Source organism: Sinorhizobium saheli (assembly GCF_001651875.1).
GTDB lineage: Bacteria > Pseudomonadota > Alphaproteobacteria > Rhizobiales > Rhizobiaceae > Sinorhizobium > Sinorhizobium saheli.
On the sequence record NZ_LNQB01000068.1, the window covers coordinates 1 to 56993 of the forward strand.

At 64.3% G+C, this 56993-nt stretch carries 52 protein-coding genes and 2 pseudogenes (1 of these 54 running past the window's edge); 30 read left to right on the forward strand and 24 right to left on the reverse strand.

Annotated elements, in window-relative coordinates:
- Both ATB98_RS09330 and araD read left to right on the forward strand, forming a co-directional pair.
- A partial coding sequence (locus ATB98_RS09330) for an aldehyde dehydrogenase family protein (RefSeq protein WP_157111034.1) occupies window positions 1-136 on the forward strand: 136 nt, incomplete at its 5' end.
- An 84-nt stretch (window positions 137-220) separates the two neighbouring features.
- A complete protein-coding gene (araD, locus tag ATB98_RS09335; protein ID WP_066872763.1) occupies window positions 221-1966 on the forward strand; it encodes an L-arabinonate dehydratase in 1746 nt (581 codons plus the stop codon).
- A gap of 248 nt (window positions 1967-2214) precedes the next feature.
- On the opposite strand, the gene ATB98_RS09340 is transcribed toward araD, so the two are convergent.
- The 3 genes from ATB98_RS09340 to ATB98_RS09350 are packed head-to-tail and all read right to left on the reverse strand — an operon-like array spanning window position 2215 to window position 5420.
- A complete protein-coding gene (locus ATB98_RS09340; protein WP_066872429.1) occupies window positions 2215-3063 on the reverse strand; it encodes a transglutaminase family protein in 849 nt (282 codons plus the stop codon).
- 16 nt (window positions 3064-3079) lie between these two features.
- Window positions 3080-4021, reverse strand: a complete 942-nt coding sequence (locus tag ATB98_RS09345; protein ID WP_066872432.1) for an alpha-E domain-containing protein — start codon at window positions 4019-4021, stop codon at window positions 3080-3082.
- A 4-nt stretch (window positions 4022-4025) separates the two neighbouring features.
- Window positions 4026-5420: a circularly permuted type 2 ATP-grasp protein gene (locus tag ATB98_RS09350; RefSeq protein ID WP_066872435.1), complete on the reverse strand. Its 1395-nt coding sequence runs from the start codon at window positions 5418-5420 to the stop codon at window positions 4026-4028.
- A gap of 330 nt (window positions 5421-5750) precedes the next feature.
- On the opposite strand from ATB98_RS09350, the gene ATB98_RS09355 reads away from it, so the two are divergent.
- From ATB98_RS09355 to ATB98_RS09365, 3 genes are all read left to right on the forward strand, one after another.
- Complete coding sequence (locus tag ATB98_RS09355) at window positions 5751-6212, forward strand: GyrI-like domain-containing protein (RefSeq protein ID WP_066872438.1); 462 nt, start codon at window positions 5751-5753, stop codon at window positions 6210-6212.
- 100 nt (window positions 6213-6312) lie between these two features.
- Window positions 6313-7233, forward strand: coding sequence for a DMT family transporter (locus ATB98_RS09360; RefSeq protein ID WP_066872766.1), 921 nt, complete (start codon window positions 6313-6315; stop codon window positions 7231-7233).
- Between the two features lie 49 nt (window positions 7234-7282).
- Window positions 7283-7840, forward strand: a complete 558-nt coding sequence (locus ATB98_RS09365; protein ID WP_066872440.1) for a cysteine hydrolase family protein — start codon at window positions 7283-7285, stop codon at window positions 7838-7840.
- 331 nt (window positions 7841-8171) lie between these two features.
- Here ATB98_RS09365 and ATB98_RS09370 read toward each other — a convergent pair whose 3' ends face one another.
- On the reverse strand, window positions 8172-9680 hold the full coding sequence (locus ATB98_RS09370; protein WP_066872443.1) for a DEAD/DEAH box helicase: 1509 nt from the start codon (window positions 9678-9680) through the stop codon (window positions 8172-8174).
- 243 nt (window positions 9681-9923) lie between these two features.
- Here ATB98_RS09370 and ATB98_RS30540 point away from each other — a divergent pair, with 243 nt between their 5' ends.
- Both ATB98_RS30540 and ATB98_RS09375 read left to right on the forward strand, forming a co-directional pair.
- Window positions 9924-10316 carry a WYL domain-containing protein gene (locus tag ATB98_RS30540; RefSeq protein ID WP_153435604.1) on the forward strand — a complete coding sequence of 131 codons (393 nt, stop codon included), beginning with the start codon at window positions 9924-9926 and terminating at the stop codon, window positions 10314-10316.
- A gap of 66 nt (window positions 10317-10382) precedes the next feature.
- Window positions 10383-10835 (forward strand): host attachment protein, encoded by a 453-nt coding sequence (locus ATB98_RS09375; RefSeq protein ID WP_066872446.1) that lies wholly within the window; start codon window positions 10383-10385, stop codon window positions 10833-10835.
- 101 nt (window positions 10836-10936) lie between these two features.
- Here ATB98_RS09375 and mnmD read toward each other — a convergent pair whose 3' ends face one another.
- Window positions 10937-11656 carry a tRNA (5-methylaminomethyl-2-thiouridine)(34)-methyltransferase MnmD gene (mnmD, locus tag ATB98_RS09380; RefSeq protein ID WP_066872449.1) on the reverse strand — a complete coding sequence of 240 codons (720 nt, stop codon included), beginning with the start codon at window positions 11654-11656 and terminating at the stop codon, window positions 10937-10939.
- A 39-nt stretch (window positions 11657-11695) separates the two neighbouring features.
- On the opposite strand from mnmD, the gene ATB98_RS09385 reads away from it, so the two are divergent.
- The 5 genes from ATB98_RS09385 to uraH all read left to right on the forward strand — a co-directional run bounded on the left by ATB98_RS09385 (window position 11696) and on the right by uraH (window position 15403).
- A complete protein-coding gene (locus tag ATB98_RS09385; RefSeq protein ID WP_066872454.1) occupies window positions 11696-12826 on the forward strand; it encodes an NAD(P)/FAD-dependent oxidoreductase in 1131 nt (376 codons plus the stop codon).
- A 194-nt stretch (window positions 12827-13020) separates the two neighbouring features.
- The gene (gene puuE / locus ATB98_RS09390; protein WP_066872457.1) at window positions 13021-13950 is read left to right on the forward strand and encodes an allantoinase PuuE; all 930 of its coding nucleotides are present in this window, start codon (window positions 13021-13023) and stop codon (window positions 13948-13950) included.
- The gene (uraD, locus tag ATB98_RS09395) at window positions 13950-14453 is read left to right on the forward strand and encodes a 2-oxo-4-hydroxy-4-carboxy-5-ureidoimidazoline decarboxylase (protein WP_066872461.1); all 504 of its coding nucleotides are present in this window, start codon (window positions 13950-13952) and stop codon (window positions 14451-14453) included. Before puuE ends, uraD begins: the two co-directional genes overlap by 1 nt.
- An 84-nt stretch (window positions 14454-14537) precedes the next feature.
- A complete protein-coding gene (locus ATB98_RS09400) occupies window positions 14538-15029 on the forward strand; it encodes an ureidoglycolate lyase (RefSeq protein WP_066872464.1) in 492 nt (163 codons plus the stop codon).
- 11 nt (window positions 15030-15040) lie between these two features.
- Window positions 15041-15403, forward strand: a complete 363-nt coding sequence (uraH, locus tag ATB98_RS09405) for a hydroxyisourate hydrolase (RefSeq protein ID WP_066872467.1) — start codon at window positions 15041-15043, stop codon at window positions 15401-15403.
- A gap of 166 nt (window positions 15404-15569) precedes the next feature.
- Here uraH and ATB98_RS09410 read toward each other — a convergent pair whose 3' ends face one another.
- The 7 genes and pseudogenes from ATB98_RS09410 to ATB98_RS09445 all read right to left on the reverse strand — a co-directional run bounded on the left by ATB98_RS09410 (window position 15570) and on the right by ATB98_RS09445 (window position 25640).
- Window positions 15570-16706, reverse strand: coding sequence for an alpha-hydroxy acid oxidase (locus tag ATB98_RS09410; protein WP_066872769.1), 1137 nt, complete (start codon window positions 16704-16706; stop codon window positions 15570-15572).
- Between the two features lie 114 nt (window positions 16707-16820).
- Window positions 16821-18137, reverse strand: a complete 1317-nt coding sequence (guaD, locus tag ATB98_RS09415; protein WP_066872471.1) for a guanine deaminase — start codon at window positions 18135-18137, stop codon at window positions 16821-16823.
- Window positions 18134-19366, reverse strand: a complete 1233-nt coding sequence (locus tag ATB98_RS09420; protein ID WP_066872474.1) for a urate hydroxylase PuuD — start codon at window positions 19364-19366, stop codon at window positions 18134-18136. Before ATB98_RS09420 ends, guaD begins: the two co-directional genes overlap by 4 nt.
- Before the next feature lie 151 nt (window positions 19367-19517).
- Window positions 19518-20415 (reverse strand): annotated as a pseudogene (locus ATB98_RS09425) (LysR substrate-binding domain-containing protein).
- 419 nt (window positions 20416-20834) lie between these two features.
- On the reverse strand, window positions 20835-23186 hold the full coding sequence (gene xdhB / locus ATB98_RS09435; protein WP_066872481.1) for a xanthine dehydrogenase molybdopterin binding subunit: 2352 nt from the start codon (window positions 23184-23186) through the stop codon (window positions 20835-20837).
- Window positions 23187-23351: 165 nt separating this feature from the next.
- The gene (gene xdhA / locus ATB98_RS09440; protein ID WP_066872483.1) at window positions 23352-24842 is read right to left on the reverse strand and encodes a xanthine dehydrogenase small subunit; all 1491 of its coding nucleotides are present in this window, start codon (window positions 24840-24842) and stop codon (window positions 23352-23354) included.
- A 21-nt stretch (window positions 24843-24863) separates the two neighbouring features.
- Entirely contained in the window at window positions 24864-25640 is a 777-nt protein-coding gene (locus ATB98_RS09445; RefSeq protein WP_066872486.1) for a 3-hydroxybutyrate dehydrogenase, read from the reverse strand.
- Window positions 25641-25918: 278 nt separating this feature from the next.
- Between ATB98_RS09445 and glpK the strand changes: the two genes are divergently transcribed.
- The 4 genes from glpK to ATB98_RS09465 all read left to right on the forward strand — a co-directional run bounded on the left by glpK (window position 25919) and on the right by ATB98_RS09465 (window position 28751).
- A complete protein-coding gene (glpK, locus tag ATB98_RS09450; protein WP_066872489.1) occupies window positions 25919-27412 on the forward strand; it encodes a glycerol kinase GlpK in 1494 nt (497 codons plus the stop codon).
- 312 nt (window positions 27413-27724) lie between these two features.
- Window positions 27725-28048 (forward strand): ArsR/SmtB family transcription factor, encoded by a 324-nt coding sequence (locus ATB98_RS09455; RefSeq protein WP_066872492.1) that lies wholly within the window; start codon window positions 27725-27727, stop codon window positions 28046-28048.
- Complete coding sequence (locus ATB98_RS09460; protein ID WP_066872493.1) at window positions 28045-28464, forward strand: SRPBCC family protein; 420 nt, start codon at window positions 28045-28047, stop codon at window positions 28462-28464. Before ATB98_RS09455 ends, ATB98_RS09460 begins: the two co-directional genes overlap by 4 nt.
- Window positions 28465-28535: 71 nt before the next feature.
- On the forward strand, window positions 28536-28751 hold the full coding sequence (locus tag ATB98_RS09465; RefSeq protein WP_066872496.1) for a hypothetical protein: 216 nt from the start codon (window positions 28536-28538) through the stop codon (window positions 28749-28751).
- A gap of 51 nt (window positions 28752-28802) precedes the next feature.
- On the opposite strand, the gene ATB98_RS09470 is transcribed toward ATB98_RS09465, so the two are convergent.
- Window positions 28803-29117 (reverse strand): hypothetical protein, encoded by a 315-nt coding sequence (locus ATB98_RS09470; protein ID WP_066872499.1) that lies wholly within the window; start codon window positions 29115-29117, stop codon window positions 28803-28805.
- A gap of 34 nt (window positions 29118-29151) precedes the next feature.
- Window positions 29152-29487 (reverse strand): hypothetical protein, encoded by a 336-nt coding sequence (locus ATB98_RS09475; RefSeq protein ID WP_066872502.1) that lies wholly within the window; start codon window positions 29485-29487, stop codon window positions 29152-29154.
- A 252-nt stretch (window positions 29488-29739) separates the two neighbouring features.
- Here ATB98_RS09475 and ATB98_RS09480 point away from each other — a divergent pair, with 252 nt between their 5' ends.
- The 4 genes from ATB98_RS09480 (at window position 29740) to sbmA (ending at window position 34633) form a co-directional block, all read left to right on the forward strand.
- Window positions 29740-30780 (forward strand): LLM class flavin-dependent oxidoreductase, encoded by a 1041-nt coding sequence (locus ATB98_RS09480; RefSeq protein ID WP_066872505.1) that lies wholly within the window; start codon window positions 29740-29742, stop codon window positions 30778-30780.
- 151 nt (window positions 30781-30931) lie between these two features.
- On the forward strand, window positions 30932-31681 hold the full coding sequence (map, locus tag ATB98_RS09485; RefSeq protein WP_066872509.1) for a type I methionyl aminopeptidase: 750 nt from the start codon (window positions 30932-30934) through the stop codon (window positions 31679-31681).
- Between the two features lie 391 nt (window positions 31682-32072).
- Entirely contained in the window at window positions 32073-33215 is a 1143-nt protein-coding gene (locus ATB98_RS09490; RefSeq protein ID WP_153435607.1) for an MFS transporter, read from the forward strand.
- Between the two features lie 152 nt (window positions 33216-33367).
- Complete coding sequence (gene sbmA, locus ATB98_RS09495; protein ID WP_066872772.1) at window positions 33368-34633, forward strand: peptide antibiotic transporter SbmA; 1266 nt, start codon at window positions 33368-33370, stop codon at window positions 34631-34633.
- 9 nt (window positions 34634-34642) lie between these two features.
- Here sbmA and ATB98_RS09500 read toward each other — a convergent pair whose 3' ends face one another.
- A complete protein-coding gene (locus ATB98_RS09500) occupies window positions 34643-35647 on the reverse strand; it encodes a polysaccharide deacetylase family protein (protein ID WP_066872516.1) in 1005 nt (334 codons plus the stop codon).
- 252 nt (window positions 35648-35899) lie between these two features.
- Here ATB98_RS09500 and ATB98_RS09505 point away from each other — a divergent pair, with 252 nt between their 5' ends.
- The 3 genes from ATB98_RS09505 to der all read left to right on the forward strand — a co-directional run bounded on the left by ATB98_RS09505 (window position 35900) and on the right by der (window position 38675).
- Window positions 35900-36478, forward strand: a complete 579-nt coding sequence (locus tag ATB98_RS09505; protein WP_066872519.1) for an NnrU family protein — start codon at window positions 35900-35902, stop codon at window positions 36476-36478.
- A gap of 87 nt (window positions 36479-36565) precedes the next feature.
- Entirely contained in the window at window positions 36566-37234 is a 669-nt protein-coding gene (locus ATB98_RS09510; protein ID WP_066872523.1) for a tetratricopeptide repeat protein, read from the forward strand.
- A gap of 13 nt (window positions 37235-37247) precedes the next feature.
- Window positions 37248-38675: a ribosome biogenesis GTPase Der gene (der, locus tag ATB98_RS09515; RefSeq protein WP_066872526.1), complete on the forward strand. Its 1428-nt coding sequence runs from the start codon at window positions 37248-37250 to the stop codon at window positions 38673-38675.
- 273 nt (window positions 38676-38948) lie between these two features.
- Here der and ATB98_RS09520 read toward each other — a convergent pair whose 3' ends face one another.
- Complete coding sequence (locus tag ATB98_RS09520; RefSeq protein WP_066872532.1) at window positions 38949-39875, reverse strand: sugar kinase; 927 nt, start codon at window positions 39873-39875, stop codon at window positions 38949-38951.
- Between the two features lie 141 nt (window positions 39876-40016).
- On the opposite strand from ATB98_RS09520, the gene bglA reads away from it, so the two are divergent.
- Window positions 40017-41663, forward strand: a complete 1647-nt coding sequence (gene bglA, locus ATB98_RS09525; RefSeq protein ID WP_066872535.1) for a beta-galactosidase BglA — start codon at window positions 40017-40019, stop codon at window positions 41661-41663.
- Window positions 41664-41743: 80 nt separating this feature from the next.
- Here the strand turns inward: bglA and ade are convergent, their stop codons facing one another.
- The 8 genes from ade to ATB98_RS09570 all read right to left on the reverse strand — a co-directional run bounded on the left by ade (window position 41744) and on the right by ATB98_RS09570 (window position 50093).
- Complete coding sequence (gene ade / locus ATB98_RS09530) at window positions 41744-43441, reverse strand: adenine deaminase (RefSeq protein ID WP_066872775.1); 1698 nt, start codon at window positions 43439-43441, stop codon at window positions 41744-41746.
- A 91-nt stretch (window positions 43442-43532) separates the two neighbouring features.
- Complete coding sequence (locus tag ATB98_RS09535) at window positions 43533-44861, reverse strand: aspartate aminotransferase family protein (protein WP_066872537.1); 1329 nt, start codon at window positions 44859-44861, stop codon at window positions 43533-43535.
- A gap of 251 nt (window positions 44862-45112) precedes the next feature.
- The gene (locus tag ATB98_RS09545; RefSeq protein ID WP_066872778.1) at window positions 45113-45649 is read right to left on the reverse strand and encodes an ATP-binding protein; all 537 of its coding nucleotides are present in this window, start codon (window positions 45647-45649) and stop codon (window positions 45113-45115) included.
- Window positions 45650-45753: 104 nt separating this feature from the next.
- Window positions 45754-46098: an ArsR/SmtB family transcription factor gene (locus ATB98_RS09550; RefSeq protein WP_066872781.1), complete on the reverse strand. Its 345-nt coding sequence runs from the start codon at window positions 46096-46098 to the stop codon at window positions 45754-45756.
- Between the two features lie 118 nt (window positions 46099-46216).
- Window positions 46217-46960, reverse strand: coding sequence for a HugZ family pyridoxamine 5'-phosphate oxidase (locus tag ATB98_RS09555; protein WP_066872546.1), 744 nt, complete (start codon window positions 46958-46960; stop codon window positions 46217-46219).
- Between the two features lie 99 nt (window positions 46961-47059).
- Window positions 47060-48106, reverse strand: a complete 1047-nt coding sequence (gene choV, locus ATB98_RS09560) for a choline ABC transporter ATP-binding protein (protein WP_066872549.1) — start codon at window positions 48104-48106, stop codon at window positions 47060-47062.
- On the reverse strand, window positions 48103-48948 hold the full coding sequence (choW, locus tag ATB98_RS09565; protein ID WP_066872783.1) for a choline ABC transporter permease subunit: 846 nt from the start codon (window positions 48946-48948) through the stop codon (window positions 48103-48105). The genes choV and choW overlap by 4 nt, the downstream gene beginning before the upstream one ends.
- Window positions 48949-49136: 188 nt before the next feature.
- Window positions 49137-50093 carry a choline ABC transporter substrate-binding protein gene (locus ATB98_RS09570; RefSeq protein WP_066872786.1) on the reverse strand — a complete coding sequence of 319 codons (957 nt, stop codon included), beginning with the start codon at window positions 50091-50093 and terminating at the stop codon, window positions 49137-49139.
- A gap of 286 nt (window positions 50094-50379) precedes the next feature.
- Here ATB98_RS09570 and ATB98_RS09575 point away from each other — a divergent pair.
- From ATB98_RS09575 to ATB98_RS09600, 6 genes and pseudogenes are all read left to right on the forward strand, one after another.
- A pseudogene (locus ATB98_RS09575) lies at window positions 50380-50967 on the forward strand (thymidine kinase).
- A 211-nt stretch (window positions 50968-51178) separates the two neighbouring features.
- Complete coding sequence (locus ATB98_RS09580; protein WP_066872552.1) at window positions 51179-52267, forward strand: coiled-coil domain-containing protein; 1089 nt, start codon at window positions 51179-51181, stop codon at window positions 52265-52267.
- A 60-nt stretch (window positions 52268-52327) separates the two neighbouring features.
- Entirely contained in the window at window positions 52328-53476 is a 1149-nt protein-coding gene (locus ATB98_RS09585; RefSeq protein WP_066872556.1) for a hypothetical protein, read from the forward strand.
- Window positions 53477-53479: 3 nt separating this feature from the next.
- Window positions 53480-55396 carry an AAA family ATPase gene (locus tag ATB98_RS09590; protein WP_066872559.1) on the forward strand — a complete coding sequence of 639 codons (1917 nt, stop codon included), beginning with the start codon at window positions 53480-53482 and terminating at the stop codon, window positions 55394-55396.
- Window positions 55397-55652: 256 nt separating this feature from the next.
- Complete coding sequence (locus tag ATB98_RS09595; RefSeq protein WP_066872562.1) at window positions 55653-56060, forward strand: endonuclease domain-containing protein; 408 nt, start codon at window positions 55653-55655, stop codon at window positions 56058-56060.
- A 285-nt stretch (window positions 56061-56345) separates the two neighbouring features.
- Window positions 56346-56993, forward strand: the 5' portion of a protein-coding gene (locus tag ATB98_RS09600; RefSeq protein WP_066872564.1) for a DUF6638 family protein. The gene runs 642 nt beyond the window's last position; 648 of the gene's 1290 nt are visible here — the first part of the coding sequence; the start codon lies at window positions 56346-56348; its stop codon lies beyond the right edge, outside the window.

Below are 56993 nucleotides of genomic sequence, written 5' to 3' on the forward strand. Positions count from 1 at the left end.
CAACCTGCCGACGGCCGGCGTCGATTTCCACGTGCCGTTCGGCGGCCGCAAGGGCTCGTCCTACGGCCCGCGCGAGCAGGGAAGATACGCCGCCGAATTCTACACGACCGTCAAGACCGCCTACACGCTGGCTTGACGAGCAGGGGGTGAGGAGACGGGCGGAACCGCCCGCTCCGACGCCCCCATGTTTCCGCCCGACCAGGGCCAGAAGGAAGAAGAGATGAAGAAGAAAGCTGAGTGGCCGCGTAAGCTCCGTTCGCAGGAATGGTTCGGGGGAACTGGCAAGAACGCCATCATGCATCGCTCGTGGATGAAGAACCAGGGGCTTCCTGCCGATACCTTCGACGGCCGGCCGATCATCGGCATCTGCAACACCTGGTCGGAACTGACCCCGTGCAACGCGCACCTGCGCGATCTTGCGGAGCGGGTGAAGCGTGGCGTGTACGAGGCCGGCGGCTTCCCGGTCGAGTTCCCGGTGTTCTCGACCGGTGAGAGCACGCTGCGTCCGACGGCGATGATGTTCCGCAACCTCGCGGCCATGGACGTCGAAGAGGCGATCCGCGGCAATCCGGTCGATGGCGTCGTGCTGCTCGGCGGCTGCGACAAGACCACGCCCAGCCTTCTGATGGGTGCGGCAAGCGTCGACATCCCGGCGATCGTCGTCTCGGGCGGTCCGATGCTGAATGGCAAATGGCGCGGCAAGGATGTCGGCTCCGGCACCGCGGTCTGGCAGTTCTCCGAAATGGTCAAGTCCGGCGAGATGACGCTAGAGGAGTTCATGGATGCCGAGCAGGGCATGGCCCGCTCGGCAGGAAGCTGTATGACCATGGGCACGGCCTCGACCATGGCGTCGATGGCCGAAGCGCTCGGCATGACGCTCTCGGGCAACGCCGCCATCCCCGCGGTCGACGCGCGCCGGCGGGTGATCTCGCAGCTTACCGGCCGCCGCATCGTCGAGATGGTCAAGGAAGACCTGAAGCCTTCCGACATCCTGACCAAGCAGGCCTTCGAGAACGCCATCCGCGTCAACGGCGCCGTCGGCGGCTCGACCAATGCGGTGCTGCACCTCCTGGCGCTTGCCGGCCGTGTCGGCGTCGACCTGACGCTGGACGACTGGGACAGGCTCGGCCGCGACGTGCCGACGATCGTCAACCTGCAGCCCTCCGGCAAGTATCTGATGGAGGAGTTCTATTATGCCGGCGGCCTGCCGGTCGTCATCAAGGCGGTCGCCGAGATGGGGCTCCTGCACAACGATGCCATCACCGTCAGCGGCGACACGATCTGGAACGACGTCAAGGGCGTCGTCAACTACAATGACGACGTCATCCTGTCGCCGGAGAACGCCTTGACGAAGTCGGGCGGCATTGCCGTGCTGCGCGGCAACCTCGCGCCGCGCGGCGCCGTCCTGAAGCCCTCGGCCGCCTCGCCGCATCTGATGCAGCACAAGGGACGCGCGGTCGTCTTCGAGAGCATCGAGGACTATCACGCCCGCATCAACCGGGACGATCTCGACATCGACGAGAACTGCATCATGGTGCTGAAATATTGCGGCCCGAAGGGATATCCCGGCATGGCCGAGGTCGGCAACATGGGCCTGCCGCCGAAGGTGCTGAAGAAAGGCATCACCGACATGATCCGCATTTCGGATGCACGCATGTCGGGGACGGCCTACGGCACGGTCATCCTCCACACGGCGCCTGAGGCTGCCGAAGGCGGGCCGCTGGCGCTCGTCGAGAACGGCGACGTGATCGAGGTCGATATCCCGAACCGCAAGCTGCACCTGCATGTCTCGGACGAGGAACTCGCCCGCCGCCGTGCCGCCTGGGTTTCTCCGGTCAAGCCGCTCACCGGCGGCTATGGCGGCCTCTACATCAAGACCGTCATGCAGGCCGACTCCGGCGCCGACCTCGACTTCCTCGTCGGCGCGCGCGGCGACCGCATCCCGATGGATCGCGACAGCCATTGATGGAAATAGGCTGAACTGTCTGAAGTCCCGGGCGCATTTGCCCCTCACCCTGACCCTCTCCCCGTCCTGACATCGTTCTGGGGGGGGGGGAGGGGATTTGGAGTTCGCCGCTCGCCCTTTCTTCCGTGGCTCAGGAGAGGAGGCTGGGGCGGTGCGACGCGTCTCCTTCGCCCCGCTTGCGTTGCGACCGCCTGCGGGGAGAAAGTGCCGACAGGCCGGATGAAGGGCGAAATGGGCCCGCCCGACGTTTACTGGCTCTGCGCCTGGCTCTGCTCGCCTTGCCTCTGACTTTGCGTCTGCCCCTGCCGCTCCACCGTCACCGCCACCTTCAAGGTCTCGCTTGCCACACCGTGCACCAGTCCGGAGACCGGTGCGGCGTCGCGGTAGCAGAGGCCAGAGGCGATGCGGACGTAGCGGTCGTCGGGGCAGATCTTGTTGGCGGGGTCGAAGCCGACCCAGCCGAGGCCGGGAATATGGATGTCGGCCCAGGCGTGGCTCGCGGTCTGTTCGGGATCACCCTCCACCATCAGGTAGCCGGAGACGTAGCGGGCCGGGTGGCCAAGCGTGCGGGCGGCGGCGATGAGGATGTGGGCGTGGTCCTGGCAGACGCCTTTGCCGCGCGCCAGAGCCTCCTCCGCGCTGGTGTCCGTGAGCGTCTCGCCCGACTTGTATTCGACCGTCTCGTGGATCATCGCCATCAGCGCATGCATGCGCTCGAGGTCAGTCTCGCCTTCGGCCGATTTCGCGAGATCGCGGACAAGCTTGCCTGCCTTGCTCAGCGGCGTCTCGCGCAGATAGAGCCAGAGCGGCACATGGGAATGGTGCGGCCCGAAGACGCCGGCCTTATCCTCCGTATCGACCTCGCCGCTCGCCTCGATCCGGAAGGTCTTCCGGTCGGCATCGATGCTGACGAGATGCGTGCGATTGCCGAAGTGATCGTCATAGGCGACCTCGACGACGGCACCCTCGACGAGCGTGCGCCAGTTCAGGACCGTCTGGCCCGGCTGTGTCGTCGGCGTCAGGCGCAGGCGCTGCAGCGCATAGGGCACCGGCTCGTCGTAATGGTACTCGGTCGTGTGGCTGATTTTCAGGTGCATCCCAATCTCCTCAGCCTCAGTGGTAGAACCGGTAGCCGTCGGTGATTTCCTGCCCCAGACGGTTGTTGTGGCTGATGAACTCTTCCAAATATTCGTGCAGCCCCTGATCCATGATGTCGTCGATCGATCGATTGCGAAGCGATTCGAGCGTCTGTTCCGCGGTCTCGTGAGCCGCATGCCGTTCGCCGTATTCGCGCGCGAGGTAGCCGAGATTGCTGACGATCTTCTCGTAGCAATAGGCGAGCGAGCGCGGCATGCGGCCGTTCGAGATCAGGAAGTCGGCGATGTTCGCGGGCCTGAGCTCGGCGTCATAGACCCAGCCATAGGCCCGGTGCGCCGAGACCGAGCGCAGGATCGACTCCCATTGCACATTGTCCATCGACGACCCGACGGCGGAGACCGCCGGCAGCAGGACGTAATATTTCACGTCGAGGATGCGGGCGGTGTTGTCGGCCCTCTCGATGAAGGTGCCGATCCGCGAGAAGTTGAAGATCTCGTTCCTGAGCATCGTGCCGTGGAAGGCGCCGCGGATGAGGCCGGCCCGGCGCTTGATGGCGTCGATGATCTCGGGCATGTCGGCGGGCCGCGCCTTCTTGGCGAGCAAGGCCCTCATCTCGATCCAGCATTCGTTGGTCGCCTCCCAGGTCTCCCGCGTCAGCGCGGTGCGGACCATGCGGGCATTGTGGCGGCCCGCCTCGATGCAGGACATGACGCTCGAGGGATTGGCGCGGTCGCGCAGCAGGAAATCGATGGCGTCGGCGCTCGTCAGTGTGTCGTGCACCTCGTCGTAAAGCTCGCGCACGCCGGCGCTCTGCAGCACGCCGTCCCAGTCGCCCTCCGTCGATGCGCTGCGCGTCAGCGACATGCGCAGGCCGGCGTCGATCAGGCGGGCGCCGTTCTCGGCGCGCTCGATATATCGGAACATCCAGTAGAGGCCGTTTGCAGTTCTTCCCAACATGGCCTCAGTCCTCCAGTACCCAGGTATCCTTGGTGCCGCCGCCCTGGCTGGAATTCACCACCAGCGAGCCCTCCTTCAGCGCGACCCGCGTCAGGCCGCCGGGAATGATCTGCACCTTGTCCGAGACGAGAACGTAGGGACGCAAATCGACGTGCCGCGGCGCGATGCCCTTGTTGACGAGGATCGGCACGGTCGAGAGCGACAGTGTCGGCTGGGCGATATAATTGCCGGGGCGCTCCTTGAGTTTCTCGGCGAAGGCGGCGCGCTCCCGCTTGTTCGCCGTCGGGCCGACGAGCATGCCGTAGCCGCCGGAGCCGTGCACCTCCTTGACGACGAGTTCCTCGAGATGCTCGAGCACGTATTTGAGGCTCTGCGGCTCCGAGCAGCGCCAGGTCGGGACGTTCTCGAGCAGCGGCTTGCGGCCGGTATAGAACTCGACTATCTCCGGCATGTAGGAATAGATCGCCTTGTCGTCGGAGATGCCGGTGCCGGGCGCGTTGGCGATGGTGATATTGCCGGCGCGATAGACGTCCATGATGCCGGGAATGCCGAGGGCCGAATCCGGCCGGAAGGTGAGGGGGTCGAGGAAGTCGTCGTCGACGCGGCGGTAGAGCACGTCGATCGCCTCATAGCCGCGCGTCGTGCGCATCTTCACCTTGCCGTCGATGACGCGCAGGTCCGAGCCCTCGACCAGCTCGACCCCCATCATGTCGGCGAGGAAGGCATGCTCGTAGAAGGCCGAATTGTAGATGCCGGGGGTGAGCACGGCGACGCGCGGCTTGCCGGTGCAGCCGGGGGGCGCGAGCGACGACAGGCTCTGGCGCAGCAGGTAGGGGTAGTTCTCCACCGGCCGGACCCGGTTCTCATGGAAGAGCTCCGGGAACATCTGCATCATGGTTTCGCGGTTTTCCAGCATGTAGCTGACGCCCGACGGCGTGCGGGCATTGTCCTCCAGCACGTAGAACTGGTCCTCGCCGGTGCGCACGATGTCGGTGCCGACGATGTGGGTGTAGACGCCGCCCGGCGGCCGGAAGCCGATCATCTGCGGCAGGAAGGCATCGTTCTTCTCGATCAGCTCGCGCGGGATGCGGCCGGCGCGGATGATCTCCTGCTTGTGGTAAATGTCGTCGAGGAAGGCGTTGAGCGCGATGACGCGCTGCTCGATTCCCTGGGCGAGGCGGCGCCACTCGCGGCCGGAAATGATGCGCGGAATGAGGTCGAAGGGGATGAGCTTTTCGGAGGAATCGGCGTGTCCGTAGACCGCGAAGGTGATGCCCGTCTTACGGAAGATGTTTTCCGCTTCTTTCGATTTCGCTATGAGCCGGTTTCTGTCCTGGCTGGCATACCATTGATGATAAGTCGAATATGGCTGGCGCGGACTGCTGTCCGCATTGATCATTTCGTCAAATGCCAAAGGCGTGGTCCCCTTATTTTTGACCATTTGAGTACAACGCCGAGTGCAATGCAAGAAGCGTGCACAGTCGTGCGTCAAGAATTTGCGAATCCCCGTCGGCCGATTTGAAAGCGCTTTCGCTTCAAGGCATCCGGATGGATTCCGTCACCGGCCAGCGTTGCGCGGCGACGGACTTCGCCGCCTGACCTGCAAATGGGCATGTGCCTAAACTTTGGGCGATGGAGCGGCGGCCGCGCCTTGCCGATCATGCCCTGCTCGCAAAGAGCGTGGTAGAATGGCGTCGCGGACGGCCGAGACAGGAATGGGAATGGCGGCATGGAGGCAGTCTACGAGATCGCGCGACGGCCGGCGCAGCGCATCACTGGTCGCATCTGGGAGGGCACGTTCGTCGAAGCGGCCGACGGTGCCGTCCATCGGCTGATCGCCGAGACGCAGGAGCATCGCCGGCGGACGCATCCGCGCGACCATTCCGCCCTCATCGGCCTTTCCTGGAATGTCCGGCCCGAGGGCTTCAGCTATCTCGTCGGCTATGTCGGCGACGATCACACGACATTCGCCGAGCCGGAGCACCGGGACCTGCCGGCCATGCTCTTCGCGACGACGATACACCACCCGGAGGACGGAGACGTCTTCGTCCAATACCGGCGGATGTACGACTGGATCGCCGCCGAGGGACACATCGTCGACGCGACCTGTCTCCAGTATCGTGAAGAATACGAGGCCGGTTTCGTTTCCCCGTCCGCTTCTTCCCTCCGCCTGATGGTTCCGATCCGCTGATGGTCACATCAGAAAAATTGCTTTGACGGCGCGCATCGCGCCCTCTATCGCAACGGTTCCGATCCCGTGTGGATCGCCATGTGGCAGGGAAACGCCGATGATGCTCGCCCGCCTGGCTCCGGCCATCTTCGTGCTGCTCTGGTCGACCGGCTGGGTCGTTGCCAAATATGCGGCCTTTTTCGCCGATCCCTTGACCTTCCTGGCGCTGCGCTACAGCTTCGCCATTCTGCTCTTCATCGGCTTCTGCATGGCGACCGGCGCGCGTTGGCCGCGCTCCCTGCCCGTGATCGGCCATGCGGTCGTCTCCGGCATCCTGCTGCACGGTTTCTATCTCGGTGCCGTCTGGTGGGCGATCGGGCAGGGCGTACCGGCGGCGATCTCCGGCATCATCGCCGGCCTGCAGCCGCTGATGACGGCTGCGGTCGCGCCGTTCCTGATCGGTGAAAGATTGAGCGGGCAGCAGCGGCTCGGGCTCGTGCTCGGCTTCTTCGGCATCGCGCTCGCGGTCGCGCCGAAGATGCTGGCGATCGATACGGGCGCGACGCCGATCGACCTCCTGCCGGTGATCGTCAACGTCGTCGGCATGGCGGCGGTGACCTACGGAACGCTCTACCAGAAGCGGCACCTGCAGAACGGCGACATCCGGTCGATCGCGGCCCTGCAATATGCCGGCGCGCTCATCGTCACCATCCCGCTCGCGCTGATGCTCGAGGACCTCAACGTCACCTGGAACCTCCAGCTCGTCGCGGCCCTTGCCTGGTCGGTGCTCGGCCTCTCCATGGGAGCGATCGCGCTGCTCCTCTACCTCATCCGCAGAGGCCAGGTGTCGCGGGCCGCATCGCTCATCTATCTCGTACCCCCGCTTGCGGCGGTGCAGGCGGCGCTCTTCTTCGGCGAGGCGCTGACCTGGCCGATGATCGTCGGCACCATCATCGCGGTGACGGGTGTCTATCTCACCAACCGCAAGGTCGCGGGCCCGGCCGCCTCCGGCGAGCGCGCGAGCGGCGTGGCGGCGCGTTGAGACGGGCGGCAATCAACGATTACAGGCGGATTCCGGAGCTCGACCGATAATGACCAAAGCGCTTCTGATCATCGACGTACAAAACGCGATCCTGTCGGGAAAAGGCACGCCGGAGCGGCAGCCGCACATCGATGCGGCGCTCAACGAGACGGTGGAGCGCCTGCGCATCCTTCAACGGGAGGCCCGCCGTGCCGGCATCCCGGTGGTGCTCGTCCAGCATGACGGCGCGCCGGACCATCGCCTGGCCGTGGGCACCCATGGCTGGGCCATTCGCGAGGAAATCGCACCCGGGCCAAGCGACGTTGTCGTGCACAAGACGAGTTGCGACTCCTTCTTCGAAACCGATCTTGCAGAGCGCCTTCAGGAGCGCTCGGTGACGCATCTGGTCGTCGGCGGATGCATGACTCAGTTCTGCGTCGATACGACCGTGCGGCGCGCCGTCTCGCTTGGATTTGACGTGACGCTCGTCGCCGATGGCCACATGACGGGGGATACGGGGAGCCTGTCGTTTCCCGAGATCATCGCGCATCACAACGGAACGCTCGACGGCTTTGATGCGGGCCGGGCCCAGGTCGAGGTCCGCCCCGCCGCCGAGATCGCGTTCTAAAAAGCCGGCGGCGATCGATCGTAGCAAACGGGGCCGCAACGCAATGTGCTGCAGCGACCTTCGCCGACAGATCACAGTGCACGGCAGCGGCCGATTGCTGCGTCGGCGGCTGTGGTCGGCACACGCTCCTCTCCGAACCTCATTCCTGTGCTTGTCACAGGAATCCAGCCAGCCCAAGTCCTTGGGCTGAAGAGATTCTTCCGCGCCGCAGACGCGGCGCTGCTGGATCCCTGTGACAACAGGGACGAGGGAGAAAAAGCAGCGGACGCCAACCTCAGTTGCGTTGCCGTCGTGTACCGCGCGTCTGACAAGACGCGCGGCGCTGTATGGGTCAGCCTTGGCGGCCGCGGTTGTCGGCGCGGCGCATGCCCCGGCCGTCTTCGCGGCGATTGCCGGGCTCCTGGCGCCGGCCATCATGCTTCGGCCCCGGGCGGCCGTGGTGCTTCTTGGCGTCGTGATTGCGGTTGCCTTCCGACCGGGCATCCTGGTGGCCGTGGCCCGCGGCGCGGTGATCGCGGCGCTCGTGCTTCTGCGGGCGGTCTTCGCGCAGAAGCTCGTCGCCGGCAAAGCCCGCCGCCGCCGGTTCCCGTGCCGGCCGCTTGCCGCGTTGGTTGCCGCGCTGATTGCCGCCTTGGCGCTCGCCGCCATTGCCGCGATGCTGGCCGTTGCCGCGACCGCCGCGCCCCTTGGACGGGCGCGCCTGGTCGGCCGGCGCCTCGCCGCTGGCAACGGCGATCTCGATGCCCATCAGTCTCTCGATGTCGCGCAGCAGCCGGATTTCGTCCGGCGTGCAGAAGGCGATCGCGACGCCGTCGCGGCCGTTACGCGCCGTGCGGCCGATGCGATGGACATAGGCATCCGGCACTTCCGGCAGGTCGTAGTTGTAGACGTGCGTGACCCCCGGAATGTCGATGCCCCGGGCGGCGACGTCGGTTGCGACAAGCACGCGGATTTCGCCGTCGCGGAAAGCCTTCAGCGCGCGCTCGCGCTGGTTCTGGCTCTTGTTGCCGTGGATGGAGGCGGCCTTGAAGCCGACATGGTCGAGATGCTTCATCAGCTTCTCCGCACCGTGCTTGGTGCGGCTGAAGATCAGCGACAGACCGTCGGGATTGCTGGTGAGCGACTGCTTGAGAATCTGCGTCTTCAGGTCCTTGCCGGGCACGAAATGCACGTACTGCTCGACCTTGTCGGCCGCCTTGCCGGGCGGCGTCACTTCGACCTTGAGCGGGTCGGTCAGGTACTCGCCGGCAAGCTCGGCGATCTGCTTCGGCATCGTCGCGGAGAAGAGCAGCGTCTGGCGGTTTTTCGGCACCAGCTTCGAAATCTTGCGCAGGTCGTGGATGAAGCCGAGGTCAAGCATCTGGTCGGCCTCGTCGAGGACGAGATAGCGCCCTTGCGTCAGCGTCACCGCCTTGCGGGCGACGAGGTCGAGCAGGCGGCCGGGAGTCGCGACGAGGATGTCGACGCCGCGGGCGAGCTGTTCGGTCTGCTTATTGATCGAAACGCCACCGACGACGAGGCCGATCTTGAGCGGCGTGTTCTTGACGAAGAGCCTCAGATTGGTGGCGATCTGGTTGACGAGTTCACGCGTCGGCGCAAGCACCAGCGCGCGGATGTTTCGCGGATCGGCGCGGCGGCCGTCGGCAAGGAGTTTTTCGATCATCGGCAGGCCGAATGCGGCCGTCTTGCCGGTGCCGGTCTGGGCGAGGCCGATGAGATCATGGCCTTTGAGGACGAGCGGAATCGCCTGCGTCTGGATGGGCGTCGGCTTGTCGAAGCCATTGGCGGAGAGGGTCGCCAGGATCTGCTCGGAGAGGCCAAGCTCTTTAAATGTGGACAAGGGATATACCTTTCGGGGGCGCCAAACACATCCGCCGGAATCGCTCACATGCAATTCCGGTGTCGTCTGGCGTCAAGAACCCCGCGTGAATTGGGAACTTGTGGGTTAAGGAAAGTCGTCAAGCGCCTGTGCTGCCGCTGATCGCGGCGATGTTCGCGCATTCCTTCTTCACGGCTCAATAGTCATTGCCGAGGGCGCGCTCACGCGGCGGCCGGAAGGTGACGCGGGCTTTAGATCGTCGTTTTGGCTCGGAAAGTCAAGCTGCATCTTTTCGCACTCGCGAAATCTCACGCAACCCGGGCGAGGGCAGGCTCGAAATCTGCCTCCCGGCGGGCACCCGCTTATCCGGCGATCGCCGATGCGCGCAGGCTTCACATCGCAGATGAAAGCCTTGCAGAAGAAACGTCCGAGCGTACAATCTGCCCTCTCGGCCTTAGCGTTTTCGGGCACTTTTGGCTGCTGACGGCCTGGTGCGACTTGCGCCCAGGATTCCGCGTCTTCCGGGTCGACCGGCTCCGCCCAACACGGGTCGGGAGCGGTACGAGCCGGCACGCAGCCTTCATGCCTGTCTTGTCCCGAATGGTGCTGGGGCGCGCGACATCGCATGCGAAAGATTCGCGGGAAAAGGGAACATGACGCGGCTCACCTTGTTTCGCCCATGTCCGCCGACCTATCTGCCACCCGAGATACGAGGAGAAAATAGTGCGGAACCGGATTTGGATACTGGCAGCCGATGGAAACACGGCGCACATCGTCAAGGACGTCAACTTGCTGAAGGACGGACGCCAGCAGCCGGAAGTGGAGACATTCCAAATCGAGACCAAACGCCGCCAGGACATCATGGCCGACAAGCCCGGCCGCAGCCACTCGTCGGTCGGCTTCGGCCGCTCGGCCATGGAATACAGCAGCGATCCGGTCCGCGAGGAGCAGCACCGCTTCGCCATGGAGATCGCCGGAAAACTCGACCACTACGCGCATGAGCACGCCTTCGAGAACCTCGTGATCTGCGCGGCCCCGAAAACCCTGGGCGACCTCAGGAAGTTGCTTTCCAATCAGGTCAAGGAAAAGACCTTGGCCGAGATCGATCGCAACTGCGTGGCAGTGCCGACCGACCAGTTGATCGCGACGGTCAAGGCCGTGGTGTTTCCCGGCTAGAGCCCCCTACTGCATGTCTCCTTTAAGGACAAGGACGTGCAGCAATTCAAAGTCCTGCAGCGACCTTTGCGCGTCGATAAAACGCGCGGCGCCGTAGTCCCTCACGGCTTGTCGCCGCGCAGCATCTCGCGCTTTCCGGCAAAGCCCGGAAGTCGTTCGACGCCGAAGCCGGCTGCCGTGAGGTTGCGACGCACGAAACCGGCGGCGGCATAGGTCGCGAAGGTGCCGCCGGAGACGGTCCTGGCGAAGACCAGTCGCATCAGCTCCTCGGACCACATGTCCGGATTGCGGGATGGCGCGAAGCCGTCGAGATACCAGGCATCGAAGGTTTCAGGCGACGCGGCGAGGCCTTCGAGCGCGGGGCCAATGACGACCGAGAGCCGCACCGTCTCGCTGAAGTCGATATCGACGCGGCCCTCTGGCGTTCGCGGCCAACGGGCGACGAGCGACTGCCGCTCCGCATCGATCTCCGGCCAGTGGCAAAGCGCCCGATCGATATCGGCGGCGCGCAGCGGAAATCGTTCGAAGGAGATGAAGTGGAGGCGCTTGCCGGCGGCCGGCAGTTCCTTCCACCGTCGCCAGGTTTCCGAGAAATTGAGACCGGTGCCGAAGCCGAGTTCTCCGATCGTGAAGGTGCCGGCTGCGCGCCAGCGCTCGGGCAGCCTGTTGCCGGCGAGGAAGACATGGCCGCATTCGAGCCGCCCGTCCGTGCGGCAATAAAAGTGATCGCCAAATTCCCGTGAATAGGGCATATCGCCGTCGTGCCATTCGAGGCTTTGCCGCGATGGCGGATGGCTCTGGCTGAGGTCGCTTCCCGTCATGGAGATGCGGATAGTTCTCCGGCCCGAAAAGGTCAATCGATGAGTGAAGTTCTGATCGTCGGCGGCGGGGTCATGGGGCTCTGGGCCGCGTTGATGGCCGGCCGGGCAGGCCTCGAGACGCGCCTCATCGAGCGCGGGCGGATCGGCGCCGGCGCGAGTGGCGGCCTGCTCGGGGCCCTCATGCCGCACATGCCTGACCGCTGGAACGCGAAGAAGCAATTGCAGTTCGATGCCCTCGTCGCGCTCGAAGGCGAGATCGCCGCGCTCGAGTCGGCGACGGGCGTGTCTGCCGGCTACCGGCGCTGCGGTCGGATCATGCCGCTCGGCAAGCCGCATCTGCGCGACATCGCGCTCGCTCACGAGCAGGATGCGGCGCGGCACTGGATCGCCGGCGAGCGGCGGTTCCACTGGCACGTCCGCGACGGCGAAGCCGACGGCTGGCCGACGGCCGATTCAGCACCCTTCGGTGTCGTCCATGACACGCTCGCCGCGAGGGTGGCGCCGCGACGCCTGCTTGCGACGCTCCGGGCGGCGCTCGAGCAACTACCGCATGTCCGGATCGAAGAGGGCGCCGATGTCGTCGCGATCGACCCGGAGCGCGGCCGCGCCTCGCTTGGCGACGGGCGCGTGCTGACGTTCGATCGCTGCATCCTTGCCGCGGGCGTCGAGAGCTTCGCCTTCCTGGACCGGTTGTCGGAGCGGCGGCGGGCGCCGAGCGGCAGCGCGGTGAAAGGCCAGGCGGCGCTGCTCAGGGCCGATATCGATCCCGCGACGCCGATCATCTTCACCGACGGGCTCTATATCGTTGCCCATGAAAACGGCCACGTCGCCGTCGGCAGCACCAGCGAGAACGCGTTCGACGAGCCGCACTCCACCGACGGGCAGCTGGATGCGCTGATCGAGCGGGCGGCCGCCCTGGCGCCCGTGCTGCGCCACGCGCCGGTGATCGAGCGCTGGGCGGGGCTGCGTCCGAAGGCGGCGGGCCGCGAACCCATGGTCGGCCGCCATCCAGACCACGAAAGGCTGTTCGTGCTGACCGGCGGCTTCAAGGTCAGTTTCGGCCTGGCGCATGTCCTCGCGCGAATCGTGGTCGACGAGATTGCCGGGCGGCCGACGGGCGACCTGCCCGACAGTTTCGCGTGTGCCCGTCACATCGCTGCCCTGCGCTAGCCTTCGGTCTTGGGCCCGCGACGGGCGGCCTTTCGACCGCATGGCTCCGGGGATCGGGCCGGTTCATCATGCAGCCTCTCAAGGTGCAACGACGACCTTTGCACGTCCGATCAGAGGCGCGGCGCGGCACGTCATTTTCATCTCGACAATCCGCTTCGCGGTGATACCGTTCCGGAAAGATCGAAGGTGATTTCATGACGGAAAAATCCTACCCGCGCGACCTCGTCGGCTATGGCCGCACGCCGCCGCGACCGCACTGGCCGGGCGATGCGCGCATCGCCGTACAGTTCGTCCTGAACTACGAAGAGGGCGGCGAGAGCTCAATTCTCGATGGCGATCCTGCCTCGGAAAGCCTCCTGTCCGAGATCGTCGGCGCCCAGCCCTGGCCGGGGCAGCGCAACCTCAACATGGAGTCGATCTACGAATACGGCGCGCGCGCCGGCTTCTGGCGCCTGTGGCGGATGTTCACGAGCCGGGGCGTGACGCTGACGGTCTATGGCGTGACGCTCGCCATGGCGCGCAATCCGGAGGCGGTCGCGGCGATGAAGGAGGCGGGCTGGGAGATCGCCAGCCACGGCCTGCGCTGGCTCGAATACAAGGATTTTCCGGAAGAGGTCGAACGGCAGCACATCCGCGAGGTGGTGCGGCTGCACACGGAACTCACCGGCGAACGGCCGCTCGGCATCTACCAGGGCAAGCCCTCGGTCAACACGCTGAAGCTCGTCCTCGAGGAGGGCGGTTTCCTCTATTCCTGCGATTCCTACGCGGACGAGCTTCCCTACTGGGTGCCGGGGCTGACGCCCGACAAGCCGCATCTCATCATTCCCTACACGCTCGACGCCAACGACATGCGTTTTGCGACCAATCAGGGTTTCAACTCGGGCGACCAGTTCTTCACCTATCTCAAGGACACCTTCGACTTCCTCTACGCCGAGGGCAGGGAAGGCAGCCCGAAGATGATGAATGTGGGGCTCCATTGCCGCCTCGTCGGCCGGCCCGGCCGCGCAGCGGCGCTCGCCCGCTTCATCGATTACGTGACGTCGCACGAGAAGGTCTGGGTGCCGCGCCGCATCGACATCGCGCGCCACTGGTATGAGCATCACAAGCCCGAAGGAGCGCGCTGATGTCCGAGCGCGAGGATTTCGTCCGCCGCTTCGGCGGCGTCTTCGAGCATTCGCCCTGGGTTGCGGAACGGGCCTTCGATCGCGCGGCCTCCGTAGGGCTGACGGCCGGCAATGTCCATTCGGCGCTTTGCAACGCCTTTCGCGCGGCCTCGCCCGCCGAGCGGCGCGCGGTGTTGCGCGCCCATCCGGATCTCGCCGGCAAGCTGGCGCTCGCGGGCAAGCTCACCGCCGCTTCGACGGTCGAGCAGGCATCGGCGGGACTCGACCGCCTGTCGCCCGAGGAGCACCAGCGCTTCACCGAGCTCAACGCGGCCTATATGAAGAAATTCGGCTTTCCCTTCATCATCGCGGTGAAGGGATTGACGAAGGAGGACATCCTCGCCGCCTTCGAAAGGCGCATTGACAATTCCCCGGAAGAGGAATTTGAAACCGCTTGCGCGCAGGTGGAGCAGATCGCCCGCCTGCGGCTTCGTTCCATGCTTCCGGGAGAAGATAATGCCTGATGCCCGTCCCGACCGATCCATATGCGCAACCGGGGTGTCTCCTTGTCCCGGTGCCGAAGGGCCGCGCGTCGGACTGACGGCCTGATGTCTCGCATGCTTTCGATCGAGCCCCTGACGAAGGAGGCTTTTGCACCGTTCGGCAGCGTCATCGAGACCGACCGGGCGTCGATGCGCCTCATCAACGGCGGCAATACCGAACGGTTTCATGCGCTGGCGCGGGTAGACGTCGTCGGTGCCGGTGCCATCATCAACATCTTTCGCGGCCAGCCGCGGGCCTTCCCCTATGCGCTCGCGATGATGGAGCGTCATCCGCTCGGCAGCCAGAGTTTTTCGCCGGTGGATGACCGGCCCTGGCTGGTGGTGGTCGCCGCGGACGAGGGCGGCCGGCCGGGCCGGCCGCGGGTCTTCCTGGCGAGCGGCCGGCAGGGGGTCAATTACGGCCGCAATGTCTGGCATCATCCGTTGATGGCCCTCGGCGCCGCCAGCGACTTCATCGTCGTCGACCGTGAAGCGCCGGGCGACAATCTCGAGGAGTTCTTCTACGACGAGGCTTTCGTCATTCCCGATCCGCTTTGAAGGAAAGAACGATGAGCAAGACCGGCCGTCTCACGACCCATGTTCTCGACACCGCGCTCGGCAAGCCGGCTCAAGGCCTGAAGATCGATCTCTATCGGCTCGAAGGCGAGGAGCGGCGGCTGATCCGCAGCGTCCGCACCAATAGCGACGGGCGCGTCGACGGGCCGATGATCGAGGGCGCCGGTTTCACGGCGGGGAATTACGAACTGGTCTTTTACGCCGGCGACTATCTCCGCGCGGCAGGCCTCGCCCTTCCCGAGCCTGCCTTCCTCGATCTCATCCCGTTGCGGTTCGGGATCGCCGATCCCGAGAGCCACTATCACGTGCCGCTGCTCCTCTCACCCTACGGCTATTCGACCTATCGCGGCAGTTGAGGAGTTGGGGAAAACCGCGCAGGAAGAGCCTTTCAGCCCAAGGACTTGGGCTGGCTGAATTCCTGTGGCAAGCACCGGATTGAGGAGGGGAGCCTGCTGCATGTCCGCTCAAATCGACCTAAAGAGATGCAGCAAACGACCGGGGCTACCTGCTCGGTGACCCACCCTACTCCGCGATGATATCGCGGCCGACGTCGGTGATGCGGCGCTTGCCGCAGAGCGCCATGGTGATGTCCATCTCCTTGCGGATGATGTCGAGCGCGAGGGTCACGCCTTCCTTGCCCATGGCGCCGAGGCCGTAGAGGAAGGGACGGCCGATGAAGGTGCCCTTGGCGCCGAGCGCGATCGCCTTCAGCACGTCCTGGCCCGAGCGGATGCCGCCGTCGAGATGCACCTCGATTTGATCCCCGACCGCATCGACGATCTTCGGCAGCATGCTGATCGAGGAATGCGCCCCGTCGAGCTGGCGGCCGCCGTGGTTGGACACCACGATCGCGTCCGCGCCGGTCTTCGCCGCCATCCTGGCGTCCTCCGGATCGAGAATGCCCTTGAGGATCAGCGGACCGCCCCAGCGCTCCTTGATCCACTCGACATCCTTCCAGGAAAGCTGCGGATCGAATTGCTCGGCGGTCCAGGAATGGAGCGAGGAAAGCTCGCTCACGCCCTTGGCGTGGCCGACGATGTTGCGGAAGGTGCGCCGCTTGGTGCCGAGCATCTTCATGCACCAGCGCGGCCGCGTCGCCATCATCCACAGATGCTTCGGCGTCAGCCGCGGCGGCGCCGACAGGCCGTTGCGGAGATCCTTGTGGCGCTGGCCGAGGATCTGCAGGTCGAGCGTCAGCACCAGTGCCGAGCATTTGGCGGCCTTCGCCCGGTCGATGAGGTCGAGGACGAAGCCGCGCTCGCGCATCACATAGAGCTGGAACCAGAAGGGCCTGGTGGTGACCGATGCAACGTCCTCGATCGAGCAGATGCTCATGGTCGAGAGCGTGAAGGGGACTCCATAGGCCTCCGCCGCCTGCGCCGCCAGCATTTCGCCGTCGGCGTGCTGCATGCCGGTCAGGCCGGTCGGAGCGAGCGCCACCGGCATCGACACCTTCTGGCCGATCATCGTCGTCTCGAGCGAGCGGTTGGTCATGTCGACCAGAACCCGCTGGCGCAGCTTGATCTTGGCAAAATCCTCCTCGTTCGCCCGATAGGTTCCCTCGGTCCAGGCGCCGCTGTCGGCATAGTCGAAGAAGAGTTTCGGGACGCGCCGCCTGGCAAGCGCCTTGAGGTCGTGGATGTCGAGGATTTGCGTCATGGGCTCGGCCTTCATCGCTGGATGACTGCCGAGCCCTTACCATTTTTTGACGTGGGTTGTAATAGCCACGGAGGGCAAGAGGTAAAAAAATTTGACCTCTCGCCTCGGCGCCTGTCAGCTCATGCCGAGCACGGATTTGCAGGGCTTGCCAGCGACGTAGGTTTCGACGATCGCCCGGTCGTCGCCCATCGTCTGCAGCAGGAAGAGCTCGTCCGCCAGCGAATTGACCACTTCGGCCCTGAGCGCCATGGCCGGCGTCGCCGCCATGTCGAGGACCACGAGGTCGGCATCGCTGCCGGGCTCCAGCGTGCCCAGCCGGTCGGCCAGCGAAAGCGCCTCGGCATTGCCGCGGGTCATCAGGTGGAAGCTGTCGAAGGGGTTCAGCCGTTCGCCCTGCAACTGCAGGATCTTGTAGGCCTCGTCGAGCGTCCTCAGCATCGAATAGCTGGTGCCGCCGCCGATGTCGGAGGCGATGGAAACGCGCACCGGCTTCTGCCGCCGCGTCAGCGCCCGCAGCGGAAACAGGCCGGAGCCGAGGAAGAGATTGGAGGTCGGGCAGAAGACGGCGACCGAACCGGTCTCGCTCATCGCGTCCGCCTCGCGCTCCGACAGATGGATGCAATGGCCGAAGAGGCTTTTGGGGCCGAGCAGGCCGTAGCGGGCGTAGACGTCGGTATAGTCCTTCGCCTCCGGATAGAGCTCCGAGGTGAAGGCGATCTCGTCGCGGTTCTCGGAGAGATGCGTCTGCACGTGCAGGTGGGGGAACTCGCGGACCAGCGATTGCGCGACCTCCATCTGCTCCGGCGTCGAGGTGATGGCGAAGCGCGGGGTGATGGCCACGTGGTTGCGGCCCTTGCCGTGCCAGTCGTCAATGACCGCGCGGGTCTCGTCGTAGCTCATCTCGGGCGTGTCGAGCAGGCCCTGCGGCGCGTTGCGGTCCATCATCACCTTGCCGGCGATCATGCACATGTTGCGCTTCAGGCTCTCGGCGAAGAATGCGTCGGCGGAGGTCTTGTGAACGGAGCAATAGGCGGTCGCCGTCGTCGTGCCGTGGCGGATCATCTCGTCGAAGAAATGGACGGCGATCCGCTCGGCATGGGCCGGCTCGACGAAGCGGCACTCCTCCGGAAAGGTGTAGGTGTTCAGCCATTCCAAGAGATCGGCCGCATAGGAGGCCATCACCTGCATCTGGGGAAAATGCAGATGCGTGTCGATGAAGCCCGGCATGATCAGGTGCGGCCGATGGTCGACTTCCGCGACATCCTGAGGCGCTGTGGCCTTGACCGCCGCATAGGCGCCCGCGGCCGCGATCACGCCGTCCTCGATGAGCAGGCCGCCGTCGCTCTCGTAGGTGTAGGCGGCGCTGTCGTCGATGTCTTCGGGTGCGCGGTTGAAGCTCAGCAGGCGGCCGCGGATGAGGGTGGATGTCATTGTGTCTCCCCGACGGCGCTTTCGAACCAGGCCGCCAGAAGCCTGCGCTCGTCCGCCGTCATATCGGTTAGGTTGCCGGGCGGCATGGCATGGCTGCGCCCGGCCTGGATATAGATTTCGCGCGCACGGGCGGCAATCTCGGCGTCGCTTTCGAGTATGACGCCGTTCGGCGCCCGGGCAATGCCCTCGTAGACCGGCTCGGCCGCGTGGCACATGCTGCAGCGGGTCGAGATCGCATCCTTCACCGCCGGAAAATGCGGGTTTTCGGCGAAGCGCCTGAAGGCCGGCGCGATGGCCGCCTGTTCCCCGCCCGTCAGCACCTTCGGCACGGTCGAGAGCCAGATGATCAGGATGAAGAGGATGACGGTCGCGAGCCAGGTCCAGGTCGGCTTGCCCTTGCGCGCATGCGTCGTGTTGAACCAGTGGCGGATGGTGACGCCCATCAGGAAGACCAGCGCGGCGATGATCCAGTTGAAGGCCGTCGCAAACGCCAGCGGATAGTGATTCGACAGCATGAAGAAAATGACGGGCAGCGTCAGGTAGTTGTTGTGCAGCGAGCGCTGCTTCGCCTGGGCGCCGAGCCTCGGATCGGGGGTGCGCCCGGCGATGAGGTCGGCGACGACGATCTTCTGGTTGGGAATGATGATGAAGAAGACGTTGGCCGACATGATCGTCGCGGTGAAGGCGCCGAGATGCAGGAAGGCGGCGCGGCCGGTGAAGACCTGCGTATAGCCCCAGGCCATGGCGACGAGCACGAGATAGAGGAGCGCCATCAGCCCCCAGGTGTGCTTGCCGACCGGAGACTTGCAGAGAAGATCGTAGAGGACCCAGCCGAGGCCGAGCGAGGCAAGCGAGATCAGGATCGCCGTCGTCGCGGAGACGTCGAGCACATGCCGGTCGACGAGGAAGAGATCGGCGCCGCCATAATAGACGATGCAGAGCATCGCAAAACCTGAGAGCCAGGTCGAATAGGACTCCCATTTGAACCAGGTGAGGTGTTCCGGCATCGTCGCCGGGGCCACCAGGTATTTCTGGATGTGATAAAAGCCGCCGCCATGCACCTGCCATTCCTCGCCGTAGGCGCCTGCGGGCAGGTGGTCGCGCTTCACCAGGCCAAGATCGAGCGCGATGAAATAGAAGGATGAGCCGATCCAGGCGATGGCGGTGATGACATGCAGCCAGCGGACGGCAAAGGCCAGCCATTCCCAGGCAATGGCGAATTCATACATTCAGGTGCCCCTTTCTCTCCGTTGCGGCAAGCTTGCGAGAAAAAGCGGGAGCGGGGAAGAGGCGATTTCGATCGCTCGCGCCGTATTTTGCCGCTCGTGTTTGGCGGCCCTGAGCCGATCGCTTGCAGGAGGTTAGCGTGTTTCCGGCGGCTCAAGCGCTGTCCGGAGTGAGCTCGCCAAGGATCCACTCGCGGAAGGCGCGGATCTTCGGCGCATTGCGCCGAGCATGCGGATAGACGAGCCAGTAGTTGCGCCCCTCGCTGCAGCGCAGTTCGAAGGGCTGGTAAAGCCGGCCGAGCGCCACGTCGTCGCTGTAGAACTCCGGCGTCAGAATCGCAACGCCCTGGCCCGCGACCGCGGCTCGCGCCTCGAAGGATTGGGCGCCGAGCCGGCTTGCCGGTCGGCCGGCGAGACTGGGCTCGTCGACCGCCGGCGGCACGGAACCAGAGCGTCCACCAGGGATCGTTCGGATCGATGATTCTGAGTTTCAGGAGGTCGCGCGGCTCATGCACACCGCCGATCGTCTCCGCCAGTGCCGGGCTCAGCATGGGCGTAAACTCCACTCGCATCAGCGGGTGGCTGGTCAGCCCTGCCCAAGTGCCGTCACCATAGCGAATGGCGATATCGGCCGCTTCCTCGCTGAAATCGACGATCCTGTCACCTGTTGTCAGCCGCACCGCGATGTTTGGATGGGCGATCTGGAAGGTGCCGATATTGCGCGCCAGCCATTGCCCAGCGAAGGTCGGCGTGGAGTGAACGAACAGCGTGTCATCCGCGTCGCCACGGGCTGTCGAAACCGCCTCCTGCAGCATCTCGAAGGCTTCCGTCACCTTCGGCGCCAACCGCTGGCCCACTTCCGTCAGCGTGACCTGCCGCGGCCGCCTCAGGAACAGCGGTTCGCCGACGTTCTCCTCGATCACCTTGATCTGGTAGCTGACCGCCGTCTGGGTCATGCCCAGTTCCGCGCCGGCCCTGGTGAAGCTGCCGAGCCGGGCGGCGGCCTCGAAGACCCTCAGCGCATTCAGCGGGAACTGCTTCGACATCTTCATGGATAAGCTCTCTTTATGCATAGAGACGGATGTTCGATTGGAATTCGAGCATTTTTGCGGGCAAGCTGCAAGGCAACTTCACCGCGTCAGAAGGGTGCTCAGATGTCCTGCGATGTATCGGAATTTGTTGAAAGTAAGCCGTCTTCCGCAGCAGGCGGGATCATCCGCGTCGCTGCTTCCGCGCTCCGCCGTATGAGGGGCCGCCGCTTGAGGCTCGACCTTGAATCGACCTCCGATTACCTCAAGAAGGACTTGGGATTGCTGGACGGGCGGATGCCGCGGATGGACGATGACATGCTGCGATAGGGCAGGCATTTTTGCCCCTCATCCGGCCTGCCGGCCACCTTCTCCCCGCAGGCGGGGCGAAGGGGACTCGCGGCACCGCCTCCGTCCCCTTTACCCGTCAAAACGGGAGAGGGTTAAGGTGAGGGGCATTGTTGGGTTTTCAGCCGCTCCACCGCCAGCAGCACCCGTTCCGGCGTGGCCGGGGTGTCGAGCCGCGGGCACGCGCGGTAGTCGGCGACGCTGGTGACCGCCATTGACAGCGCTTCGACGACCGAGATCGGAAGCATCAGCGGCGGCTCCCCCACGGCCTTCGAGCGGCCGATCGTCATCTCCGCGTTTTCCGACCATTCGGCAAGGCGCACGTTGAAGATCTTCGGCCGGTCGGAGGCGAGCGGGATCTTGTAGGTGGAGGGGGCATGTGTGCGGAGCCGCCCCTTCTCGTCCCACCAGAGCTCTTCCGTCGTCAGCCAGCCCATGCCCTGGACGAAGCCGCCCTCGACCTGGCCGACGTCGATCGCCGGGTTGAGCGAGCGGCCGACATCGTGGAGCACGTCGACGCGGTCGACCATGTATTCGCCGGTCAACGTATCGACCGACACTTCGGAAACGGCGGCTCCGTAGGCGAAATAGTAGAACGGGTTGCCGCGGCCGGTCGTCCGGTCCCAGTGGATCTTCGGCGTCGCATAGAAGCCGGCGGCGGAAAGCTGGACGCGCGCGCCATAGGCCTGCTGAACGAGTTCCGTGAAGGGAACGAGCTCTTCGCCGATCCTGACGTGATTGGCGACGAAGGTGACGTTCTCGGCCGTCGTCTGCCAGCGCTCGGCCGCGAAGGCGACAAGCCGCTCCTTGATCTGGCGGGCGGCGTCGAAGGCGGCCATGCCGTTGAGGTCGGAACCGGAGGAGGCCGCTGTCGCCGAGGTGTTCGGCACCTTGCCGGTCGTCGTCGCGGTGATCTTCACGCGGTCGATGTCGATCTGGAAACTCTCGGCGAGGACCTGCGCGACCTTGGTGTAGACACCCTGGCCCATCTCCGTGCCGCCGTGGTTGAGGTGCACCGACCCGTCGGTATAGACATGGACGAGGGCGCCCGCCTGGTTGAGATGGGTGAGGGTGAAGGAGATGCCGAACTTCACCGGCGTCAGCGCGATGCCCTTGCGGATCACCCGGCTCGATCTGTTGAAGTCGATCACTGCGGCCCGCCGCGCCCGATAGTCGGCGCTCGCTTCCAGTTCGTCGACGATCCGGGAGATGATGTTGTCTTCGACCGTCTGGTGGTAGGGCGTGACGTTGCGGCCGGAATCCTTGTCGCCGTAGAAGTTAAGCTTTCGGATGTCGAGCGGGTCCTTGCCGAGGGCGTAGGCGATTTCCTCGATGATCCGTTCGCCGCCGAGCATGCCCTGCGGTCCGCCGAAGCCGCGAAAGGCCGTGTTGGATACCGTATTGGTTTTCAAGGGTTGCGAGGTCAGCCTCACATGCGGGTAGAAATAGGCATTGTCGGCATGGAAGAGCGCGCGGTCGGTGACCGGGCCGGAGAGATCGGCGGAATAGCCGCAACGGGCGGCGTAATTCGCCTCTACCGCGAGGATGCGGCCTTCGTCATCGAAGCCGACGTCGTAGTCGACGAGGAAGTCGTGGCGCTTGCCGGTGGCGGTCATGTCGTCGTCGCGGTCCGGGCGGAACTTGACGGCGCGGCGGAGTTTCCGCGCGGCGACGGCGGCAAGTGCGGCGAACTGGTTGCCCTGCGTTTCCTTGCCGCCGAAGCCGCCGCCCATGCGGCGCACATTGACGGTGACGGCGTTTGCGGGCACGCCGAGCACCTGTGCGACCATGCGCTGGACCTCGCTCGGGTGCTGGGTCGAGACCCAGACGGTCACCTCGTCGTCTTCGCCGGGGATGGCGAGTGCGATGTGCCCCTCCAGGTAGAAGTGCTCCTGGCCGCCGATCCGCATCCTTCCCTTGAGCCGGCGCGGTGCCCGCGCAAGCTCGCCTTCGGCATCGCCGCGCGCGAGTGTCAGCGGCGGCGTCACGAATTCGCCACCGGCCGCGATGGCGTCGGCGACGTCGATTGCGGCCGGCAGGTCGCGGTAGGTGATCCTCGCCATGCGCGCGGCGCGGCGGGCGATGTCGCGGGTCTCAGCGATCACCGCAAAGGCCGGCTGGCCGTGGAACTGCACCAGCCCGTCGGCGAGCACCGGCTCGTCATGCAGATGGGTGGGGCTGATGTCGTTCGCATGCGGCATGTCTTCTGCCGTCAATACGCAGACGACGCCGGGGAGGGCGGCAACGGCCGAGAGGTCCATCTCGAGGATTTCGGCACTGGCGCGGTCCGTCAGGCCGAGCGCGCCATGCAGGGTGCCGACCGGTTCCGGCATGTCGTCGATATAGTCGGCGGTCCCTGCCACATGCTTGTGCGCGCTGTCATGGGGCAGCGGCGCGTGCATCGCGCCTGTGATCGTGCTGCGGTCTTCGAAGGTGGATTTATCCATGCCCCGGACTCCTTGCGAAGGAAGCACCCCTCATCCGGCCTGCCGGCCACCTTCTCCCCGTACTGACGGGGAGAAGGGACATTGCCGCGCCGCCCCTGTCCGCTCTCCCCGCGTGCGGGGAGAGGGCTAGGGTGAGGGGCAATCGCGGCGTGCCGCCCGCCGGTCTCACGCCACCTCCTCGAACCGCCTAAGCTGCGCCGTCTCCCCCGTGCTCTCCAGGAAGAAGCGCATGAGCAGGTTCTTGGCCGCCAGCAGGCGATAGGCGCTGGTGGCGCGCCAGTCGGTGATCGGCTGGTAATCGGTGTCGAAAGCGGCCTGCGCCGCGCGGATCGTCTCCTCGCTCCAGGGCTGTCCGATCAGCGCGGCCTCGACGGCCTTCGCGCGCTTCGGGGTTGCGGCCATGCCGCCGAAGGCGATGCGGGCGGACGTCACCCGGTTGTCCGGGGCGAGGGCAATGCGGAAGGCGCCGAGCAGGGCGGAAATGTCCTCGTCGCGCCGCTTCGAGATCTTGTAGGCGGCGAAGCGTTCGCCGGCGGGAAGTGCCGGAACGAAGACGCTCTCGACGAACTCGCCGGGCTTTCGATCCTGCCTGCCGTAGGCGATGAAGAAATCCTCGAGCGGCAGGCTGCGCGTCCCGTCGCTGGAGCGGAGCGTGACCGTGGCTGCGAGCGCGATCAGCGGCGGCGGGCTGTCGCCGATCGGCGAGCCGTTGGCGATATTGCCGCCGATCGTGCCCATGTTGCGAATCTGTTCGCCGCCGATGCGTTCGATCAGCCGGCCAAGCGTGGGGTAGGCGGCGGAGAGCGCCTCGAACGCGGCCGTGTAACTCACGCCGGCGCCGATCGTGAGGCCGGCCTCAGAGCTTTCGAGCCGCTGCAGTTCCGCAATGCCGTTGATGAAGACCACCGGATTGAGCGAGCGCAATTGCTTCGTCACCCAGAGGCCGACATCCGTGGAGCCGGCAACGATCGTTGCATCCGGATGGTCCGCGAGGACGCGCGCGAGGTCGGCGGCGTCGACGGGCACGATGAGACAGTCCTCGCCCCTGCGGATGACGATCGTCTTGTCCTGCCGCAGCGCCTTCAGCCGGGCGATCACCGTCTCCCGCGCCCGCGCGATCGGATCGAACAGCGCCGAGGGCCGTTCCCTGGCGGCCGCTTCGGCCGCACGCACGATCGGCTCGTAGCCGGTGCAGCGACAGAGATTGCCCTGCAGCGCCTTCTCGATCGCCGCGCGGCTCGGCTTGTCGTTCGCGAGCCATAACCCATAGAGCGACATGACGATGCCGGGGGTGCAGAAGCCGCATTGCGAGCCGTGGAAGTCCACCATCGCCTGCTGCACCGGATGCAGCCTGCCGTCCTTGCGCGCGAGGTGCTCGACGGTCACGACGTGGGTGGCGTTGAGCGAGCCCAGGAATCGGATGCAGGCGTTGACGCTTTCATAGGCGAGGGTTTCGTCACCCTGCCCATCCTTCGCAAGGCGGCCGACAAGCACGGTGCAGGCGCCGCAGTCGCCTTCGGCGCAGCCTTCCTTGGTGCCGGTGAGGCGCCGTTCGAGCCTCAGATAATCGAGCAGCGTCGCGGTCGGCGCGACATCGGAAACGGCGACCTCCGTGTCGTTCAGGATGAAGCGGATGCTGCCTGATGACTGGTCCATGGCCTTCCTCCGAGAAGCCGCCTACTGCGCCGTCCAGCCGCCATCCATCGAGACATGCGTGCCGGTGATCTGCGCGGCGCCGTCGCTGGCAAGATAAAGCGCCAGCGAGGCGACCTGCTCGACGGTTATGAACTTCTTCGTCGGCTGGCCCTTGAGCATCACCTCGCTGACAACCTGCTCCTCGGTGATGCCGCGCGTTCTCGCCTGGTCCGGTATCTGCTTTTCGACCAGCGGCGTCAGCACGTAGCCGGGGCAGATCGAGTTCACGGTGATGCCGTTTTCCGCCACCTCCAGCGCGACGGTCTTCGTCAGCCCCATGATACCATGCTTCGCCGCCACATAGGCGGACTTGAAGGGCGAGGCGACGAGCCCATGCGCCGAGGCGACATTGATGATGCGCCCCCAGCCTTTCTTCTTCATCGGCGGGACGGCGGCCCTGATCGTGTGGAAGGAGGAGGAGAGATTGATGGCGATGATCCGGTCCCATTGCTCGACCGGAAAATCCTCGATCTTCTCGACGAACTGCACGCCGGCATTGTTGACGAGAATGTCGGCCCCGCCGAAGCGCGAGACGGCCGTCGCCATCAGGTCGGCGATTTCCTCCGGTTTCGTCATGTCGGCGGGGTGATGAAGCACCGTGCCGGAAGTGAGGCTCGCGACGTCGTCCGTCACTCTCCTGATTTCCTCCGCCGTGCCGAAGCCGTTCAGCACGATGTTGGCGCCGGTGTTGGCAAAGGCTTTGGCAACCGCCAGCCCGATGCCGCTCGTCGATCCGGTTATCACCGCAGTCTTCGTCATGCTCGATCTCTCCCTTCGCGCCTTGCGATTGCCGTCCGCGAAGCTTCCTCGTTCCCGCCCGCCGTTTTGCGACGCAACAGGCTCAGCCTACGCGCAAATGCGCGGCGGTGACAATTGTGTTTTTCGGATCGCCTACGCAGAGTCGGCGCCGGCGTCCGCCGCCTGGTGTGGAGTTGCGTTTTGTTTTCGTTTGACATTCGTTTTCTCGTCGTATTGAAGTTTTCCGAATGTCGCCTCTGAGGAAGGGCGAAATGAGACTTCGTGCCGAGGAGGGGCATATGGGCGGATATATTCTCGCGATCGACCAGGGTACGACGTCGAGCCGGGCGATCGTCTTCGACGGCCAGCAGAAGATCGCGGGCGTCGGGCAGAAGGAGTTCAGGCAGCATTTCCCGAAATCGGGCTGGGTCGAGCACGACCCGGAGGAGATCTGGGAGACGGTGGTCTTCACGGTCAGGGAAGCGATTGCCAAGGCCGGTATTGCGGCGGGCGACATCGCCGCCATCGGCATCACCAACCAGCGCGAGACGGTGGTCGTGTGGGAGCGCGAGACCGGCAAGCCGGTACACAATGCCATCGTCTGGCAGGACCGGCGCACCGCCGCCTTCTGCGACAAGCTCAAGAAGAAGGGGCTGGAGAAGACATTCGCCAGGAAGACCGGCCTGCTGCTCGACCCCTATTTTTCCGGAACGAAGCTCAGCTGGCTGCTCGCCAATGTGAAAGGCGCGCAGGCGCGGGCGGCGAAGGGGGAACTCTGCTTCGGCACCATCGATACCTTCCTCATCTGGCGGCTGACCGGCGGCAAGTCCTTCGTCACCGACGCCACCAACGCCTCGCGCACGCTCCTCTACAACATTGCCGAAAATGCCTGGGATGACGAACTCACCGAGATCCTGCGCGTGCCCCGAGCGATGCTGCCGGAGGTGAAGGACTGCGCGGCGGATTTCGGCGTCACCGATCCGTCGATCTTCGGCGCCGCGATCCCGATCCTCGGCGTTGCCGGCGACCAGCAGGCGGCCACCATCGGCCAGGCCTGCTTCGAGCCGGGCATGATGAAATCGACCTACGGCACCGGCTGCTTCGCGCTGCTCAACACCGGCAAGGACATGGTGCGCTCGAAGAACCGCCTGCTCACCACCATCGCCTATCGCCTCGACGGCGAGACGACCTATGCGCTCGAAGGCTCGATCTTCGTTGCGGGTGCGGCCGTGCAATGGCTGCGCGATGGTCTCAAGGTCATCAAGGCGGCACCCGACACCGGCACGCTCGCCGAGAGCGCCGATCCCTCGCAGGAGGTCTATCTGGTGCCGGCCTTCACCGGCCTCGGCGCGCCGCATTGGGACCCGGACGCGCGCGGCGCGATCTTCGGCATGACGCGCAACACGGGTCCCGCGGAATTCGCCCGCGCCGCGCTCGAAGCCGTCTGCTACCAGACGCGCGACCTGCTCGAGGCCATGCACAAGGATTGGCGCAGCAACGGCAAGAAAACGGTGCTGCGCGTCGATGGCGGCATGGTCGCCTCCGACTGGACGATGCAGCGCCTCGCGGACTTGCTCGACGCGCCCGTCGACCGCCCGGTCATCCTCGAAACCACCGCGCTCGGCGTCGCCTGGCTCGCGGGAAGCCGCGCCGGCGTCTGGCCGGACAGGCAAGAGTTCGCCAAATCCTGGGCGCGCGACCGCCGCTTCGAGCCGCGGATGGACGAAGCGACGCGCAAGGTGAAGCTCAAGGGCTGGCGGAGCGCGGTGAAGCGGACGCTGATCGCGGCGTGAGGCGGCGCGGTTTGCCTTTTCCGTCGATGGTCGCACCTTTTCCCAAGAGGCGGCCCCGGCATCCGGTGCGAATGCATAGTCAATGAGGTATATTCGCCGCGCCTCGCGCCCGGCATCCCCGCCATGTAGTCGATGCCTGAAAGCATCGCTCCCATTGATCCGCAAGCCTATACTGCACCGCTCCGGGCAGTGCGGCACACAGTTTTTCCGTACGTTTCCTGGGAGATACTCATCCGATCCAGGTGCAGGCTTGACGCACACATATCTGGTTGGCTATATGTCAATCCATAGCCAACCAGGTATGAGTCCGACATGTCAGAGGCTCACGATGTTCTTTTCAGGACGCTCGCCGACCCAACGCGGCGGGCCCTTTTTGAACGACTCTGCCGCGAAGGGGAAAGAACGGTCGGAGCCTTGACGGAGCGGGCGGGTGTCTCGCAGCCAGTCGTCTCCAAGCATCTCGGCCTATTGAAGCAAGCCGGTCTCGTGCGTGATCGCCATCAAGGTCGCCACACCTATTACAGCGCCCAACTCGGGGCGCTCGCCCCCTTGGTCGACTGGACAAGCGAAATGGCTGGATTCTGGCAGAGCCGTTTCGACGACCTCGAAGATTTGCTGAAAAGGATGGACCAATGAATGAAACCCGCACCGTCGTAGTCGAACGCGACATACCGTATCCGCCGGAGAAGATCTGGCGCGCACTCACCCAACCACACCTCATCGAGGAATGGCTGATGAAGAACGACTTTCAGGCCGTCGTCGGTCATCGTTTCAATCTGCGCGGAGAATGGGGTGGTGAGCTGGACTGCGAAGTCCTCGCCGTGGAGCCGAACAGAAGGCTGACATACACTTGGAATTTCGTGCACGAGGATGCCGCCTTCGACCTCAAAAGCGTGGTGACGTTCACCCTCACCCCAACGACCACGGGCACCCAGCTACGCATGGAGCAGTCGGGCTTCCGGCCGGAGCAGCGCCAGGCCTTTGGTGGCGCCAAGGCCGGGTGGCAGCAGTTTCTTGCAAATTTGGAGGAGGTTCTGGCGCGGACGAATTGAGTGTCCGCCAGCCTGTCAAACTGCAGCCAATCGGGTTCGATTCGCTGCGACTAATTTGATTGGAGATTCGAATGAATTGGAGCATTTGGATTCGGCAAACCCACCGGTGGCTGTCCATCGCCTTCACCGTGACCGTGATCGCCAACTTCGTCGCCATGGGACTGGGCGAGCCTCCCGCCTGGGTGGTCTATTCGCCGCTTCCCCCGCTCTTCCTGCTGCTGTTCACTGGCCTCTACATGTTCGCGTTGCCGTATGCTCGACGCGGAGCTCGCAACGAGGCGGAATAGGCGGAGGTCGATTTGAGGACAAAGACATGCAGTAGTAAATGTTTCATCGCCTCACTGCACGAGGTCGCGCGCACGACGGCTTCGATAGATTCTCGGGCCCAGCCGGAACCATTGCGCATACCCCAACGCAGCAAAGATCGGGGTCGTTACGAGGGTAATCTCTGCAGGCGTTGAAAGCCCCATGTACAGGAGAACAAAGCCGATTGCTGACGCAAAGACCCCGATCGGAAAAGTGAGTACTGCGAGAATCCAATGGCTTATAGCCATTATAAGAAGCTCGTTTTCGGGATAAACGAAATTCATGCCGATGCTCCCGAAGCCGGCGATGAACACCACCGCGATATAGGCTGCTTTGTAGCCCTGCATTCTCTCCCCCCTGTGCACACGCACCAGCGAACGTTTAGAGGACGCCTGTCGACGTCCAGCCGCGTGCTATTGCCCATTTGTCGTAGACGCGGCGCATTTCGGTTCGGTTAGCGCCGGCCAGTTCCACCGCTCTTGCATCGGATATCCCGAGCCCGTGAAGAAGGTCATTGAGCGAATTGTTGATCGCGAGGCAAACCGGCCCGCTGTCGACCGAGTCATCCACGTCCGGCCATTTCGCAAGGATGCCGCGCATCTCGCCCTCGGTCACACCGAACCGCGTTTCAATGTCCCACCCGTGGTGCAGCAGAGCACCTTCGATGGAGCGGCGTACGACGTCGAGTTCTTGTTCGGATAACGCAGCGAGCGACATCTGGAGTCCGGTGCAAATGAATCAACTAGAGCGAGAGGGGTAGCACTAATCGCTTTCGCTCGCGATAGCCTGACAAACCTAGTCGCCAGCCTCGGCACCGGCCGGATAAAGCAACGGTCAACCTGCGGGGGCCGTGCAGCATGGATTGATTGCTACTCGGACGGACCTGGAAACGGTGCGTTTCCTTCGCGTGCATTTGCAGCCTGGTCCTGCGCGATCTATCTGTGGCGGAACGACAGCAGGAAGCCAATCATGGAACTCGGACTCTATACTTTCGCCGACGTCGATCCCAATGCGGCCGACAAGGGTGCCGAAGGACGCCGGCGGCTTGCCAATCTCCTGGAGGAGATCGAGCTTGCCGATCAGGTCGGGCTCGACGTCTTCGGCCTGGGCGAGCATCATCGGCCCGATTATGCGGTCTCCGCGCCGGCGGTGGTGCTGGCGGCGGCGGCAGCGCGCACCAGCCGCATCCGGCTGACGAGCGCGGTCACGGTGCTGAGCTCCGACGAGCCGGTGCGCGTCTTCCAGCAGTTTGCGACGCTCGACCTCCTCTCCAACGGGCGCGCCGAGATCATGGCCGGGCGCGGCTCCTTCATCGAATCCTTCCCGCTCTTCGGTCAATCGCTGGACGACTACGACGGGCTTTTTGCCGAGAAGCTGGACCTGCTGCTGACGCTGCGCGACAGCGAGAAGGTCACGTGGTCGGGCGAAATGCGGCCGCCGATCAACGACCGCGGCGTCTATCCGCGGCCGCTGCAGAACCCGCTGCCGCTCTGGATCGCCGTCGGCGGCACGCCGCAGTCGGTGGCGCGCGCCGGGGCGCTCGGCTTACCCGTGGCGCTCGCGATCATCGGCGGCGAGCCGCGGCGGTTCGCGCCGCTCTTCGACCTCTATCGCGAGGCCGCACGCCGCGCCGGACAGGACGCCTCGACGCTGAAGACGAGCATCAACGTGCACGGCTTCATCGCCGAGACGACCGAGAAGGCGGCCGACCAGTTCTACGGTCCGCAGGCGGAGGTGATGAACCGCATCGGCCGCGAACGCGGCTGGGGGCCGACCAATCGCGCCCATTTCGACCAGGCACGCAGCCCGACCGGCAATCTCTTCCTCGGGGATCCGGAGAGCGTGGCGAAGAAGATCGTCGCCCACCAGAAAATCTTCCGCAACGATCGCTTTCTGCTGCAGATGGCGATCGGGCTCATGCCGCACGACCAGATCATGCGCGGCATCGAGCTTTACGGCACGAAGGTCGCGCCGCTCGTGCGCGAGATGCTGGCCGAAGAGCGCCCGTAAAGGGACCTGCGTCGACTTGCGGCACTGGCATCTCCGGCGTTGAGCCGCTACTGCATGTTTCCTTGAACATGCAGCCGTTCGAAGTGCTACAGCGACCCTTGCGCGTTCGATAGACGCGCGGCGCTGTAGATGCCGGCGAAAGCGAGACACGATGACCCTCAACAACGATGAAGACCTCGAGCGGCTGAAGGAAATCGGCCGCATCTGTGCCAATGCGCTGCAGGCGATGGGCGAGGCGCTCCAGCCGGGCATCACAACGGCGGAACTCGACGCGATCGGTCGCAAGGTGCTCGACGAGGCGGGCGCGCGCTCAGCGCCCGAGCTCTGCTACAACTTCCCCGGCGCAACCTGCATCAGCGTCAACGAGGAAATCGCCCATGGCATTCCGGGCAGCCGGGTGATCCAGGCGGGCGACCTCGTCAATATCGACGTTTCGGCGGAAAAGGACGGCATCTTCGCCGATACCGGCGCGTCCTTCCCGGTGCCGCCGGTGACGAGCGCCATCGACAGGCTCTGCCGCGACGGCAAGCGCGCCATGTGGGTCGGCCTGAAGCAGGTCCGGCCGGGGCAGTCGCTGGCGGCGATCGGCAACGCCATCGGCGAGTTCGCCCGCAATAACCGCTACTCGCTCGTCACCAACCTGGCGAGCCACGGCATCGGCCGCTCGCTGCACGAGGAACCGGCCGAGATCGCCACCTGGCCGGACCCGTCCGAGCGGCGGCGGATGGCCGAGGGCATGGTCTTCACCGTCGAGCCGTTCCTGTCGATGGGCGCGCACTGGGCCGGGGGCGGCGACGACGACTGGACGCTCTACAGCGAGCCGCGTGCGCCGACCGTGCAATATGAGCATACGGTCGTGGTCACCCGCGGCGGACCGCTGGTCGTGACGCTGCCGGGGTAGAGCACCTTGCGGTCAGGTGGAATCGCCTGACGTCGCGCAAATGCGGCAAAAGCAAACAGATCGAGCGGTGCGCAAACGCATGGGAGCGCCGCTCTAGGACCCGGTTGCCGAGCCGCACCTCCCTCTGGCGCCGATGTCGCGGCATTCCCCCGCGGCCGGGAGCGTTCGATTCCTTCGATGGCTCGTTCAATTATAATGATTTGTCGGCTTCTTGTTGCGATGCAATAAGAAGGACATGAGCACTCTCCAGAGACTGCAGGGCAGCGAAGGGACCGGATCGAAGCGATCCGTTGGGGGCAACGACCCTCATCGGGACCAATCGTCGCCGGCCTCCGACCGCTCCCTCAAAAGCGTCAATCTCGCCGCAACCGCTCTCGCCGGGGCGATCGCCATGGCGGCGGCCATGGGCTTCGGCCGGTTCTCCTATACGCCGATCCTGCCGGCGATGATGGCCGATCATGGGCTTTCTCCGGGCGATGCCGGCCTCATCGCCTCGGCGAATTTCATCGGCTATCTCCTCGGCGCGGTCTCTGCCGCCTATGGCTGGGCGCACGGGCGCGAGCGCGGGATCGGGCTTGCCGCGCTGGCCGCAACGACCCTGTTGCTCGCCGCCATGGGCCTCACGTCCTCCGTCCTCGTCTTTTCCATCATCCGCTTCCTCGCGGGGCTCGCGAGCGCCTTTGCGATGATCTTCGTCTCGGGGATCGTGCTGGGGCAGGGGCTCGCCGCGAGGTCGCAGCACGTTCCCTCCGTGCATTTCGGCGGCGTCGGGGCCGGCATCGCGCTGTCCTCGCTCGCCGTCTGGGCGGCGCCGCTTGCAGGCGTCGCCGGGTTTTCGGGCTCACAGGCCGACTGGTTCACCGGTGCGCTCGTCGCGGCGGCGGGGACCGTCGCGGCGGCCGTGCTGCTGCCGGCGGGTCATCATGCCGCCGCCGGCGGTCGCCCGGAGCCGCCGCTCACCTGGACGCGACCGCTCAAGGTGATGACGCTCACCTACGGCTTCTTCGGCTTCGGCTACGTCATCACCGCCACCTTCCTCGTCGCCATGGCGCGCGGGTCGAACGGCGGCCACGGCGTCGAGTTTCTCGCCTGGCTGATCACCGGCGCCAGCGCCGCGCTCTCGATCTGGCTCTGGCGTTTCGCCGTGCCGAGGCTTGGCTTGGCAGGCGTCTATGCCGCCGGGCTCCTCTTCGAGGCCGCCGGCCTCGTTCTGACCGTGTCTCTGCCTTCGCCTTTCGCGCCGCTCGTCGGCGGGCTGATGCTGGGGGCGACCTTCATGATGGTCACCGCCTACGGCCTGCAGATCGGCCGGCAACTGGCCCCGGAAAGCCCCCGCCGGGCGCTCGCCTTCATGACCGCCGCCTTCGGCGTCGGCCAGATCGTCGGGCCGCTGGTAGCAGGGTGGCTCGCCGAGCGGACCGGTAGTTACGCCTTGCCGACGCTTGCCGCGGCGTTCGTGCTGCTCGGGTGCGGTGGCGTTGTTTTGGTCGAACTGCCGCGTATCAGGACCGCTTTGGCTGGGCGGCAGCTTTAAGATTTTGCTGCACAGGAGCTAGGTTCCGGCCCGCAGCCCCATGAAATATCAGCAATGTTCGCTTTAGAAGATTGTTGCAGATCGGCTTTTGCCCTAGTTTCGGCGCATGGGACGGCAAGCTGTCCGTCTTCCTGAAACGCGAGTTGACTCCCTTGTTCCATTCATTCTTTCCCAAGCCGAAGCTGTTCTTCGCGTCCGGCGCGATCTGGTCGCTTATCTGCATTCTTATCTGGTACACCGTCGGACCGCAGGTGGGAGCAGCAGTCGGCTTGCCGCCTCTTGCTCCGGATCAGAAGGCGCCGATCGGTCTCGCCTACTTCTTCACTCCCGACAATCTTTGGTTTTATCTCTATTTCACTATCTTTGTGCTGATCTTCGGCGGTGTTTGGAAAATAATCGCCAGGGATCACCCGTGGGTAAACTGGTCTATCTGGGGTTCGGCGTTCATCATTTTCATCGCCTATTTCGCAGTGCAGACTTCGGTTGCGGTCAATAATTGGCGCGGCCCGTTCTTCGATTTGCTGCAAGACGCTCTTGCAAGGAAGCCGGGGATCACGGCCAGTCAGTTCTACCTGCTCCAACTGCGCTTCCTCGAAATCGGGTTCGTCGGTGTTACACTGAACGTCATCACGGCCTTCTTCACCAATCATTACGTGTTCCGCTGGCGCACGGCGATGAATGATTTCTATATGTCGAAGTGGGAGCAACTTCGGCACATCGAAGGTGCCTCGCAACGTGTTCAGGAAGACACGATGCGTTTCGCCAACATCCTCGAAGGACTAGGCGTCACGCTCATCAACTCGGTGATGACTCTCGTGGTCTTTCTGCCACTGCTCTTCGATATGTCAAAGCATGTCGCCGATCTGCCTGTGCTCGGCGCCATTCCTCACTCACTTTTTTGGCTTGCGATCATATGGTCTCTCTTCGGCACCATGCTTTTGGCGGGCGCCGGCATCAAGCTACCTGGGTTGAATTTTCGTAATCAGCGTGTTGAAGCAGCCTACCGCAAGGAGCTCGTCTACGGTGAGGATCATGCAGATCGCGCGCAACCTCTTACAGTAAGAGAGCTTTACAGTAATGTCCGTCGAAATTATTTCCGTATGTACTGGCATTATCTGTACTTCAATGTCGCCCGTTATTCTTATGGGCAGCTCGATGCGATTTTCTTGAACTTCATGCTTATTCCTACCTTCGTTGCCGGAAAGATAACGTTGGGTATCTGGCAGCAGATATCCACGGCCTTTGGCGAGGTCAGCAATTCGTTCCAGTATCTGGTGAACTATTGGCCGACGATCGTCGAACTCCTGTCGATCCAAAAACGCCTCAAGGCCTTCGAAGCAGCGATCGAGGAAGAACCGCTGCCGGAGATCGACCAGCAGTTCATCGAAGCCGGCGGCAAGGAAGAACTTGCCCTCTAACGCGCGGCATCAGAAGGCGGAGCGATCCGCCTTCTTTCTTGCCTCCTCGATCAGGGGCAATGCCTCGGCATAGCTGACACAGGCGACCTCCGGCTTGCCGCAGGTCTCCGTCAGGAAACGATCGAGTGCGCGCCAATAGGCGCCGCCGTTCATCTCGACGAAATGGAAGCCGAGCTGCAGCGGGATGCGCTCGCCGTCATATTCCTTCTGGAAGGCCTTGCGGTAGGCTTCGAGCGTGCGCTCCTCGAAGCGGGCGCTGTCCTTCCTGTTCTCGACGCCCATCGAATGGCGGATGAAGAGATTGTAGTCCATGCCGATCACCGGGCGACGGGAAGGACCTTCGGGAATGAGAGGCAGGCCGAACCGCGGCATGCCGTCTTTCGTCATGGGCCAGCCGGGCCCCTTGGTGACGAGGCTGGCATCGTAGCTGAAGCCGAAGTCCTTGACGGCGGGCAGGAGGCCGTCGCTCAGCGACAGATAGGGGGCGCGGAAACCCTCGATGCCGTGTTCGGCGAAATCCGCCCAGCCCGGCGGCTCGGCTTCCGGTTTGCCTGCCTTTTTCCAGGCGTCGCGCAACGCCGTCCGGAAGGCGGTGAATTCGCTTTCCCAGTCGGCCTTGCTCCAACCCCCGCCGTCGAAATGGCCGCAGGCATGGCTGCCGATGTCATGGCCCTCGAGATGCGCCCGCCAGATGTTCGCAGCGCGAACGGCGATCTCCTCGCGGCTCTGGGCAAAGCCGACATTCGACCGCCCGGCCTTCTGGCCCGGCGCCTTGTATTCCCTCTTGGCGTCTGCCTTCGTCATCAGGAAGGTGCAGGAGAGGAAATAGGTGAAATGCGCGCCGGTGCGGCTCGCCATGGCGAGGCTTTTCTCCCACAGCGCATTGTCGTGCGCGCCGTCGAAGGAGACGATGACGAGCTGCTTTTCCTTGACGGGCAGGGGTGCCGCTGGCGGATCGGCGAGCGTGGCCGTGGGAAAAAGACAAAGCGAGAGCGCGAGGATCTTGCGTGGCATGGGGACGGCTTCTCGGGAGAATCAGCGGATGCGAGGAGTGGTTCCCGCCGTCCCTTCTTCAACAATGCGGCAATCCTTTGATCTCGCCGGAATTTCGCGGGGACATCGTCACGCCATGGTAAACGAAGGAATAAAGCAGGAATCCAAAGGGTTTGATGCGGGGAACCGCTTGCATACCGCGCTCATTTTTTGATTGATGGGCGTTACAGTCCGGACGTTCCGGAAGCGGCATCATCTAGCGGCGGGTGAATTATGACTCTACTGGTTCTGGGCATCGTGATCTTTCTCGGCATGCACCTCGTCCGCGTCGTCGCGCCCGGGCTGCGCGCTCGCGTCATCGAGGGCGTCGGCAAAGGTCCGTGGATGGGGCTCTATGCGCTCATCAGCCTCGTCGGCCTCGGTCTCATCATCTACGGGTTCGGGCAGGCGCGTGGCGAAACGGGAGTGCTCTACAATCCTCCGGTCTTCCTGAAGCACATCGCCCTCCTGCTGATGCTCCTCGCCTTCATCTCGCTTGCGGCGGGTTTCCTTCCGGCGGGCCGTATCGCCGTGGCGTTGAAACATCCGCAGATCCTCGCGATCAAGATCTGGGCGCTTGCGCACCTGCTCGCCAATGGCGAGACGTCTTCGGTGCTGCTCTTCGGTTCCTTTCTCGCCTGGGCGGTGATCCTGCGCATTTCGTTGAAACGACGGGAGCGTGCGGGCGAACGCGTGCTGCCGATGTTCAAGTCGGCGCGCAACGATGTGCTGGCGGTCGTTGTCGGCCTTGCCGCCTACCTGCTCTTCGTCTGGAGGCTGCATGAGCTCCTGATCGGCGTTCAACCGCTCTAAATGACGATCTCCCCCTTACAAGCGTCGCAAAATCGGGTAGAAGGCGCCAGTTTCATTGCATGAAGGCCGGAGAACCCGGGACGGGACATGGTAAATCAGGACGACAGCTTTATCCGCGAGGTCAATGAAGAACTCCGCTCCGACCAGATGAAAGCCATCTGGACGCGTTTCGGCGGTCTCATCATCGGCCTTGCCGTCCTGATCGTGCTCGGCACCGTCGGCAAGGTCGGTTACGACTACTGGCAGGAGACATCCTCGTCGCAATCGGGCGATCAGTTCCTCGCCGCGCTCAATCTGGCGCGGGAAAACAAGTCGGACGAGGCCCTTTCGGCGCTCGCCGAGCTCCAGAAGGAGGGCTACGGCTCCTATCCGGTTCTGGCGCGGCTGCGTGCGGCGACCCTGCAGGCACAGAAGGGCGAAACCGAGGCGGCCGTCGCGGCGTTTTCCGAGATCGGCAAGGACACGCGCATTCCGCCGGCCCTGCGCGATGCGGCGCGGCTGCGTGCGGCTTATCTCCTCATCGATGCGGGGACCTACGAGCAGGTCTCCTCCGAGGTCGAGCAATTGGCCGTTCCGCAGAACGCCATGCGCCATTCGGCGCGCGAGGCGCTCGGCCTTGCGGCCTACAAGGCGGGCGACTACGCCAAGGCGAAGAGCTGGTTCCAGCAGATCGCCGACGATGCCGAGAGCCCGCGCGGCATCGCAAGCCGCGCGCAGATGCTGCTTGACGTGATCGCGGCCAGCGGCAAAGCCTGACCAGGATTTCGAGATGAGCTTCACCGTCGCCATCGTCGGGCGCCCCAATGTCGGCAAGTCCACCTTGTTCAACCGCCTGGTTGGCAAGAAGCTGGCGCTCGTCGACGATACGCCGGGGGTGACCCGCGACCGGCGGCCCGGCGACGCGAGGCTCGTCGACCTCAAGTTCCGCATCATCGACACCGCCGGTCTCGAGCAATCGGCGCCCGATAGCCTGCAGGGGCGGATGTGGGCGCAGACCGAGGCGGCGATCGACGAGGCGGACCTGTCGCTCTTCGTCGTCGACGCCAAGGCCGGCCTGACGCCGGCCGACGAGACGCTCGCCGAGATGCTGCGCCGCCGGGGAAAACCGGTGATCGTCGTCGCCAACAAGGCGGAAGCGCGCGGCTCCGAAGGCGGCTTCTACGATGCCTTCACGCTCGGCCTCGGCGAGCCGTGCCCGATCTCGGCCGAACACGGCCAGGGCATGCTCGACCTGCGCGACGCGATCGTCGCCGCGCTCGGGGAGGAGAGGGCGTTTCCGCCGGCCGAGGACGTCGCCGAGACCGATGTCGATCTCAGCCCGACCGTCCCGGGCGAGGAGGAGGAAGAGGCGGAGCCCGTCTATGACGAGACGAAGCCGTTGCGGGTTGCGATCGTCGGCCGGCCGAATGCCGGCAAGTCGACGCTCATCAACCGCTTCCTCGGCGAGGACCGGCTGCTGACCGGCCCCGAGGCCGGCATCACCCGGGATTCCATCTCGGTCGAGTGGCATTGGCGCGGACGCACGATCAAGATGTTCGACACCGCCGGCATGCGCCGCAAGGCGAAGGTGCAGGAGAAGCTCGAAAAGCTCTCGGTCGCCGACGCGCTGCGCGCCATCCGTTTTGCCGAGACAGTCGTCATCGTCTTCGACGCCACGATCCCCTTCGAAAAGCAGGACCTGCAGATCGTCGATCTGGTCCTGCGCGAGGGCCGCGCCGCCGTGCTTGCCTTCAACAAATGGGATCTCGTCGAGAACTGGCAGGCGGTGCTTGCGGACCTGCGCGAAAAGACCGAGCGCCTCCTGCCGCAGGCGCGCGGCATCCGGGCGGTGCCGATTTCCGGGCACACCGGCTACGGCCTCGACCGGCTGATGCAGGCGATAATCGAAACCGACAAGGTCTGGAACCGGCGCATCTCGACCGCGCGCCTCAACCGCTGGCTCGAGCAGCAACAGGTGCAGCATCCGCCGCCGGCCGTCTCCGGCCGCCGCCTGAAGCTCAAATACATGACCCAGGTGAAGGCCCGTCCGCCGGGCTTCATGATCTCCTGCACGCGGCCGGAGGCCGTGCCGGAATCCTATGTCCGTTACCTGATCAACGGCCTGCGCAACGATTTCGACATGCCGGGCGTGCCGATCCGCATGCATTTCCGGGCGTCGGACAACCCTTACGAATCGAGGGCGCGCAAGAAGCGCTAGATGTGAGCATTTTGCAGTCAGGTGGAATCACCTGACGTCGTAGAAATGCGGCAAAAACAAAAAGATAGAGCGGTGGCGCGAACGCATGTGCGCGCATCCGGCTCTAGCCGATTTCTAAGGTCGTGAAAGCCCCTCATCCGGCTGCCGCCACCTTCTCCCCGCAGGCGGGGCGAAGGGACGATGCCGCGTCGCCCGAGTCCTCTCCCCGCAAGCGACGCAAGCGGGGAGAGGGTTAGTCTTCGGGTAAACCCGAGGAGAGGGGCGAGCGCAGCCTCACATCATGCTGTCTGCCGGCAATTTCTTCCGTTCCACCAGCGCCCCGTGATGGCCGATCACGGCTGCCGCTACCCGCGCGGCGAAGGCTGCGGCGTCGGCGGGGCGGTCGCCGGCTGCGAGGCGGGCGAGGAACGAGCCGTTGAAGCTGTCGCCGGCGCTGGTGGTGTCGACGATGCGGGAAACGGGTGCGGCCGGGACATGCAGGCGGGCTTCCTTGCCGAACTCAAGCGTGACGCCGTTGGCGCCGTCCTTGACGGCGACGTCTTCGGCGCCGAGCGCACGGTAGCGCTCGATCGTCGCGCCGACGGATGCGTCGCCGAAATGCGCGGCCTCGTCGTCGTAGCTCGGCAGGACCATCGTCGCAGCGCGGGCGCCGGCCTCGATGGTCGCACGCATCCGCGCTGCGTCGTCCCAGAGGCGCGGGCGGATATTGGGGTCGAAGGCGACGCGCTTGCCGCCCGCCTTGGCGCGCCGCATCTCCGACAGCAGCGTTTCGACGGCGTCGGGCGCAAGGATCGCGAGCGTGATGCCCGAGAAGAAGACGACGTCGGCCGCCTCGATCGCGCTCCTCAGCCGGTCGGGATCGTCAGCGAGCCGCTTGGCGGCGGAGGTGGAGCGCCAATAGGAGAAGCTCCGTTCGCCATCCTTGAGATGGATCATGTAGAGGCCGGGCATCAGCCCCTCCAGGCGGCGGATCCGCGCCGTTCGAACCCCGGTATCCTCCATGAAGGCAAGCATCTCGTCCGACACGACGTCGGTGCCGACGGCGGTGAAATAATCCACCGTCCAATCCGCCGGCAGGAAGAGCCGTGCATAGTAGGCGGTGTTGAATGTGTCGCCGGCATAGCCCTTGCGCAGCATGCCTCCTTCCGCCTGCATCAGCTCGACCATGCATTCGCCGATCGACAGCATGCTGCCCTTCATCTGTTCCTCCCTTTCGTGCCGCATTCGCCCAATGGGTTAGCGGCGCGCCGTCGCTTCGGCAAGCGAATGTTGACAGCGGCGTTTACGCGGGCGACGCCTGACGGTAAATCTTGGTTCGGAACTCGTGCCGAGGGAGATCGAATGGCGACAGCACCGAGATCGGGCAAGGACTGGTGGCGTGGTGCGGTGATCTACCAGGTCTATCCGCGGTCCTTCCAGGATACGAACGGCGACGGTATCGGCGACCTGCGCGGCGTCACCCGGCGGCTTCCCCACATCGCATCGCTGGGCGTCGACGCCATATGGCTGTCCCCCTTCTTCACCTCGCCCCAGGCGGACATGGGTTACGACGTTTCCGATTATTGCGACGTCGATCCGATGTTCGGCACGCTCGCCGATTTCGACGAGATGCTTGCCGAGGCGCACCGGCTGGGGCTGAAGGTGATCATCGACCAGGTCATCTCGCACACCTCCGACCAGCACCCCTGGTTCATCGAAAGCCGGTCGAGCAGGACCAATGCGAGGGCTGACTGGTACGTCTGGGCGGACCCGAAGCCGGACGGCACGGCGCCGAACAACTGGCTTTCGATCTTCGGCGGCCCCGCCTGGGAATGGGACGGCGTCCGCAGGCAATATTACATGCACAATTTCCTGTCGTCGCAGCCGGACCTCAACTTCCATAATCCGGAAGTGCAGGAGGCGGTGCTTTCGACCGTCCGCTTCTGGCTCGACCGCGGCGTCGACGGGTTCCGCCTAGACACCGCGAATTTCTATTTCCATGACCGGCATCTGCGGGACAACCCGCCGCGCGTTCCCGATCCGGACGCGATCGGCCTCGATGCGCCCGACGTCAACCCCTACGGCATGCAGGATCACCTTTACGACAAGAGCCAGCCCGAGAATATCGGCTTCCTGAGGCGGCTGCGGGCGCTGCTCGACGCCTATGGCGACCGCGCGACGGTTGGCGAGGTCGGCGACGGCCCGCGCTCGCTGAAGACCGTTGCCGCCTATACCGGCGGCAACGACAAGCTCAACATGTGCTACACCTTCGACCTGCTCGGGCCGGATTTTACCGCAAGCCACATCCGCCGCTGCGTCGCCGATTTCCAGGCGATCGTCGCCGATGGCTGGGTCTGCTGGGCCTTCTCGAACCACGACGTCATGCGCCATGTCAGCCGCTTCGCGCTCGGCGAGGCCGACCGGGAACGGGTGGCGAAGCTCGCCATTGCGCTGCTTGCCAGCCTGCGCGGCTCGATCTGCCTTTACCAGGGCGAGGAACTGGGCCTGCCGGAGGCGGAGCTCACCTTCGAGGAACTGCGCGATCCCTACGGCATCCGCTTCTGGCCCGCTTTCAAGGGCCGCGACGGCTGCCGCACGCCGATGGTCTGGGAACGGGACCGGCCGAATGCCGGCTTTTCCGCCGCGAACCCATGGCTGCCGGTGCACGATGACCAGCGGCTGCTGGCGGTGGACGCGCAGGACGGCGTTGCCGGATCGGTGCTGGACCATTACCGCCGGACACTCGCCTTCCGCCGCATGCACGCGCCGCTCCTCGACGGGGACCTGGCGTTTCTCACCATCAGGCAAGACGTTCTCGCTTTCACGAGGGAGAAGGACGGCGAGCGGCTGCTCTTCGTCTTCAACCTGACGCGGGAGCGGGAGCGGGTTCGGCTGCCTGCCGACACACGCGTCATCGAGCCGCTGCCAATGCCCGGTTTTGCGCCGGCCTTTATCGACGAGGTGGTTGTCCTCAAGGGCCTTGACGTGTTTTGCGGAAGGCTGCGGTGAATTGAGCCTTCCCTTTCGCCGTCATCCTCGGCTCAAGGCAGCTCAAGGCCGGGGATGACCTCCGGCGGGGGAGGGGATCCTCACCCGATCAACGCGAACTTGTCCACATCGACCAGGCCGCGGTCGGAAATCTTCAGGTGCGGGATCACCGGCAGCGGCAGGAAGGCGAGTTGCAGGAAGGGCTCTTCGAGCGTCGCTCCGAGCGCGAAGGCGGCCTGGCGCAGATGATGCAGGGTGTCGCGGACGCGCTCGTAGGGTTCGAGGCTCATGAGACCGGCGACGGGCAGCGCGATCTCGCCGGTGACCTTGCCGTCCTCGACGACGACGAAGCCGCCCTTGATCTCGCCGAGCCGATTGGCGGCAAGCGCCATGTCTTCGTCGCTGACGCCGACGACGCAGATATTGTGGCTGTCGTGACCGACGGTGGAGGCGATCGCCCCTTTCTTCAGCCCGAAGCCCTGGACGAAGCCGTTGGCGTGATTGCCGTTGACGCCGTGGCGCTCGATGACCGCGACCTTGATGATGTCGCGGCCGAGATCGACGCCGGTCTGGTTGCCCTCGGCCGGCAGCCGATAGCGGCGGTGTTCGGTGATGATCTTGCCGGGTAGAACGCCGATCACCGACGTCTCGGTCTCGCTATAGGGGACGCCGAAGTCGGCGGTCTTTACCGCGCGCGCCCTGACGCTGTCGAGCCCCACCGGCTCCACCGCCTTGCGGCGGGCGAAGAGCGCGTCCGTGACGCGTCTTCCGGCGGAAAAGACCATTTCGGCCCGGCAGCTCTCCAGGCTGTCGATGACGACGAGGTCGGCGCGCCAGCCGGGCGCGACGAGGCCGCGATCCCTGAGGCCGAAGGCGCGCGCGGCCGAGATCGAGGCGGCGCGGTAGATCGCGAGCGGCTCGACGCCGGCGGCAATCGCCGTACGGATCATGTGGTCGAGATGGCCCTGCTCGGCGATGTCGAGCGGATTGCGGTCGTCGGTGCAGAGCGCGAGATAGGGCGACAGCCGCTCGGTGATGATCGGCATCAGGGCATGCAGGTCCTTCGACACCGACCCTTCGCGCACGAGGATGTGCATGCCCTTGCGGATTTTCTCGAGTGCTTCCTCGGCCGTCGTGCATTCATGGTCAGTGCGGATGCCGGTTGCGAGGTAACCGTTCAGGTCCTTGCCGCGCAGAAGCGGTGCGTGACCGTCGATGTGTCCGCCCTGGAAGGCGTCGAGTTTTGCGAGGCAGACCGGATCCTTGTGGAGGACGCCGGGGAAGTTCATGAATTCGGCCAGCCCGATCACCTTCGGATGATGGCGGAAGGGCACGAGCCGTTCGACCGGCAGGTCGGCACCGGCGGTCTCGAGATGCGTCGCCGGCACGCAGGAGGAAAGCTGGACGCGGATGTCCATGACCGTTTCCATCGCCGAATCCAGGAAGAACTGGATGCCTTCGGTGCCAAGCACATTGGCGATCTCGTGCGGGTCGCAGATGGCGGTGGTGATGCCGAGCGGCAGGACGCAGCGGTCGAATTCATGCGGCGTGACGAGCGAGGACTCGATGTGCAGATGCGTGTCGATGAAGCCGGCGACGACGATGCGGCCGGAGACGTCGATTTCCTCGCGCCCCTGATAATCGCCGCAGGTGCCGACGATCCGGTCGCCCGAGATCGCGATGTCGGACGCGACGAGCTCGCCGGTGACGAGATCGAAGAAGCGCCCGCCCTTGAGCACGATGTCCGCCGGCTCGCGGCCGACGCCCTGATCGATGAACCGTTCCAGCGCTTCGGACATGCGTGCACCCTCGCTCTTCCACATTGATTCATAACAATAACCCTCTCCCCGCATGCGGGGAAAGGGCGTCCGTAAATCTCGAAGATAAGGCTCAGATGTTGTTTTTCAGGACGTCGCGCAGCTTGTCGAAGAGTTCGTCGATCTGTTTCTTCTCGATGATCAGCGGCGGCGAAAGCGCGATGATGTCGCCGGTGGTGCGGATCAACAGGCCCTTTTCATAGGCCTTGAGGAAGGCCGAGAAGGCGCGCTTCGTCGGCTCTCCGGCAATCGGCTCGAGCTCGATCGCGCCGATCAAACCGATATTGCGGATGTCGATCACATGCGGGCAATCCTTCAGCGAATGCAGCGCCTCTTCCCAATAGGGGGCGAGCTCGGCGGCCCGCGTCAGGAGACCCTCTTCCTTGTAGGTGTCGAGCGTTCCGAGTGCGGCGGCGGAAGCGATCGGGTTGCCCGAATAGGTATAGCCGTGGAAGAACTCGATGAGGTGCTCGGGGCCGGTCATGAAGGCGTCATGGATTTCCGAGGTGACGAAAACCGCGCCCATCGGGATGACGCCGTTGGTCAGCCCCTTCGCCGTGGTGATGATGTCCGGCTTCACGTCGAAATATTGCGCGGCAAAGGGCGTGCCGAGGCGGCCATAGCCGGTGATGACCTCGTCGAAGATCAACAGGATGCCGTGCCTGGTGCAGATTTCGCGCAACTTCTGGAGATATCCCTTCGGCGGAACGAGCACGCCCGTGGAGCCTGCGACCGGCTCGACGATGACAGCGGCGATCGTCGAAGCATCATGCAGGGTGACGATGCGCTCGAGTTCCGCAGCGAGATCGGCACCGTGCTCGGGCTCGCCGCGCGTGAAAGAATTTTTCGCCGGCAGGTGCGTGTGCGGCAGATGGTCGACGCCGGTCAGCAGCGTGCCGAACATCTTGCGATTGGCGACGATGCCGCCGACCGAGATGCCGCCGAAATTGACACCGTGATAGCCGCGCTCGCGGCCGATCAGCCGGAAGCGCGAGCCGTTGCCCTTGGCGCGGTGATAGGCGAGCGCCACCTTCAGGGCGGTGTCGACCGATTCCGAACCGGAATTGGTGTAGAGAACGTGGTTCAGGCCTTCGGGCGCGATGTCGACCAGCCGGTTCGCCAGCTCGAACGCCTTCGGATGGCCGAGCTGGAAGGCCGGCGCATAGTCGAGCTCGCCCGCCTGCTCGCGGATCGCTTCGGTGATCTTGGGCCGACAATGGCCGGCATTGACGCACCAGAGGCCCGCCGTGCCGTCCAGCACCGTCCTGCCGTCATGCGTCGTGTAGTACATGTCCTTGGCACCGACGAAGAGGCGCGGCTCCTTCTTGAACTGCCGGTTGGCGGTGAACGGCATCCAGAAGGCCCTGAGATCGTTCGGCGTGGTGTTCAGGCGGTTCGACATGTCGGTTCTCCTCGGTGGATTCTGCCCATGCTGCAATGGCTTAGGCCGGATTCTTTTACCTGTTGGTCAAACTATCAGCGCGCCGATAAGCGTCAAGCCTGCGGTCGATCGCGTCCCACACACCATGAACTGTCGCAATGCTCGGCTGCGCACATGCTCGAAGCTGCCGTGTTGCAGGGCATGCAGGGCATGCAGGGCACGCAGGATGACCGCGATGCTTGCGAGCTGGTTCGTGCGAGCTCGCCTATTTGTCATGTCGGCAGGCGAAACGACCCGCTTTTCACGGCCTCGATCACCGCGCTCAGGGTGTCGTCCCGACTGTGTCCGTTGGTTGACAGGACATGCCGCTCAAGCAGCCCCAGCGATGAGAGCTGTCGGTACAGCTGCGTGATAGGCCCCGGGTCGGTCAAGGTGTCCCCGCCACGCTCCTGGCAACGCCAGATCGCGACATCGAGCGGTGGACGTAGAACGACGTAGTGGAGCGGCGCTGAGATCTTCTTGAATGGTTCCAAGAACCACGGTCCGACAATGCCGTCTACCACGACAAAATAGCCACCCTCGGCGTACGCCGCGGCCACCTTCGTCAAAATATCGACCACAAGGATGTTTTGTTCACGCGCTTCAGGCAGATAGGGCGGAATCGCTCCGTTCTTGATGAAGTGCCAGAAGTCGTCGCAATGCAGATGGACCTTCGATGATCCAGGCTCTCCGGCAAGCTTCTGCGCTGTCGTGGTTTTTCCAGAACCGGGCGGCCCGGTGAGTATGAGAATTTCGCCCGCGTGATCCATGGCGCGATCAATAGCATGCAGCCGCGCAATACAAAACATAAGCCCCGCGCGACTGGGTCGCCGGGGCTTGTAAGGCTGGTCTGTCGGCCTGGCGTCTTGGGAGGCTACGCCGACTTGCGGATCAGGGGTTTTTCTTCTGCGGCACTCGCGTCTTCGCCGTAGATCTCGGAGAGGGCGCCCAAAATCTTCATGACCGCGTCAGAGGAGCTCGAATAATAGATCGTCTGCGCGTCACGACGGGTGCTGACCAGATTCTGGGCACGCAGTTTCGAAAGGTGCTGGGAAAGAGCCGACTGGCTCAGCCCGACCTTGTTGGCCAATGCACCGACGGCCATCTCCTCCTTGACCAGCGAGTCGAGGATGAGCAGGCGCTTCGGATTTGCCATGGCCGAAAGGAAACCGGCTGCTATCTCGGCTTCCTCGTGTTTTTCTGGCGAGAGAGGCTGCATCGCGTGCTCCATGCGAAGATTCATCACACGTAGTTATGTTTGACGAAGGACGATAATTAGCCGTGATGCATAAAAGGGCAACCACCCACTGCAAGAAATGGGGGTAGGTAGATGCGGTTTAACCGTAAAGTTTTTTCAAAATTGGCCGTAACTCGGCCACATCGCGGATCGGCGTTTCGAATTCGAGGCGCTTGAGCTGCTCGCCGTCCGAGAGGTCGAGACCCGCCGCATCGATGCCGACGATTCGCCAGTCGCCCTCCCGTGCCTTGCAATGAGTCGTTGCATAGAACTGCACCGCGTCGAGATGATCGGTGTTCATGTGCTCGATTGCGCTGGCTTCCATTTCGGCCAATGCGGAGAGCGCCGGGGAGTCGACGGCGAGATCTTCGGCCGCCAAGGCATAGGCGCGCCCGAAGCCGCCGTTCAGGCTTGCGCGCAGCGGATTGAGGCGGAAGAAGCCGAAATCGGGGAAATCGATGTAGAGCGCGGCCTTCGAATGCCGGCGGAGGAAACGCTCGCGAATGCGGACATGGGTCGCGGAGTCACGCGCCACCTCCTCGGCGTCGCACTGAACGGTCAGCCGCGGATGGGCGAGCGGATCGCCCTTTCCCGGTTCGCCGGTCAGAAGGGAGGCGCGGCTGTCGGCGAGGAGCGCCCGGGTGTGCGTCGACAGCCGCGAGACGAGGATTACCGGCGCTCCGTCGACGTCGAAGCCGATGAGTACACGGCTGACGAAGGGGAAGCCGCCGCTGTCGGGCTCGATGGCGGCAAGCGCGCCGCTTCTTGCCGAACGCAGCAGCATGCGCGCGAGCTTGCGGGCCTCGTCATCGGTCTCGCGCAGGACGTTCTGTTTCTCGCTCATGGTTCGCCTCCTCGCGCCGGATATCGTTTCCTTGCCGCTCCAAAACAAAAAGCCTGGAGCGACCGCTCCAGGCTTTTTTGAACCGTGCGGCGTGCCGCGTCAATTTTTGCTGCGATGGCGCGTCAGCCCTTCGACGATGTTCTGCGCGTCGATCGTGCCGACTACCGAGCCGTTATCGACGACGCCGATGCTGCCGGGCTGGCGGGACATGGCGTCGAGGATATCGACGAGCGGCGTCGTCGGCTTGGCGGTCGCCGTCACGCCGGCGCCGGCCGCCCGCTCGACGCCGGTGGCCATCACGTCCTTCGCCGTCAGCATGGTGATCGGGTTCATGTGCTGGACGAAATCGGCCACGTACTGGTTGGCCGGGTTCTTGACGATCTCCTGCGGTGTTCCGCACTGGATGATGCGTCCGCCCTCCATGATGGCGATTCGGTTGCCGATGCGGAAGGCCTCGTCGAGGTCGTGGCTGACGAAGATGATCGTCTTTTTCAGCCGCCGCTGGAATTCGAGCAGCTCGTCCTGCAGGCGCGTGCGGATCAGGGGATCGAGCGCGGAGAACGGCTCGTCCATCAGCAGGATGGGGGCGCCGGTGGCAAAGGCGCGGGCGAGGCCGACGCGCTGCTGCATGCCGCCCGAAAGCTCGTTGACCTTGCGCTCGGCCCATTTCGTCAGGTTGACGAGCTCGAGCTGCTCGCCGACGAGCTTTTTCCTTTCCGCTTCCGGAACGCCGGCGAGCTCCAGTCCGAAACCGACATTGTCCGCGACCGTGCGCCACGGCAGGAGCGCGAACTGCTGGAACACCATCGAGACCGTGTGCATGCGGAAATCGCGCAGGGACTTCGCGTTGCAGCGATAGGGATTGAGCGATCCGCCCGCGGTCTTCACCTCGACTTCGCCGCGTACCACCGGGGCCAGGCCGTTGACGGCCCTCAGCAGCGTCGATTTGCCGGAGCCGGAGAGCCCCATCAGGACGAGGATCTCGCCCTCGTGGATCGACAGCGACGCGCCGGCGACGCCCAGCACCAGGCCGGTGGCGGCGCCGATCTCGTCGCGGGTCTTGCCCTGGTCGACCATCTGCAGGGCGGTCTGCGGGTTCTTGCCGAAGATGATGTCGACATTCTTGAAAACGACGGCGTCTGTCATGCGCCTTCTCCTTCATCGGACGTGCGGAACAGACGGTCGAGAACGATGGCAAGGATGACGATGCAGAGTCCGGATTCGAAGCCCTTGGCGATGTTGACCGTGTTCAGCGCCCTGAGGACAGGCACGCCGAGACCGTCTGCACCGACGAGCGCGGCGATGACCACCATCGACAGCGACAGCATGATCGTCTGGGTGAGACCGGCCATGATCTGCGGCATCGCGAAAGGCAGTTCCACTTTTCGCAGCACCTGCCACGGGGTGGCGCCAAAGGATTCGGCCGCCTCGACGAGCGACGGCGGCGTCGAGATGATGCCAAGGCGCGTCAGGCGGATGGGTGCGGGAATGGCGAAGATGACCGTTGCGATCAGCCCGGGCACCATGCCGAGGCCGAAAAGGATCAGCGCCGGAATGAGATAGACGAAGGTGGGGATCGTCTGCATGAGATCGAGGATCGGGCGCATGATCGAGTAGATCCAGGCGCGCCGCGCGGCAGCGATGCCGAGCGGTACGCCGACGGCCATGCTGACGAAGGTCGCAGCGAGCACGAGGGCCAGCGTCTCCGTCGTTTCCTGCCAATAGCCCTGATTGACGATCAGGAGCAAACCAAGACAGGTGAAGAGGGCGATGCCGATCGAGCGGCGGAACCACCATGCAAGCGCAGTGACCAGCGCGATGACGACAAGGGGATGCGGCGCCTGGAGGATGTAGAGCAGGACGGAGATGATCGCCGAGAGCAGATTTGCGAGCTGGTCGAAGAACAGCGCGAAGTTCGTCGTCAGCCAGTCGACGAACGCCTTGGCCCAGCCGCCGATGGGGATGCGGTTTTCAGTCAGAAATTCCACGAACTGGATCCCTCTTGTCAGGGTCAAACATTGATCGCATGACGCGGTGAAGGAAGGCGGAGGGATTCCCCGCCTCTATCCGCAGGCTCTCCTGAAGTCGTCGCCGACTCAAGCAAGCCATGCGCCAATTCAGAGCGCGACAGCGACCTTTGCGCGGGCCTTTGGAGGCGCGCCGGCGCCGCGGTCGATCAGAGACCGAGGGCCGTCTTCACTGCGGCAAGGCCGTCGCCGCCGTCCTTGGTGGTAACGCCTGCGAGCCAAGGTTCGACGGCGGACGGATTATCCTTGAGCCAGGCCGCAGCCGCCTTTTCCGGGTCTTCGCCGTCGTTCAGGATCTTGCCCATGATCTCGTTCTCCATCGGGAGCGAGAACTTCATGTTCTTGAGCAGGGCGCCGACATTCGGGCATTCGGTCGTATAGCCGGCACGCACGTTGGTGTAGACCGTGGCACCGCCGTAGTTCGGGCCAAAAATGTCGTCGCCGCCGGAAAGATAGGTGAGCTTGAAGTTGGCGTTCATCGGATGCGGCTCCCATCCGAGGAAGACGATCGGCTCGCCGCCCTTCTCGGCACGCGCCACCTGCGCGAGCATGCCCTGCTCGGAGGACTCGACGACCTCGAAGCCCTTGAGATCGAAGGTGCCCTTCTCGACCATGTCGATGATCAGACGGTTGCCGTCATTGCCGGGTTCGATCCCGTAGATCTTGCCGCCGAGCTCGTCCTTGTGGCCAGCGATGTCCTTGAAGTCCTTGATGCCGAGCTCGGCACCCTTGGCATTGGTCGCGAGCGTGTACTTCGCGCCCTCGAGGTTCTCGCGCACCGTTTCGACCGACTTGTCGTCGCGATAGGGCGCGATGTCGGCTTCCATCGTCGGCATCCAGTTGCCGAGGAAGACGTCGATATCCTTGTTCTTCAAGGACGTATAGGTGACCGGAACCGACAGGACCTTCACGTCCGTCTGGTAGCCGAGCGCCTTGAGGATGGTCGTCGCGGTCGCGGTCGTGGCGGTGATGTCCGTCCAACCGACATCGGAGAAGCGGACGGTGCCGCAGCTTTCCGGCTCGGCCGCAAGCGCGCTGCCTGCGGTGAGCGCTGCCATGCAAACGGCGCCCGCCAGCATGAACTTGAGAGAATAGGTCCTTATCATCGTCATCGTTCCCCTGCGTCAGTTGTTTTTTTAGCCAAACACCAATGAAGCCCGAATTCAAGCGCCTTGGCGTCGACGGCAGTGTATTGCCTCATTACATTAAGGGGGCGCACAGAGCGACGCGGAATGTCGCAATGGCAGCTAAAAAGGACGCGGCGCGGCCATGCGACGGCCATGGCGGCGGTTCGCGGGGCGCCTGCGAAATTCTGTGGGTCGCGCCGCCATGCTCTGGCCATTCGTCGCCGGCCTCGTCATGTAGCGCCATGCGATTCCGGAGACGGGGACAATGGCCAAGCTCTACTTCAGCTATGCGACGATGAATGCGGGCAAGAGCACGCTGCTCCTGCAGGCCGCCTACAACTATCAGGAGCGCGGCATGCGCGTCGTCATGCTGATCGCCGCCTTCGACGACCGCGCCGGCACGGGCCGCATCGCGTCGCGCATCGGCCTCGAATCGGAGGCGATTCCCTTCCACGCGAAGGACGATCTCTACGGGCTCATCGAGCGCCTGACCGGCGACGGCTCCGGCGAAATCGCCTGCGTCTTCGTGGACGAGGCGCAGTTCCTCGGCGAGGAGCAGGTCTAGCAGCTTGCCCGCGTCGCCGATCGCCTCGGCATCCCGGTGATGGCCTATGGCTTGCGCACCGATTTCCAGGGCAAGCTCTTTCCGGGCTCGATGGCGCTTCTGGCGCTTGCGGACGAATTGCGCGAGGTCAGGACGATCTGCCATTGCGGGCGCAAGGCGACGATGGTCGTGCGCCTCGACGGCGACGGCAAGGTCGTGCGCGAGGGAGCGCAGGTGGATGTCGGCGGCAATGAAAAGTACGTCTCCTATTGCCGGCGCCACTGGGAAGAGCGGATTCGCAAGGGCTGACCATCGCCGGCCGCGCCGGCGGCGACGCCGTCGCACCTTGAATTTGCTGCATGCCGCCCGAAACCGCCGAACCGTTTCGGGCCGTATGCGTTTAAGCGAAAAAGCCGGCGCGCCACCTTGTCGTTATCCTGTAAACACCCTTTATATAACTGCAATCGAGGGCTGAATAATCCGGCGCGCACATGCTTGCCCGGACGGAGGGAGAAATCGAATGGCGACGCTTCAGAATTTTGACGCGGAAATCGAGAAGACGCGCGGCGTCGTTGACCAGATGCGCAGCAAGCTGGAGCAGTCCGGCGTCGTCCTCGAACAGTTCGCCAAGGCCGACACGAAGCTCGGCGACGTCAATTTCGATATCGAGAACGCCCGCATCCAGGACGTGATCAGCCAGCAGAAGGTGATGGAAGCCAACATTGCCGATCTCATCATCGGGCTGGAGGACGCGACCAATGTCTTCGGCGCCGAATTCGAAAGCATGAAGAGCTATACCGGCTACGAGAAGTTCATCGGCATCTTCTCCAAGCAGGCGATGCAGCGGATGCGCACCGATCGCGTCCGAAACATGTCGCTCGCCGGCAACCTGCAGGAACTGCTCTCCAAGTCCGACACCATCGTCGGCATCCTCAAGGAGCAGCGGTCGATCCTCGACCAGCGCTACAAGACCTCCGAACAGAGCCTCATCCAGGTGATCGAGCGGCGCAAGGGCACCATGGCGGCGCTCGAGGAGACGCAGAAGCGTATCGAGGAACTCAATCCGCTGCTGCTCGACATCGAGAACCGGATCGCCGCCTCGACCGACCAGATGACCCGCACCGGACTCGAAGCCGAGCGTTCGCAGCTTGCCACCGAGTATAACGAGAAGCAGGCGAAGGAGCAGGAGCTGCTCGCCGAGAGCCAGACGCTCGAGCGCTACACGGCGATGTTCCAGACCTTCGTCGATTCGCTCAACAACCAGATCGCCGCCCAGAACACGCTGATCAACAAGCTGACCATCGACACCGAGCAGCGCATCGTCCTCTACAAGGCGCTCGAGGACTCGCTGAAGACGGCGGCGCAGCAGGACGTTGCCCACAAGATCAACACGCTCGGCAGCCAGGTCGACACGGCCGCCGAGGAGACGATGGCGGGGATCGGCGCCGCCGCGCAGCGCCATATCGGCGACCTCTTGGAAATGCATGAAAAGAACATGCTTGCGACGCAGGATATCCAGCGGCGCAAGAAGCTCGCCGATGACGCCTTTGCCCGTCGCTTCCAGTCGGTGATGGACAAGCACAATGCCGCAAACTACGTGAAGCAGTGATCGGCAAGGCGGCATGACCAGCTTTCCGACCGCCTTTCGGCATTTGCCGGGAGGACTTGAATGAACACCGCGGTTCCCCCTGCCGTCAGGCAGTATTTCGCCTCCATTCGCGCCGCTTTGGCCGGGCTCGAGCTCTTCCTCGGCGAGCGCAATTCGCCGCTCTACCGCAACACGGTCGTCGGGGAGGTCATCGTTCCCTTTCTCGCCCGGCTGAAGGCCTCCGTTGCTTGCTGGGAGAACCGCATCGGCTTCGTCGAGCATTTCCGGATATCGCGTGCGGAAAGCGGATTCCCCGTTTTCCAGAGCGTGCTGGAGCTCGAGAACGACCGGCAGAGCGCGGAGAAGCGCCTGGCGAACATCCCTGCCGCCGATGCGCTGCGCGAGGAGATGGTGGATTTCATCCTCCGCCAGAAGGCCTTTCCGGAGGCGCTGCAGGCCCGCATGGCCGAGAGGCTCTATCTCGAGCAGATCGGCAAGGGCGACATCTTCTCGCCGTTCATCCTGCCGGAGACGATCCGGGTCGCCGTCAATCCGAGGACGATGCGGCCCTATTACGTCGTCTCCTGGGGGGCCTTCGACGGCAGCCAGACCTTGCCCATGGTCTATATGGCGACGATCGAGGATTCCTCGGAAGACATCGTCCGGATGCTGGTCACCGAAGACGGCAGGCTCAACCCCGACGTGGATATCCCGCTTCCGGTCGGCGGCCTGCTCAATCCGGAGCTTGCGAGCCGTTTCGACGATTTCGCCTCGAAGAACAGCGCCTATTCGCTGACGCCGGTGACGATCGCCACCAATCTCGACAAGGATTTCCCGGAACTGCACCCGAAGCAGCTTCGGCGCATCGTGCTCGGACCGTTCTATTCGGCCGGCATCACCGAGAACAATGCGAGGATCAACGAGATCCTCTCCAAGGTGCGCAAGAGCGAAAATGCCTGGCTGCTCACCTGGACGGTGCAGGAGGTCTTCTCGAAGGCGGAGCGGCCGGCGAGGCGAGGCTTCTGGTCGACGACGCCGGCGCAGGAGGAATTCCATATCGATACCGCCAATCTCGAGGCGGCGCGCATGGGGGTGAGCGCCTACGAGAAGCACGCGCTGGTGCCGCACGACGCCTACCAGGCACTCTATGCCGCCGGCGAGGCGGGGCAGGTCTTCGGCGATTACAAGGTGCATGTCATTTCCGGCAACCAGGTGGTGAGCGAGGTTTGAGCCATGACGTTGAATGCGGGCCTGACGACGCTGCACGAGGACGACATCGCCAAGCATCAGGCGGTGGCCCAGAGCCTCGTGACCAAGCTGGTGATCCTGGAGAAGGAAGATGCCGCCGCCGGAACCCCGATCGCCGGCACCGGCCGCCGCTTCGTCTCCACCGTTTCGACCGGGGGCCAGCGCCGCACCCGCGAGATCGAACTTCAGCGCACCATCCAGGCGGTGCGCGGCGCCGATCCGCTGCTGTCACCGGCGCAGCATGCGGTGCTCTACCGCACGCGCCGCGGCATCCAGGTGGCGCTTGCGGTGGCCGAGGTCTTCGGGCGGCAGACCGATCTCGAACAATTGCAGGCGCGCAATGCGAGCGCACCGCTTGCCGGCGAGGACGCCGCACACTTCAAGGCGCTGCTGTCGGCTTCGGCCTATGTCGCGGCCTTCACGCTTGCCGCCTATATAGGCGCGACGCTTGCGGGGGAGGGCGAGCCCGTCGACGACGCCGCCGAGCCGGATTTCCTCTTCGACACGCCGCAGGACGCACTGAAGAGCATGGTTGCCGGCCTTGAGCGCAGCATCGCCGGCGCGCCGGACGACCTGACGCTCACCGCGCGGGCGCGCGCCTTCTCGCGCGTCGCGATCGAGGGATTGATCGCCCGCAAGGCGCGCTTCACCGGGCTGCAGAGTTTCGAGACCGTGCATCTCCGGCTCGACCAGGACGACTTCACCCTCAACGGCTTCGATGTCGCGCCCGGGCAGAAGCGCAAGCCCCTGGTGATGACCTTCAAGAAGCCCGAGGAGATCATCGGCAACCACATCGCCAAGTACCAGGCGCTGAAGCTCGCCAAGATGCTGATGGCCTACGATTTCGACCGGCAGATGAACCCCTTCGTCGAGCTCGGCGGCTTCCTCTTCACCTTCATCGGCGACGGCATGCCCGGCACCGGCAAGACGATTCTCATCCAGATGCTCGCCGGCATGCTTCACGACTATTGCGGCGTCGCCGGCTACCCCTTCCACTACGAGAATTTCGGCGTCGACCAGATATCATCCTACCAGGGCAAATCCGGCCAGAACTGCAAGGAGTTCGTCAACAACGTGATGAACCCGCGGGCGATCGGCTTCGGCACGATCGACGATGTCGACCAGGTGGCGGCGAAGCGTTTCGACGACCGGGCCTCGGCCGGCCAGCACGAGGTGACGGCGGTGCTGATGGAGAGCTTCGCCGGCGCCTCCACCGTGGTGCGCGGCAACTGCACCTTCGGCATGTTCTCGAACTACCCGGAGAATGTCGACGATGCGCTGCGCCAGCGGGCCGGCGCACGCTGGCTGGTCGACGGGCCGCAGACGGAGACGGACTATATCGATATCTTCGCGCTCCTCGTCGGCAAAAACCACGAGATTCCGCTCGGGCAACACGAGCTCTATGCCGGCCAGGAAATCAAGCGCGCGGTTTCGCAATCCTACGCCGCGCATTCGCGTCCGCAGGAGGAGGGGCTCGCCGCGGTCTGGGAACGCTACGAGAAAGAGAAGGGCAAGATCGCCACGCTCGCCGATGTCGGCGCCTATCTGCACATGATCAAGGAAGCCGAACCGCGCTTCACCGGCCGGGCGATCAGGAACATCACCGATGCGATCAAGATGCGGGCGATCGACGTCGAACTGCCTGACGACTGGTTCAAGGATGCGGGCTCCTTCATGCACAAGTCCTACGACGAGAAGAAGGCCATGATCGAGGAACTGCGCGGGCCCATCACCATCGACATGGTGCTGCAGGAAATCAACCGCTATGCCGACAGCGAGTTCCGCTACACCGACAAGTCCGACGATGCCGCCGTCGCCGACATCATCCGCCGCGAGCGGCAGCGGGAAAAGGCGATCCGCGAGATCGAGACGATGAAGCGCGAGGGCAGGTGGCAGGGATGATTGATCGTCTCATTGCCCTGGGCTTTGCCCCTCACCCTAACCCTCTCCCCGCAGGCGGGGAGAGGGGACGAGGTCCGCGTTTGGGATTGCCGTTGGTGGATTCCGGACACGCCTTTGCTGGATTAGGCGGGTGCAAATCGCCCCCGGCTGACGGCCATTTGTGTCTCGGACTGGCACCGTCGGCCGCAACGGAATCCCCTCTCCCCGCGTGCGGGGAGAGGGCCAGGGTGAGGGGCAGCCACAAGGTGAAGCGCGCATGAGAGGGGCCAACGAACGCCGGACGCAGCGCGCCAGAGACCTCAGACAAGGCGACAACGACGCAGAGTCGATCCTGTGGTCGGAACTGCGGGACAGGCGCCTCAACGGCTTCAAGTTCGTCCGGCAGTTTCCGATCGGCGCTTACTTCGCCGATTTCGCCTGCCGCGATGCGCGGTTGGTCGTTGAAGTAGACGGCAGCCAGCACGCCGTCAGTAGCCGCGATGTTGCGCGCGACAAGTACATGCTCCTGAACGGTTGGAGCGTGGCTCGCTTTTGGAACACGCACATATTCCGCGATCGCGCCGGGGTTTTGGAGACGATCGTTGCCATTTTGGAGAAGCGATTGGTGCGCGAGGTAAGGACGACGGATTTGACGTTCATTCCTGCGGGTGGAAGACATGATTGAAATGTCGAGATTTGCCTTGCGATTTGCCCCTCTCCTCGGGTTCAACCCGAAAACTAGCCCTCTCCCCGCTCGCGGGGAGAGGGGACGAAATCGCTTGACCGCATTGTATTATCCGGATTCGGGGTTGTTTGATGGTCGGTTTCGACGCACTTCGGCTGGGTGGGGCGGAGCGTCCACGCACGACGCTGGCATCCCCTCTTTCCGTGCGCGGGGAGAGGGCCAGGGTGAGGGGCAGAGGCGGAGGCTCGGTGAGAGGCAGAGGATGCGCCGTGGGAGCACCACCGCATGAAACGCCTCCTCGAAGCGGAACTCATCTACGGGCGGCTGCTCGAGATCGCCGAGCCGCATTTGATCGCACGCTACAACAAGGCGCTCGGGGGCTTCGGGTTGAAGCCGACCGGGCTCGCGCGCTTCAGCATCGACATGACCGGCTTCTCGCCGGAGGTCGCCCACGAGCTCGGCGATCGCGACTATCTCGATCCCAATCGCGTCAACCGCCGCTTCATCATCCTGACGCCCGCGCAGGCGGAGCTGCCCGTGGTTCACACGAGCTTTTCCAACACCGCGGCGCTGATGCATGAATTCTTCAACGCCAACAGCCGGGCGATCAATGCGGTTACGATCAAGGACACGCTCTATGGCGAGATCGAGGATTCGGTCTCAATGGTCGAGGATATCGACGATCTCCTGTCGATCAACGAAGTGCGCTTCCGGGTGCTTTCGGCCGAGGACATGCTCGGCAAGGCGACCGAGCTTCGCGAACTCATCGACCGGCTGAAGAAGGTGCCCAATGCCTGGGCCGACGACCCCATGCTCGAGCGGATGGTGGAACTCGCCAGGACGACCGGCGACATCCGGCAGAACGCGCTCGTTCCCGACGAGCTCGTCTTCCGCCACCAGGCCTTCTGGGCCAACCATTTCGGCGGTGTCTAC

Coding starts and splice junctions, on each gene's coding strand:
- ATB98_RS09550 (WP_066872781.1), bottom strand. CDS start 46,098: ATGCAGCCTCTCTCGCCAGAAAAACACGAGGAAGCCGAGATAGCAGCC.
- ATB98_RS09585 (WP_066872556.1), top strand. CDS start 52,328: ATGAACACCGCGGTTCCCCCTGCCGTCAGGCAGTATTTCGCCTCCATT.
- ade (WP_066872775.1), bottom strand. CDS start 43,441: ATGTCCGAAGCGCTGGAACGGTTCATCGATCAGGGCGTCGGCCGCGAG.
- ATB98_RS09545 (WP_066872778.1), bottom strand. CDS start 45,649: ATGGATCACGCGGGCGAAATTCTCATACTCACCGGGCCGCCCGGTTCT.
- ATB98_RS09350 (WP_066872435.1), bottom strand. CDS start 5,420: ATGATCAATGCGGACAGCAGTCCGCGCCAGCCATATTCGACTTATCAT.
- ATB98_RS09505 (WP_066872519.1), top strand. CDS start 35,900: ATGACTCTACTGGTTCTGGGCATCGTGATCTTTCTCGGCATGCACCTC.
- der (WP_066872526.1), top strand. CDS start 37,248: ATGAGCTTCACCGTCGCCATCGTCGGGCGCCCCAATGTCGGCAAGTCC.
- ATB98_RS09445 (WP_066872486.1), bottom strand. CDS start 25,640: ATGACGAAGACTGCGGTGATAACCGGATCGACGAGCGGCATCGGGCTG.
- ATB98_RS09500 (WP_066872516.1), bottom strand. CDS start 35,647: ATGCCACGCAAGATCCTCGCGCTCTCGCTTTGTCTTTTTCCCACGGCC.
- choV (WP_066872549.1), bottom strand. CDS start 48,106: ATGACAGACGCCGTCGTTTTCAAGAATGTCGACATCATCTTCGGCAAG.
- ATB98_RS09470 (WP_066872499.1), bottom strand. CDS start 29,117: ATGCAGGGCTACAAAGCAGCCTATATCGCGGTGGTGTTCATCGCCGGC.
- ATB98_RS09345 (WP_066872432.1), bottom strand. CDS start 4,021: ATGTTGGGAAGAACTGCAAACGGCCTCTACTGGATGTTCCGATATATC.
- xdhB (WP_066872481.1), bottom strand. CDS start 23,186: ATGGATAAATCCACCTTCGAAGACCGCAGCACGATCACAGGCGCGATG.
- map (WP_066872509.1), top strand. CDS start 30,932: ATGACCCTCAACAACGATGAAGACCTCGAGCGGCTGAAGGAAATCGGC.
- ATB98_RS09365 (WP_066872440.1), top strand. CDS start 7,283: ATGACCAAAGCGCTTCTGATCATCGACGTACAAAACGCGATCCTGTCG.
- glpK (WP_066872489.1), top strand. CDS start 25,919: ATGGGCGGATATATTCTCGCGATCGACCAGGGTACGACGTCGAGCCGG.
- ATB98_RS09520 (WP_066872532.1), bottom strand. CDS start 39,875: ATGAAGGGCAGCATGCTGTCGATCGGCGAATGCATGGTCGAGCTGATG.
- xdhA (WP_066872483.1), bottom strand. CDS start 24,842: ATGGACCAGTCATCAGGCAGCATCCGCTTCATCCTGAACGACACGGAG.
- ATB98_RS09460 (WP_066872493.1), top strand. CDS start 28,045: ATGAATGAAACCCGCACCGTCGTAGTCGAACGCGACATACCGTATCCG.
- guaD (WP_066872471.1), bottom strand. CDS start 18,137: ATGACATCCACCCTCATCCGCGGCCGCCTGCTGAGCTTCAACCGCGCA.
- ATB98_RS09480 (WP_066872505.1), top strand. CDS start 29,740: ATGGAACTCGGACTCTATACTTTCGCCGACGTCGATCCCAATGCGGCC.
- ATB98_RS09410 (WP_066872769.1), bottom strand. CDS start 16,706: ATGACGCAAATCCTCGACATCCACGACCTCAAGGCGCTTGCCAGGCGG.
- ATB98_RS09355 (WP_066872438.1), top strand. CDS start 5,751: ATGGAGGCAGTCTACGAGATCGCGCGACGGCCGGCGCAGCGCATCACT.
- ATB98_RS09510 (WP_066872523.1), top strand. CDS start 36,566: ATGGTAAATCAGGACGACAGCTTTATCCGCGAGGTCAATGAAGAACTC.
- mnmD (WP_066872449.1), bottom strand. CDS start 11,656: ATGACGGGAAGCGACCTCAGCCAGAGCCATCCGCCATCGCGGCAAAGC.
- bglA (WP_066872535.1), top strand. CDS start 40,017: ATGGCGACAGCACCGAGATCGGGCAAGGACTGGTGGCGTGGTGCGGTG.
- ATB98_RS09455 (WP_066872492.1), top strand. CDS start 27,725: ATGTCAGAGGCTCACGATGTTCTTTTCAGGACGCTCGCCGACCCAACG.
- ATB98_RS09385 (WP_066872454.1), top strand. CDS start 11,696: ATGAGTGAAGTTCTGATCGTCGGCGGCGGGGTCATGGGGCTCTGGGCC.
- ATB98_RS09580 (WP_066872552.1), top strand. CDS start 51,179: ATGGCGACGCTTCAGAATTTTGACGCGGAAATCGAGAAGACGCGCGGC.
- ATB98_RS09465 (WP_066872496.1), top strand. CDS start 28,536: ATGAATTGGAGCATTTGGATTCGGCAAACCCACCGGTGGCTGTCCATC.
- ATB98_RS09340 (WP_066872429.1), bottom strand. CDS start 3,063: ATGCACCTGAAAATCAGCCACACGACCGAGTACCATTACGACGAGCCG.
- ATB98_RS09595 (WP_066872562.1), top strand. CDS start 55,653: ATGAGAGGGGCCAACGAACGCCGGACGCAGCGCGCCAGAGACCTCAGA.
- araD (WP_066872763.1), top strand. CDS start 221: ATGAAGAAGAAAGCTGAGTGGCCGCGTAAGCTCCGTTCGCAGGAATGG.
- ATB98_RS09555 (WP_066872546.1), bottom strand. CDS start 46,960: ATGAGCGAGAAACAGAACGTCCTGCGCGAGACCGATGACGAGGCCCGC.
- ATB98_RS09570 (WP_066872786.1), bottom strand. CDS start 50,093: ATGATAAGGACCTATTCTCTCAAGTTCATGCTGGCGGGCGCCGTTTGC.
- ATB98_RS09590 (WP_066872559.1), top strand. CDS start 53,480: ATGACGTTGAATGCGGGCCTGACGACGCTGCACGAGGACGACATCGCC.
- ATB98_RS09400 (WP_066872464.1), top strand. CDS start 14,538: ATGTCTCGCATGCTTTCGATCGAGCCCCTGACGAAGGAGGCTTTTGCA.
- ATB98_RS09490 (WP_153435607.1), top strand. CDS start 32,073: ATGGCGGCGGCCATGGGCTTCGGCCGGTTCTCCTATACGCCGATCCTG.
- uraD (WP_066872461.1), top strand. CDS start 13,950: ATGTCCGAGCGCGAGGATTTCGTCCGCCGCTTCGGCGGCGTCTTCGAG.
- puuE (WP_066872457.1), top strand. CDS start 13,021: ATGACGGAAAAATCCTACCCGCGCGACCTCGTCGGCTATGGCCGCACG.
- ATB98_RS09535 (WP_066872537.1), bottom strand. CDS start 44,861: ATGTCGAACCGCCTGAACACCACGCCGAACGATCTCAGGGCCTTCTGG.
- ATB98_RS09420 (WP_066872474.1), bottom strand. CDS start 19,366: ATGTATGAATTCGCCATTGCCTGGGAATGGCTGGCCTTTGCCGTCCGC.
- uraH (WP_066872467.1), top strand. CDS start 15,041: ATGAGCAAGACCGGCCGTCTCACGACCCATGTTCTCGACACCGCGCTC.
- ATB98_RS09360 (WP_066872766.1), top strand. CDS start 6,313: ATGCTCGCCCGCCTGGCTCCGGCCATCTTCGTGCTGCTCTGGTCGACC.
- ATB98_RS09475 (WP_066872502.1), bottom strand. CDS start 29,487: ATGTCGCTCGCTGCGTTATCCGAACAAGAACTCGACGTCGTACGCCGC.